52 protein-coding genes (1 of these 52 cut by a window edge) are annotated in these 56,419 nt (G+C 72.4%); 22 read left to right on the top strand and 30 right to left on the bottom strand.

Annotation, left to right across the window (positions count from 1 at the left end):
* Positions 1-103: 103 nt before the first annotated feature.
* From ACGFI1_RS10435 to ACGFI1_RS10460, 6 genes are all read left to right on the top strand, one after another.
* Positions 104-637, top strand: coding sequence for a DUF5753 domain-containing protein (locus ACGFI1_RS10435; protein ID WP_392784597.1), 534 nt, complete (start codon positions 104-106; stop codon positions 635-637).
* Positions 634-834 (top strand): DUF397 domain-containing protein, encoded by a 201-nt coding sequence (locus ACGFI1_RS10440; RefSeq protein ID WP_387072023.1) that lies wholly within the window; start codon positions 634-636, stop codon positions 832-834. The genes ACGFI1_RS10435 and ACGFI1_RS10440 overlap by 4 nt, the downstream gene beginning before the upstream one ends.
* Positions 835-976: 142 nt before the next feature.
* The gene (locus ACGFI1_RS10445; RefSeq protein WP_387072026.1) at positions 977-1,777 is read left to right on the top strand and encodes a hypothetical protein; all 801 of its coding nucleotides are present in this window, start codon (positions 977-979) and stop codon (positions 1,775-1,777) included.
* Between the two features lie 16 nt (positions 1,778-1,793).
* The gene (locus tag ACGFI1_RS10450; protein ID WP_392784600.1) at positions 1,794-2,879 is read left to right on the top strand and encodes a sensor histidine kinase; all 1,086 of its coding nucleotides are present in this window, start codon (positions 1,794-1,796) and stop codon (positions 2,877-2,879) included.
* The gene (locus ACGFI1_RS10455) at positions 2,876-3,511 is read left to right on the top strand and encodes a response regulator (RefSeq protein WP_392784602.1); all 636 of its coding nucleotides are present in this window, start codon (positions 2,876-2,878) and stop codon (positions 3,509-3,511) included. Before ACGFI1_RS10450 ends, ACGFI1_RS10455 begins: the two co-directional genes overlap by 4 nt.
* A gap of 156 nt (positions 3,512-3,667) precedes the next feature.
* A complete protein-coding gene (locus tag ACGFI1_RS10460) occupies positions 3,668-5,950 on the top strand; it encodes a M20/M25/M40 family metallo-hydrolase (RefSeq protein ID WP_392784604.1) in 2,283 nt (760 codons plus the stop codon).
* A gap of 18 nt (positions 5,951-5,968) precedes the next feature.
* Here ACGFI1_RS10460 and ACGFI1_RS10465 read toward each other — a convergent pair whose 3' ends face one another.
* Together ACGFI1_RS10465 and ACGFI1_RS10470 are read right to left on the bottom strand one after the other, a co-directional pair.
* Positions 5,969-6,832, bottom strand: a complete 864-nt coding sequence (locus ACGFI1_RS10465; RefSeq protein WP_392784606.1) for a J domain-containing protein — start codon at positions 6,830-6,832, stop codon at positions 5,969-5,971.
* A 3-nt stretch (positions 6,833-6,835) separates the two neighbouring features.
* The gene (locus tag ACGFI1_RS10470; RefSeq protein WP_392784608.1) at positions 6,836-7,552 is read right to left on the bottom strand and encodes a hypothetical protein; all 717 of its coding nucleotides are present in this window, start codon (positions 7,550-7,552) and stop codon (positions 6,836-6,838) included.
* 136 nt (positions 7,553-7,688) lie between these two features.
* Here ACGFI1_RS10470 and ACGFI1_RS10475 point away from each other — a divergent pair, with 136 nt between their 5' ends.
* Positions 7,689-9,125 carry a hypothetical protein gene (locus ACGFI1_RS10475; RefSeq protein ID WP_392784610.1) on the top strand — a complete coding sequence of 479 codons (1,437 nt, stop codon included), beginning with the start codon at positions 7,689-7,691 and terminating at the stop codon, positions 9,123-9,125.
* A gap of 8 nt (positions 9,126-9,133) precedes the next feature.
* Here the strand turns inward: ACGFI1_RS10475 and ACGFI1_RS10480 are convergent, their stop codons facing one another.
* A complete protein-coding gene (locus tag ACGFI1_RS10480; RefSeq protein WP_387072041.1) occupies positions 9,134-10,252 on the bottom strand; it encodes an ROK family transcriptional regulator in 1,119 nt (372 codons plus the stop codon).
* 148 nt (positions 10,253-10,400) lie between these two features.
* On the opposite strand from ACGFI1_RS10480, the gene edd reads away from it, so the two are divergent.
* From edd to ACGFI1_RS10500, 4 genes are read left to right on the top strand one after another with little or no spacing between them, the layout of a single operon-like run.
* Positions 10,401-12,212, top strand: coding sequence for a phosphogluconate dehydratase (gene edd / locus ACGFI1_RS10485; RefSeq protein ID WP_392784613.1), 1,812 nt, complete (start codon positions 10,401-10,403; stop codon positions 12,210-12,212).
* Complete coding sequence (gene glk / locus ACGFI1_RS10490) at positions 12,209-13,183, top strand: glucokinase (protein ID WP_386871477.1); 975 nt, start codon at positions 12,209-12,211, stop codon at positions 13,181-13,183. Before edd ends, glk begins: the two co-directional genes overlap by 4 nt.
* Positions 13,180-13,800, top strand: a complete 621-nt coding sequence (gene eda / locus ACGFI1_RS10495; protein ID WP_301174305.1) for a bifunctional 4-hydroxy-2-oxoglutarate aldolase/2-dehydro-3-deoxy-phosphogluconate aldolase — start codon at positions 13,180-13,182, stop codon at positions 13,798-13,800. The genes glk and eda overlap by 4 nt, the downstream gene beginning before the upstream one ends.
* A 36-nt stretch (positions 13,801-13,836) precedes the next feature.
* A complete protein-coding gene (locus ACGFI1_RS10500) occupies positions 13,837-14,220 on the top strand; it encodes a PPOX class F420-dependent oxidoreductase (protein WP_301174306.1) in 384 nt (127 codons plus the stop codon).
* Here ACGFI1_RS10500 and ACGFI1_RS10505 read toward each other — a convergent pair.
* Positions 14,217-14,381, bottom strand: coding sequence for a hypothetical protein (locus tag ACGFI1_RS10505; protein ID WP_301174307.1), 165 nt, complete (start codon positions 14,379-14,381; stop codon positions 14,217-14,219). The two genes, ACGFI1_RS10500 and ACGFI1_RS10505, sit on opposite strands and share 4 nt — an antisense overlap.
* Positions 14,382-14,454: 73 nt before the next feature.
* Between ACGFI1_RS10505 and ACGFI1_RS10510 the strand changes: the two genes are divergently transcribed.
* A complete protein-coding gene (locus tag ACGFI1_RS10510; RefSeq protein WP_387072049.1) occupies positions 14,455-15,387 on the top strand; it encodes a LysR substrate-binding domain-containing protein in 933 nt (310 codons plus the stop codon).
* Positions 15,388-15,414: 27 nt separating this feature from the next.
* On the opposite strand, the gene ACGFI1_RS10515 is transcribed toward ACGFI1_RS10510, so the two are convergent.
* Positions 15,415-15,945: a DUF1707 SHOCT-like domain-containing protein gene (locus tag ACGFI1_RS10515; RefSeq protein WP_392784617.1), complete on the bottom strand. Its 531-nt coding sequence runs from the start codon at positions 15,943-15,945 to the stop codon at positions 15,415-15,417.
* Between the two features lie 2 nt (positions 15,946-15,947).
* Positions 15,948-16,616 (bottom strand): PadR family transcriptional regulator, encoded by a 669-nt coding sequence (locus tag ACGFI1_RS10520; protein ID WP_392784619.1) that lies wholly within the window; start codon positions 16,614-16,616, stop codon positions 15,948-15,950.
* Between the two features lie 215 nt (positions 16,617-16,831).
* Here ACGFI1_RS10520 and ACGFI1_RS10525 point away from each other — a divergent pair, with 215 nt between their 5' ends.
* Complete coding sequence (locus tag ACGFI1_RS10525) at positions 16,832-18,820, top strand: bifunctional phosphatase PAP2/O-acyltransferase family protein (protein WP_386871487.1); 1,989 nt, start codon at positions 16,832-16,834, stop codon at positions 18,818-18,820.
* Positions 18,821-18,866: 46 nt separating this feature from the next.
* On the opposite strand, the gene hpnH is transcribed toward ACGFI1_RS10525, so the two are convergent.
* Genes hpnH through hpnC form a run of 6 tightly spaced genes read right to left on the bottom strand, consistent with a single transcriptional unit; the run spans position 18,867 to position 26,075 of the window.
* Positions 18,867-19,871 (bottom strand): adenosyl-hopene transferase HpnH, encoded by a 1,005-nt coding sequence (hpnH, locus tag ACGFI1_RS10530; protein ID WP_364550332.1) that lies wholly within the window; start codon positions 19,869-19,871, stop codon positions 18,867-18,869.
* Entirely contained in the window at positions 19,871-21,850 is a 1,980-nt protein-coding gene (shc, locus tag ACGFI1_RS10535) for a squalene--hopene cyclase (RefSeq protein ID WP_392784622.1), read from the bottom strand. The genes hpnH and shc overlap by 1 nt, the downstream gene beginning before the upstream one ends.
* 22 nt (positions 21,851-21,872) lie before the next feature.
* On the bottom strand, positions 21,873-22,898 hold the full coding sequence (locus ACGFI1_RS10540) for a polyprenyl synthetase family protein (RefSeq protein ID WP_364550328.1): 1,026 nt from the start codon (positions 22,896-22,898) through the stop codon (positions 21,873-21,875).
* The gene (gene hpnE, locus ACGFI1_RS10545; RefSeq protein WP_386871494.1) at positions 22,895-24,301 is read right to left on the bottom strand and encodes a hydroxysqualene dehydroxylase HpnE; all 1,407 of its coding nucleotides are present in this window, start codon (positions 24,299-24,301) and stop codon (positions 22,895-22,897) included. Before hpnE ends, ACGFI1_RS10540 begins: the two co-directional genes overlap by 4 nt.
* A complete protein-coding gene (locus ACGFI1_RS10550; RefSeq protein WP_138638358.1) occupies positions 24,298-25,215 on the bottom strand; it encodes a phytoene/squalene synthase family protein in 918 nt (305 codons plus the stop codon). The genes hpnE and ACGFI1_RS10550 overlap by 4 nt, the downstream gene beginning before the upstream one ends.
* Positions 25,212-26,075, bottom strand: a complete 864-nt coding sequence (hpnC, locus tag ACGFI1_RS10555; protein WP_392743262.1) for a squalene synthase HpnC — start codon at positions 26,073-26,075, stop codon at positions 25,212-25,214. The genes ACGFI1_RS10550 and hpnC overlap by 4 nt, the downstream gene beginning before the upstream one ends.
* Before the next feature lie 167 nt (positions 26,076-26,242).
* On the opposite strand from hpnC, the gene ACGFI1_RS10560 reads away from it, so the two are divergent.
* Positions 26,243-27,226: a DUF2804 domain-containing protein gene (locus ACGFI1_RS10560; protein ID WP_392784624.1), complete on the top strand. Its 984-nt coding sequence runs from the start codon at positions 26,243-26,245 to the stop codon at positions 27,224-27,226.
* Here ACGFI1_RS10560 and ACGFI1_RS10565 read toward each other — a convergent pair.
* Both ACGFI1_RS10565 and ACGFI1_RS10570 read right to left on the bottom strand, forming a co-directional pair.
* A complete protein-coding gene (locus ACGFI1_RS10565) occupies positions 27,189-28,979 on the bottom strand; it encodes a glycoside hydrolase family 2 protein (RefSeq protein WP_392784625.1) in 1,791 nt (596 codons plus the stop codon). The two genes, ACGFI1_RS10560 and ACGFI1_RS10565, sit on opposite strands and share 38 nt — an antisense overlap.
* Entirely contained in the window at positions 28,976-30,286 is a 1,311-nt protein-coding gene (locus ACGFI1_RS10570) for an MFS transporter (protein ID WP_392784627.1), read from the bottom strand. Before ACGFI1_RS10570 ends, ACGFI1_RS10565 begins: the two co-directional genes overlap by 4 nt.
* A gap of 152 nt (positions 30,287-30,438) precedes the next feature.
* Here ACGFI1_RS10570 and ACGFI1_RS10575 point away from each other — a divergent pair, with 152 nt between their 5' ends.
* A complete protein-coding gene (locus ACGFI1_RS10575; RefSeq protein WP_392784629.1) occupies positions 30,439-32,013 on the top strand; it encodes a carboxylesterase/lipase family protein in 1,575 nt (524 codons plus the stop codon).
* 14 nt (positions 32,014-32,027) lie between these two features.
* Here the strand turns inward: ACGFI1_RS10575 and ACGFI1_RS10580 are convergent, their stop codons facing one another.
* Entirely contained in the window at positions 32,028-32,324 is a 297-nt protein-coding gene (locus ACGFI1_RS10580) for a DUF1905 domain-containing protein (protein ID WP_392784630.1), read from the bottom strand.
* A gap of 784 nt (positions 32,325-33,108) precedes the next feature.
* Here ACGFI1_RS10580 and ACGFI1_RS10585 point away from each other — a divergent pair.
* Positions 33,109-34,779, top strand: a complete 1,671-nt coding sequence (locus ACGFI1_RS10585) for an HNH endonuclease signature motif containing protein (protein WP_392784632.1) — start codon at positions 33,109-33,111, stop codon at positions 34,777-34,779.
* A 17-nt stretch (positions 34,780-34,796) separates the two neighbouring features.
* On the opposite strand, the gene ACGFI1_RS10590 is transcribed toward ACGFI1_RS10585, so the two are convergent.
* Positions 34,797-34,973, bottom strand: coding sequence for a DUF397 domain-containing protein (locus ACGFI1_RS10590; RefSeq protein ID WP_138640702.1), 177 nt, complete (start codon positions 34,971-34,973; stop codon positions 34,797-34,799).
* Positions 34,921-35,778 carry a Scr1 family TA system antitoxin-like transcriptional regulator gene (locus ACGFI1_RS10595; RefSeq protein ID WP_392784633.1) on the bottom strand — a complete coding sequence of 286 codons (858 nt, stop codon included), beginning with the start codon at positions 35,776-35,778 and terminating at the stop codon, positions 34,921-34,923. The genes ACGFI1_RS10590 and ACGFI1_RS10595 overlap by 53 nt, the downstream gene beginning before the upstream one ends.
* A 119-nt stretch (positions 35,779-35,897) precedes the next feature.
* Here ACGFI1_RS10595 and ACGFI1_RS10600 point away from each other — a divergent pair, with 119 nt between their 5' ends.
* Positions 35,898-36,296, top strand: coding sequence for an ATP-binding protein (locus ACGFI1_RS10600; RefSeq protein WP_364554643.1), 399 nt, complete (start codon positions 35,898-35,900; stop codon positions 36,294-36,296).
* 35 nt (positions 36,297-36,331) lie between these two features.
* Here ACGFI1_RS10600 and ACGFI1_RS10605 read toward each other — a convergent pair whose 3' ends face one another.
* Positions 36,332-37,081, bottom strand: a complete 750-nt coding sequence (locus tag ACGFI1_RS10605; protein WP_392784636.1) for a hypothetical protein — start codon at positions 37,079-37,081, stop codon at positions 36,332-36,334.
* Positions 37,082-37,335: 254 nt separating this feature from the next.
* Here ACGFI1_RS10605 and acnA point away from each other — a divergent pair, with 254 nt between their 5' ends.
* Entirely contained in the window at positions 37,336-40,101 is a 2,766-nt protein-coding gene (gene acnA, locus ACGFI1_RS10610) for an aconitate hydratase AcnA (protein WP_392784638.1), read from the top strand.
* Positions 40,102-40,152: 51 nt separating this feature from the next.
* Here acnA and ACGFI1_RS10615 read toward each other — a convergent pair whose 3' ends face one another.
* A complete protein-coding gene (locus ACGFI1_RS10615) occupies positions 40,153-40,773 on the bottom strand; it encodes a LysE family translocator (protein WP_205719589.1) in 621 nt (206 codons plus the stop codon).
* 46 nt (positions 40,774-40,819) lie between these two features.
* On the opposite strand from ACGFI1_RS10615, the gene ACGFI1_RS10620 reads away from it, so the two are divergent.
* Genes ACGFI1_RS10620 through mug form a run of 3 tightly spaced genes read left to right on the top strand, consistent with a single transcriptional unit; the run spans position 40,820 to position 43,086 of the window.
* Positions 40,820-41,749 (top strand): aldo/keto reductase, encoded by a 930-nt coding sequence (locus tag ACGFI1_RS10620; protein WP_392784640.1) that lies wholly within the window; start codon positions 40,820-40,822, stop codon positions 41,747-41,749.
* Between the two features lie 54 nt (positions 41,750-41,803).
* Positions 41,804-42,523 carry a sulfite exporter TauE/SafE family protein gene (locus ACGFI1_RS10625; protein ID WP_392784642.1) on the top strand — a complete coding sequence of 240 codons (720 nt, stop codon included), beginning with the start codon at positions 41,804-41,806 and terminating at the stop codon, positions 42,521-42,523.
* Positions 42,523-43,086 carry a G/U mismatch-specific DNA glycosylase gene (gene mug / locus ACGFI1_RS10630; RefSeq protein WP_392784644.1) on the top strand — a complete coding sequence of 188 codons (564 nt, stop codon included), beginning with the start codon at positions 42,523-42,525 and terminating at the stop codon, positions 43,084-43,086. Before ACGFI1_RS10625 ends, mug begins: the two co-directional genes overlap by 1 nt.
* On the opposite strand, the gene ACGFI1_RS10635 is transcribed toward mug, so the two are convergent.
* From ACGFI1_RS10635 to idi, 6 genes are all read right to left on the bottom strand, one after another.
* Positions 43,073-43,681 carry a Uma2 family endonuclease gene (locus ACGFI1_RS10635; protein WP_392784646.1) on the bottom strand — a complete coding sequence of 203 codons (609 nt, stop codon included), beginning with the start codon at positions 43,679-43,681 and terminating at the stop codon, positions 43,073-43,075. The genes mug and ACGFI1_RS10635 overlap by 14 nt on opposite strands.
* A gap of 93 nt (positions 43,682-43,774) precedes the next feature.
* A complete protein-coding gene (locus ACGFI1_RS10640) occupies positions 43,775-44,194 on the bottom strand; it encodes a hypothetical protein (RefSeq protein WP_392785515.1) in 420 nt (139 codons plus the stop codon).
* A gap of 252 nt (positions 44,195-44,446) precedes the next feature.
* The gene (locus ACGFI1_RS10645) at positions 44,447-45,298 is read right to left on the bottom strand and encodes a carbohydrate ABC transporter permease (protein WP_386871520.1); all 852 of its coding nucleotides are present in this window, start codon (positions 45,296-45,298) and stop codon (positions 44,447-44,449) included.
* Positions 45,295-46,260, bottom strand: coding sequence for a carbohydrate ABC transporter permease (locus ACGFI1_RS10650; protein WP_364547842.1), 966 nt, complete (start codon positions 46,258-46,260; stop codon positions 45,295-45,297). Before ACGFI1_RS10650 ends, ACGFI1_RS10645 begins: the two co-directional genes overlap by 4 nt.
* Positions 46,257-47,564, bottom strand: a complete 1,308-nt coding sequence (locus ACGFI1_RS10655; RefSeq protein WP_392784648.1) for an ABC transporter substrate-binding protein — start codon at positions 47,562-47,564, stop codon at positions 46,257-46,259. The genes ACGFI1_RS10650 and ACGFI1_RS10655 overlap by 4 nt, the downstream gene beginning before the upstream one ends.
* Positions 47,565-47,706: 142 nt before the next feature.
* Positions 47,707-48,285 carry an isopentenyl-diphosphate Delta-isomerase gene (gene idi / locus ACGFI1_RS10660; protein WP_392784650.1) on the bottom strand — a complete coding sequence of 193 codons (579 nt, stop codon included), beginning with the start codon at positions 48,283-48,285 and terminating at the stop codon, positions 47,707-47,709.
* Positions 48,286-48,435: 150 nt separating this feature from the next.
* Here idi and dxs point away from each other — a divergent pair, with 150 nt between their 5' ends.
* Entirely contained in the window at positions 48,436-50,394 is a 1,959-nt protein-coding gene (gene dxs, locus ACGFI1_RS10665; RefSeq protein ID WP_392784652.1) for a 1-deoxy-D-xylulose-5-phosphate synthase, read from the top strand.
* A gap of 10 nt (positions 50,395-50,404) precedes the next feature.
* On the opposite strand, the gene ACGFI1_RS10670 is transcribed toward dxs, so the two are convergent.
* The 5 genes from ACGFI1_RS10670 to ACGFI1_RS10690 all read right to left on the bottom strand — a co-directional run.
* Entirely contained in the window at positions 50,405-50,770 is a 366-nt protein-coding gene (locus tag ACGFI1_RS10670) for a hypothetical protein (RefSeq protein ID WP_138638220.1), read from the bottom strand.
* Between the two features lie 83 nt (positions 50,771-50,853).
* Positions 50,854-52,212 carry an FAD-dependent oxidoreductase gene (locus tag ACGFI1_RS10675; protein WP_386871528.1) on the bottom strand — a complete coding sequence of 453 codons (1,359 nt, stop codon included), beginning with the start codon at positions 52,210-52,212 and terminating at the stop codon, positions 50,854-50,856.
* Between the two features lie 55 nt (positions 52,213-52,267).
* The gene (locus tag ACGFI1_RS10680) at positions 52,268-53,065 is read right to left on the bottom strand and encodes an SAM-dependent methyltransferase (protein WP_392784654.1); all 798 of its coding nucleotides are present in this window, start codon (positions 53,063-53,065) and stop codon (positions 52,268-52,270) included.
* Positions 53,066-53,138: 73 nt separating this feature from the next.
* Positions 53,139-54,623, bottom strand: a complete 1,485-nt coding sequence (locus ACGFI1_RS10685) for an amino acid permease (protein ID WP_392784656.1) — start codon at positions 54,621-54,623, stop codon at positions 53,139-53,141.
* 227 nt (positions 54,624-54,850) lie between these two features.
* Positions 54,851-56,419, bottom strand: the 3' portion of a protein-coding gene (locus ACGFI1_RS10690; protein WP_392784658.1) for a 3-hydroxyacyl-CoA dehydrogenase NAD-binding domain-containing protein. 519 nt of this gene lie beyond the right edge of the window; the window shows 1,569 of its 2,088 coding nt (coding positions 520-2,088); its start codon lies beyond the right edge, outside the window; it ends in the stop codon at positions 54,851-54,853.

Genomic DNA, 56,419 nt, shown 5'->3' on the forward strand with positions numbered 1-56,419 from the left:
GTCGCTTGGATCTGCTTGAGCCGTGTGCCGTGACGAATGGCACGCACGGTTCTGAGGGGGCGGGGACGTAGTAATGCGTCCCCGCTACCCGACCAAGCAGTACATGCAGTACGAATCGGGTGCCCGGGTAATCAAGATCTACCACGGGAAATCCGTGCCGGTCCCCGTGCAGACGCCGGAGTATGCGCGTGCGCTCTTGCTCTCCGGCGGGCAGGCGCAGCAAAGCGATCGAGAGGTGGAGGCCCGTCGCAAGCGCCAGGAGATCCTCGCCAGGACGGACCCGCCGTACGTGTGGATCATCCTCGACGAGGACGTGCTGGACCGTCCGATCGGGGGGCCGCAGATCATGAGGGAGCAGCTCGGCCATCTGCTCGAAGTCGATGAACTGCCGCATGTGTCGGTACGCGTCATCTTGAGGTCGGTGGGCGCCCATCCCGGGCTGGACGGCGCCTTTCAGCTCCTCGACCTGGGAGGACGGCAGGTCTCTTATGTCGGTGCGCAGTTGGCCGGGCGCTTCATTGAAGCTGGTGACGAAGTTGCCGCTCTCGCGATACAGTTCGATCAACTTGGGGCATTGGCCCTATCTCGCGATGATTCGCGAAAGTTGATCGGAAAGGTGCGGGAGAGGTATCTGTGAGCGAATGGCGGAAGAGTTCCCGGAGTGGTGGCGTCAACGACAATGCCTGCGTTGAGCTGGCGAGATTTGGCGGCACTGTGGGCGTGCGCGACTCGAAAGACCCCGATGCGGGTCACCTCGGGCTCAGCCGCCGGGAGTTCTCTCAGCTGGTCGCGCGCATCAAGCGTGGTGGGCTCGCCCTGCGCGCGGGCGACTGAGGCGCCTTCTCATCCGGTGAGTCGGCGGTGACAGAGTTGGGCGGCGGCGATGTCGCGGCGCCTGTCAATACCCCGAAGGTCACCGCTTCGGACGACCGCGGGTAGACGCCCCAGACCACCGCGTGGCGGCAGCGTTGCGGTCATGAGCGTTCTCACCGACACCCGTGCGGTGGCCGCGGCGGCGGCCGCCGCCACCGTCGCCGTGCTGGCACCGCACCAACCGACCTACGACCGGGGCTTCGCCCCCGCCTGGGTGACGCTGGCGGGCGCCGCGCTCGCTCTGCTGTTCGCGTGGACGGAGCGCGCCTGGGCCGGACGGATCGCCGCGGTGCTCCTGCTGTGGGCGGGCGGCGGAGTCGTCCTGGACGGCTTCCGCGCCTTCTTCTGGGCGACCGGCATCCCGGCGGGCGACTTCGCGCAGGTCAACTGGGCCGGTGCGGCGACCCGCGGCGCCGGCCTGCTGACCTCGGCCCTGCTGGTGTTCGCGCTCGCCCGCCGGGCCCGGGGCCCCTGGCGTGAACGACCGTGGCTCGGATACACCGCGTTCACCCTGGCGTTCCCCTACCCGCTGCTGAAGCTGTACTGGTCGTTCGGCGGCGCCGCCGCCCGCCCGGAGCCGTACACCGAGGGCTTCCCGTACATGGAGTCGGTCATGCTCCTCGGCGGAGCAGCGCTCGCGCTGGCCCTCGTCCAGCCCTGGGGACGACGACTGCCCCGCCTGCCGCTGCTGGTGCCCGCGTGGGCGGCGACCGGCGCGCTGGTCAGCATGGGGGCGCTCGCCGGTTTCGGCACCGTCGCGCAAGCCGTCGGGCTCAGCGACGGTCCGGTCGACTTCGGTGATCCGCCGACCGTCGCGATGGTCGGCGCGGTCTACGGGTCGTGGCTGCTGTTCGGCCTGGCGCTGGGCGGCGCCACCCTGACCTACCAGCGGCTCACCCGCTGACCTACGCTTTCACCCCATGCGTGCGAACCGTGCGGACGTGACGTTGGCGTTCGTCACCGGCATGCCCCTGGCGAGCCTGTCGGCGCTCGTCGCCGCGCTCTCGCTCCCGGGAGCGCGAGCGGCGGTCCTCCTGATCGCGGCGGTCGTCGCCCACCTGGCCCTCATCGGACGCCGCACCCGCCCGATCGGCTCGCATGCCGTGGTCTGCGCCGCGTTCGCCGTGCAGACCGCGGTCACCGGGCTGTTCCTGGTGCTTCCGTCGGTCCTGGTCTTCCCCATGTCCGTGTACGCGGTGACGGCCTACAGCAGACGCACCCTCGCCCTGGCCACCGGTGTCCTCGGCTCCTGCGCGGTCGCCGCCCGCTTCGCCGCCGATGACAGCGTCCGCTCCGCGGACTTGGGGCCGAACCCGTGGCTGCTGCTCGCGCTGCTGCTGGCGATCGTCGCGGCGGCGTGGAGCATGGGCCTGGTCCGCCGCAGCCAGCTCGCCTACGCCGAGATCGCCGCGGAGAAGGCCCGGCATGACGAACGGACGCGCATCGCCCGCGAGATGCACGACGTCATCGCCCACTCCCTCGCCGTCATCGTCACGCAGGCCAAGGCCGGCCGCTACGCCCCGGACCACGCGGCCGGCGCGCTGTCCGCCATCGAGGACACCGGACGGGCGGCGCTCACCGACGTGCGCGGCCTGCTGTCCGTCCTACGCCCCGACCAGAGCCCCCAGCCGACGCTGCGCGACCTGCCGGCGCTGCTGGACCGGGTCCGCACCACCGGCCTCGAGATCGACCGCACCGACCAGGGCACACCGCGTCCGCTCAGCCCCGCCGCGGAGCTGGCCGCCTACCGCTTGGTCCAGGAAGGGCTGACCAACACCGTGAAACACGCGGGAACCACCGTCCGAGCGGCCGTCGACCTCGACTGGGGCGTCGACGCGCTGACCATCACCGTCCGGGACGACGGCGCGGCGGCTCCGTCCGCACCCGGCATGGGCCTGAGCGGGATGCGCGAACGGCTGCACGCGCTGGGCGGCTCCCTCACCACCGGCCCGGCCCGGGACGGCTTCGCACTGCGCGGCCGCCTTCCGTACCTGGAGACGCCGTGACCATCAGGGTCCTGGTCGTCGACGACCAGGACCTCGTCCGCACCGGTACCGTCCTGGTCGTCGATTCCCAGCCCGACCTGCGCGTCGTCGGGCAGGCCGCCGACGGAGCCGAAGCCGTCCGCCTGGCCCCCGCCGCCGACGTCGTGCTCATGGACATCCGCATGCCGGGCATGGACGGGGTCGAGGCCACCCGCAGGATCTGCCGGGACGCCGGGCCCCGCGTCCTCGCCCTGACGACCTTCGACCTCGACGAGTACGCGTTCGCCGCCCTCAGAGCCGGCGCCTCCGGCTTCCTCCTCAAGGACGCCCCCGCCGAGGAGATGCTCACCGCGATCCGGACCGTCCATCGGGGCGACGCCGTCATCGCCCCCTCCACGACCCGCCGCCTCCTGGATCACGTGGCCCCCGGCCTTCCCTGCCCCGCCGGCCCCGACCCCCTCACCGACCGCGAACGCGACGTCCTCCTCCACATCGCCCGGGGCCTGTCCAACGCCGAGATCGCCGCCCGCCTCCACCTGGCCGAGGGCACCGTCAAGACCCACGTCGGCCGGATCCTCACCAAGCTCGGCGTCCGCGACCGCGTCCAGGCCGTCATCTGGGCCTACGACCACCGCCTGGTCCGCCCCGCCTGAACGGCCCGCCGTACCGTCGCCTCAACACCGGATCACCGTGCAGCGAGACCTTCGTGATTGAGGTGGTCAACAGGGCGCGGGTGCGGACAACCGCAGGATGACCGGGTGGCGGACACCATCCCAGGGCCGCGCCCCGCGGGTCTAGCGTCGGGCCGCGTGAAGGAGAAGTTGATCGACATGCCGCGCCGCGCGCTCGCCGGTGTTCTCGGACTGGTGGCCCTCGGTGCGATCGTGTTCGCCGCCGCAGTGACGGACGGCCCGCCGCGCCCGCTGCCGGCGGACGCTCCGGCGGGTGAGTTCAGTGCCGCGCGAGCCCTCGGCCATCTCGACCGGTTCGCCACCGAGCCGCGGCCGATCGGCAGCGCGGCGAGCAAGCGGACGCGCGAATACCTCGTCGGACGCCTGCGCGCCGAAGGTTTCGGCGTCCAGGTGCAGCGTGCGGTCGGGGCGTCGTCCAGTACGGGGCTCGCGACGTTCGGGCTGGTGGAGAACGTGGTCGCGACACTCCCCGGCAGCGACTCCACCGGAACGGTCATGCTGGCCGCCCACTACGACTCCGCGGCGATGGGGCCCGGCGCGTCCGACGACGGTGCGGCGGTGGCCGCGATTCTGGAGACGGCCCGCGCGCTTCGGCAGCAGGGCCCGCTGCGCAACGACCTCGTCCTGCTGCTGTCGGACGGGGAGGAGGACGGCGTCCTCGGCGCCGAGGCGTTCGTCCGGGAGCACCCGCTCGGGCGGGCCGGGGGCGTGCTGCTCAACTTCGAGGCGCGCGGGGCGGGCGGGCCCGCGCTGATGTTCGAGACGACCCGGCGCAATGCCGGGCTGGTCGGCGCGTTCGCGGACGCGGCGCCGAGACCGCACGGCGACTCCTCCATGGTGGAGATCTACCGGATGCTCCCGAACAACACTGATTTCACCCCGCTGTCCGAAGCCGGGTTCCGCGGCATGAACTTCGCCTGGGTCGAGCGCGGCTCGCACTACCACACGGCCACCGACTCGATCGCCAACCTCGACCGCGGCAGCCTCCAGCATCACGGCGCCACCATGCTCGCCCTCGCCCGCACGCTCGGCGATACCGATCTGGCTGATCTGGACGACGGGGGCGACGCCACCTACTTCCGGCTGCCCGGAATGATGGTGACCTACCCGGGCGCGCTCGTTCCGCTGCTCACCGTGCTGTCGGTCGCGGTGTTCGGCGCGCTGGTCGTCACCGTACGGAAGCGGCGGCTGGCGAGCCTGCCGCGCATGATGGTCGCCGCGGTGTCCGCGGTGCTGCCGCTCCTGCTGGCGGCCGTGCTGGCACAGGTGCTGTGGAGTGTCCTGGCGGGCGTACGTCCCGAGTACGACACGATGGGCGGCCTGCTGCACCGGCCGGTGCCCTACCGGGCGGCCGTCGCCGCGCTGACCGTGCTGGCCCTGTTCCTGTGGTACGCGCCGTTGCGACGCAGGCTCGGCCCCGCCGCGCTGGCGGTCGGCGCGCTCGCCTGGCCGACCGGTCTCGGCGTCCTGCTCACGTGGGCCGCGCCCGGTGCCGCGTTCCTGTGCGCGCTGCCCGCCCTGACGTGCGCGCTCGGCGGTCTCGGCGCCGTCCTGCTGCCGCGCGGACGGTTCGGGGCGCTCATGCTCGGGATGCCGGCCCCCACGCTCCTGCTGCCCGCCTGGGCGCACGCGGTCTTCGACGGGATGGGACTCGCGCTCGCGGGCGTGCCCGCGCTCGCGCTGGCTCTGTTCGGTTTGACGCTGCTTCCCCTGGCCGAGCTCGCCCTGCCCGAGCGCCGCACCGTGCTCGTCGTGGCGTCGGTCCTCGCACTCTCCGTCGCGCTGGCGGTGACCGGCCTCGCCGCCGACACCGTCGACCGGTCGCGCCCTCACCGCACCCACCTGGCCTACGTGATCGCCGCCGACAGCGGCATCGCGCACTGGGTCAGCGGTGACACCGATCCCGGTCCCTGGACTCGGCGGTACGCGACCGGCCGAGACCTGGGCGGGCTCCCGCCCGGATACGCGCGCAACCTGCGGTGGACGGGCCCCGCCCACCCGACGCGGGCGGCCGAGCCCGAGGTACGGGTCGTCTCCCGTGACGGCGACGCCTTCCGGCTGCGAGTCACCGCCGGCCGTGGCGCCCGTTCGGTGACGCTGCGCTTCGACCACCCGGTCACCGAGGCGTCGGCGACGGTCCGCGGCCACGCCCCCGCACGGGTCACGGTCAGCGGGGTACGTCGGAAGACCTGGCCGGGCGAGGTCCGCTTCCGCGGCCTGCCCGCGGACGGCGCTTCGATCACCGTGCGCGTTCCAAGCGGCGGACGGCTCACCGCCATCGCGGAGACGGACGGTCTCACGGCCGCACCCGGCTTCGTGCCACCTCCCCCCGGCCTGGTGCCCTCCACTCGCGAGGACGGCAACCTGACCGCGGTCACCCGCACCTACACCTTGCGATGAGGTACCGCGGCGGAGTGTCTAGTCGCGGTGGCGGAGGACGCCGGTCGTCTTCTTGGTCCGGTGGTCGGCGGCGTAGTACACGATGTCGGCCCTGCCGTCCTTGCGTCTGGTCAGGGTGATGTCGCCGACGTCGCACCCGGACAGCCCGGCGGTGAAGTTCGTCCGGAGCACCAGGGAGTTCCCGGAATGGGAGACGGGCACGGCCGTCCCGATGCATTTGCCGTGCAGGTACCGCACTTCGCCGGACTTCTCGCCCGCCTTGAGGGTCAGTTCGACGGCCCATGTCGCGCGGCTGCCGTAGTGGTCCTTGACGTTGCCCGTCCACGTGCCCGCCAGGTCGCGCGGCACGACCGTCTCGGAGGCCGGTTCGTCGGGTTGCATCGCCACGAGCGCGGCGATGCCCAGGAGCAAAGCTAAGCCCGTGAGGACGACGAGCACGCAGCCGATGCCGAGTTTGGAGCCGCCCCCGCGGCGCGGGACGGACGGGTGGTGGTGGTGGATGTGCCTGACCCGGGGCGGGGGAGGGGGCCCGGGGACGGTGGTCGTCCGGGGGCCGGGACGGCGTGCGCCCGCCGTGGCCATGTCCCAGGGGTCATCGATGTCCGAGGGGTCTTCGATGATCTCCTCTTGGGCCGACTCCGGGGGCCGGCGGGCGGCGTCGTAGCTCGCGCGGTGGTTCAGGAGGACGTCGCGGGCGGCGTTGAGGAGGCGGAGGCGCTCCTCCGCCTCGGCCTTGGCCGACGGGTCGGTGACCCGGTCGGGGTGGTGGGCCGTCGCCAGGCCGCGCCAGGCCCGCTGGATCTGGTCCGGTGAGGCGTCCGGCCGGACGCCCAGGAGCTCGTAGGCGTCGTTGCCGTCCAGTTCGTTGAAGCCGGCCCGCAAGGATCAGCGGCCGATCCGGCGGGCGACCGAGGCGCGGTAGCAGGTGAGGGACCAGTGCGCGGTGGCGTCGGTGTGCCCGGCCGGGACGATCTTGGTGCCGGTCGCGAACGTCACGTCCTTCGCGCCGGCGAGGTACAGCACGAACGCGTCGAGCCGGTGGTCGAAGCCCTCGTAGTACCAGTTCTCGCGGAGCACCTTCCGTTCGGCGGTGAACGGCGCCTGCAGCAGCTCCTGGGCCAGCGGCGGGAGGTTGCCGAGGACGCCCTTGGCCGCCGAGCCGAGGCCGATGTCGGGCGGCGCCGCGGCGTGGCCTGACATCGGCGCGCCGCCCCGGTACGGCGGCGGGCGGTGGTCCACCTGGACGTGCCGGAGTGAGCCGGGCGCGAACTGGAACGAGGTGATCGCGTACACCGGGCGGTGCTCGGTGTTCACCCGCGGCTCGGCGATGGACAGCCCCGCCTCGCCCAGCGTCACGGCGTAGCAGCGTCCGTCGCCGCTCGACGCGTCCTCGCGGGCGAACCAGTCGATGGGGTTGCCGGACAGTTCGGCGAGGCGCTGCCGGGTGCGCTCCCCGACCGTCGGCCAGCATTCCTCGCGGAGCCGTCCGCCGCTCAGCCCCATCTCGCCCGGACTGTGGACGGGAGCGGTGCGCGGCGCGACCGTCCCGGCGTCCCGCCGGACCTCGGGACTGCTGGAACCGTACGGGACGATCGACCCCATGCGCGCACCCCTCGGCCATTCAATTGACGATCCCGGGCCAGTTTAGTGGCGGCCGCGCCGGCCGGGCGGCGGCGTGTCGTTGATCGTTACCTTATGGTGCCGCCCGCGGGCGCGGCCGTCGCTATGGTTCTCGATCATGTTGCGATGGGGCGGGCGGGCGGAATCGATTCTGTGGGTGGCCGCGGCCGCGCTGAGCGCGGTCCCTCTCGTCCTCGACGCCGTGTTCGAGTTGCTCGGGCGGCAGTGGAGGGGGTACGGCTTTGGAGTCGTCCTTTCCCCCGGCCAGTGCACCGCCTGGTTCCATCAAACGGACGTGGTGCAGGCTCCGGGGTTTCTGATAGTCAGTGCCAAGCCCTATCTGGTCGTTGTTCCGGCGTTCCTGATATGGCTGGTGACAAAGCGGCGGGCTGCGGGATGGGCGGCCCTGGCCATTCTGGTGCCGGTGTTTCTCGTCCATCCGCTGATGTTCGGGTATGACCTGGCTCGATGGGGGCGGCAGTGCACGGACCTGTGGCTCACGCCCTGGCCCGGTCTGCAGATCGCATGGTGGACGGGCCGCCTCGTGCTCGTCACCCTCCTGCTGGCGGCGGTCTACCGTCCGGGACGCCGGATGGTGCGCGCGGTGTCCGGAGTCCTGGTGGCCGGGCTCGTGCTCGGCGCCGCCGGCGACCAGAGAACACCGCAGCCGATAATGGCCGGCCCGCGGGACTGCCCCAAGGTGCTATTCCAGCCCTCGCAGCGTTCGGAAACGCTGGTGCCGACTGTCAAGAGCATGTCGGAAGGGGAGAGGTACCTCGCCTATCTGTGCTCCGTCCGGGGCCATCCCCAGTTCCCGTCCTGGCGTCGCCCGGCCCCGGAGGACCCGTTGTCCGACGCCGCCCTGCTCGATATGGGAAGGCGTGCCTGCCTCGGTGAGAAGCCGGCACCGCAGACGGACCTCGGACGCCATGGCGCGCACTGGCCTTCGGTCGTCGAAATGGCCTACCTGTGTCCCAGGCGGGCGACGACGCAATTGCGCGAGCTGGAACGGAACCTGGCGGCGATGCAGGCCCAGTACGGGCGGGAGAAAGCGCAGGTAACGGCATATTGCAAGCGCACCGCGCCGAAGGGTCCGAAACCCGTCACCGAGGCAACGGACGCCATGTCGGGCGGCGAGAGCGGCAGCTATTTCGTCGGGACCGAGGGCGACTCCTTCGACGCGGCGCTCAAGAACGGGCTGGTCGCGAGCGACGGCCGCTCCGTCACGGTGATCACCGGGACGCAGGGAAAGCTGTGCCTGACCGTCCGCGCCTACCGGAAGGCGCCGCCGCTCGACCTCAAGGGCTGGGACGAGGTCGCCGAGGTCGGTTTCGACAGCCCGGACGGACGCTCCACGGTCGGCTCGATGGACGGCCCGAGCGACTTCCCGCCCGTCACCGCCGCCGGTCCGGGGCCGTACCGCCTCCGCGTGTACGTCCGCGGCCGCGACGAGCCCGAGGCGTTCTTCCCGGACATGCCCGCCGAGAAGCACCTCCTGGTCGTCTTCCCCGGCGAATCAAAGAAGCCGAAGTCCTACAAGAACGGCGAACCCTGACGCCCGGCTCAGGCGGTGTCGATGGCTTCGGGGGAGAGGATGTTGTCCAGGACCATCGCCGCGCAGCCCTTCAGGCCCGCCTGCTCGCCCAGGCGGCTCGGCTCTATGCGCAGGGTGCGGGTCGCGAGGGCCGTGGAGCGCTGGTAGACGGTTTCGCGGAGGCCCGCGATCAGGGGTTCGTCGGCGCCGACCAGGTCGCCGCCGAGGACGACCACGGCCGGGTTCAGGAGGTTGACGGCGGTCGCGACGACCTCGCCGATGCGGCGGCCGGCGTCGCGGAGGAGGGCGACGGTGGCGGGGTCGCCGGAGCGGGCCAGCGCGGCGAGGGCGGGGAGGTCGTCGGCGGGCGAGCGGGCCAGCAGGGCGGTGCCGCCGGCGATGGCCTCGACGCAGTTGACGTTGCCGCAGCGGCAGGGGGCGTCGAGGGGCGACGGGACGGGGACGTGCCCGATCTCGCCGGCCGCGCCGAGGGCGCCGCGCTGGATGCGGCCGCCCGCGATGACGCCCGCGCCGATGCCGGTGGAGACCTTGACGAACAGCAGGTCGTCGACGCCGGGGTGGGCCTGGTGCTCGCCGAGCGCGGCGGCGTTGACCTCGTTGTCGAGGTAGGCGGGGACGCCGAAGCGGGCGGAGATCGGCGCGCCGATCTCGACGGCGTCCCAGCGGCCGGCGGCGTGCTCGACGGCGTCGGGGACGCCGAGGCCGACGCCCCGGATCGACGCCTCCGCCACGCCGGAGGAGGCGAGGAGGGACGTCCACTCCTCCAGGAGGCGGGGGAGGGTCTTGCCGGGGGACGTCTCCGCCGGCGGCCCGTCGGCGCGGGCGAGGATCGTCCCGGCGAGGTCGCAGACGGCGAGCTGGCCGCGCGACTGGCCGAGGTTGGCGACGAGGACGGCCCCGCCGGCGGCGTTGAACTCCAGCCGGGCCGGGGGGCGGCCGCCGGTGGACGGCCCGGTGGTGCGCTCGACCACGAGGCCGCGCGAGATGAGGGCGGCGACGCGGGACGCCACGGCGGGACGCGACAGCCCGGTGATGCGGCCCAGGTCGGCGCGGGTGGCGACGCCGTCCTCGCGGATCAGGCTCAGCATGTCGCCGGCCGTGGAGGGACGGGAGACGGGGCGGGGCATCCGGTCAGTCAAGCACGCGGGCGTTCAGTGCGTCCAGTTGGCGCAAGATACAGACTTTTGTCATCTGAAGTTCATAAGTGGGGTTGAAGGGATGACCTATGTCCCGATAGCTTGGCGATCTAGAGTTCCCCCTGGTCTGGAGCGTCCTATGCCCGTACATCCCGTGCTGGAGGCAGTGACCCGGCGCGTCGTCGAACGGAGCGCCGGCACGCGCGCCGCGTACCTGAGCCGGATCCGCGACGCCCGGACGGAGGGTCCGGTCCGCAGCGGCATGGGCTGCGCGAACCTCGCGCACGGCTTCGCGGCGTGCGGCGTCCAGGACAAGCTGTGGCTCCGCGGCGACGTCACGCCGAACATCGCGATCGTGTCGGCGTACAACGACATGCTGTCGGCGCACCAGCCGCTCCAGGACTACCCGGACATCCTGAAGGGCGCGATCCGCGCGGCGGGCGGGACGGCGCAGTTCGCCGGGGGCGTGCCCGCGATGTGCGACGGCATCACGCAGGGCCGCGCCGGCATGGAGCTGTCGCTGTTCAGCCGGGACGTGGTGGCGATGGCGACGGCGGTGGCGCTGTCGCACGACATGTTCGACGGCGCGCTGCTGCTCGGCGTCTGCGACAAGATCGTGCCGGGGCTGGTGATCGGCGCGCTGTCGTTCGGGCACCTGCCGGTGATCCTGGTGCCGGCCGGGCCGATGGCGTCGGGGCTGCCGAACGGGGAGAAGGCGAAGGTCCGCAAGCGGTACGCGGCCGGGGAGATCGGCCGCGAGCAGCTCCTCGCCGCGGAGGCCGCGTCCTACCACTCGCCCGGCACCTGCACCTTCTACGGGACGGCGAACTCCAACCAGCTGCTCATGGAGGTCATGGGCCTGCACCTGCCGGGGGCGAGCTTCGTCCCGCCGGGCACGAAGCTGCGGGACGCGCTGACCGAGGCCGCCGGGCGCCGCGTCCTGAAGCTGACGGACCTGGCCGGGGAGTACACGCCGATCGGCGAGCTGCTGGACGAGCGCGCGTTCGTCAACGGCGTCGTCGCGCTGCTCGCCACGGGCGGCTCCACCAACCACACGCTGCACCTGGTCGCGATGGCCGCGGCGGCGGGCATCGAGCTGACCTGGGACGACTTCGACGAGCTGTCCGCGGTGACGCCGCTGCTCACCCGCCTCTACCCGAACGGCACCGCCGATGTGAACCACTTCCACGCGGCGGGCGGCACCGCGTTCCTCATCGGCGAGCTGATCGACGCCGGGCTCCTGCACGAGGACGCGCGGACGGTCGGCGGCGCCACCCTCGCCGCGTACCGGAACGTTCCCGAGTACGCGGCGGGCAAGGCGGAGTGGCGGAGCACCGTCACCGAGTCGGGCGACACGAACGTGCTGCGCCCGGTCGCGGACCCGTTCGACACCCACGGCGGCCTGCACACCGTGCGCGGCAACCTGGGGCGGGCGGTCATCAAGGTGTCGGCCGTGAAGCCGGAGCACCGGACGATCGAGGCGCCCGCGCGCGTTTTCGACTCGCAGGAGCAGCTCCAGGAGGCGTTCGCCGCCGGGGAGCTCGACCGGGACGTGGTCGCCGTCGTCCGCAACCAGGGCCCGCGCGCGAACGGGATGCCGGAGCTGCACCGGCTGACCCCGCCGCTGTCGGTCCTGCAGGACCGCGGCCACCGGGTCGCCCTCGTCACGGACGGTCGTATGTCGGGCGCCTCTGGGGCGGTGCCCGCCGCGATCCACGTGTCGCCGGAGGCGGCCGCGGGCGGCCCGCTCGCCCGCGTCCGCGACGGCGACATCGTCCGGCTCGACGCGGACGGCGGCGTGCTGGAGGTCCTGGTCCCGGAGGAGGAGTTCGCCGCCCGCGAGCCCGCCGCCGCGGCGTCCGGCCAGACCTACGGCACGGGACGCGAGCTGTTCCAGGCGTTCCGCAATGCCGTGGGGCCCGCTGAGCGCGGCGCGGGAGTGTTCGCATGAGCGGCGTGTGGCTGGTCGCGGACGTCGGGGGGACGAACGCGCGGTTCGCGCTGCTGGACGGGCCGGACGGCGTCCCGTCCGAGGTGAGGTCGCTGCCCACCGCCGACTATCCGGGGCTCGCCGAGGCGGCCGCCGCCTACCTCGGCGCGGTCGGGGTGCGGCCGGCCGCCGCGTGCCTGGCGGTGGCGGGGCCCGTCGCCGGCGGGACGTACCACCTGACCAACGCGGGCTGGCCGCGCGGCGGCGTGGAGCAGGTGCGCGCCCACCTCGGCGTGCCGCACCTCGACGTCATCAACGACTTCGAGGCGCTCGCCCTGTCGCTGCCGCGCCTCGGCCCGGACGACCTGGTCGCCGTCGGCGGGCGGACCCCCGCCCCGGCCACGGGTGCGGCGGCGCTCGCGGTGGTCGGGCCGGGCACGGGGCTCGGCGTCGCCGGGCTCGTCCCGACGCCGCACGGCTGGGTGCCGGTGCCCGGCGAGGGCGGGCAGGTCGAGGTCCCGGCCGCGACCGACCGGGAGATCGAGGTGGCCCGGCTGCTCCGCGCCGAGAAGGGCGCGGCGACCGCCGAGTACCTGCTGTCCGGGGCCGGGCTCGCCCGCGTCCACCGGTACCTGTCCGTGCTCGACGGCGCGCCCGCCGCGGACCTCACCGCGCGGCAGATCACCGAGCGCCGCGACGACCCGCGCTGTATGGAGGCGCTGGAGATGTTCTGCGCGCTGCTCGGCTCGCTCGCGGGGAACGCCGCGCTGACCCTCGGCGCCCGCGGCGGCGTCTACCTCGGCGGCGGGATCCTGCCGCGCATCGTGGACGTCCTGCACGGCAGCGCGTTCCGCGCCCGCTTCGAGGGGAAGCCCCCCGTCGAGGACTACGTGCGCGCCATCCCGACCGCCCTCATCGTCCACCCCGGCCCGGCGCTGGTCGGCGCCGCCGTCCGGCTCGCGCAGAGCCTGCCCGACATGGAGCCCGCATGATCGCCGAAGACCTGCTCGACCTCGCCCCCGTGATCCCGGTCGTGGTGCTGGAGGACGCCGGGGCCGCCGTCCCGCTCGCCCGCGCCCTGGTCGAGGGCGGGCTCCCGGTGATCGAGGTGACGCTGCGCACCCCGGCCGCGCTGGAGGCGATCACCCGGATCGCCGCCGAGGTGCCGGACGCCGTGGTCGGCGCCGGCACCGTCGTCCGGCCCGAGGACGCCGAGCGCTCGGCCGCCGCCGGGGCGCGGTTCCTGGTGAGCCCCGGCTGCACGCCCCGCCTCCAGGCGGCGATGGTCGCGACGGGCCTGCCGTTCCTGCCGGGCGTCGCGACCGCGTCGGAGGCGATCGCGCTGCTGGAGGGCGGGATCACGGCGATGAAGTTCTTCCCCGCCGAGGCCGCGGGCGGCACCGCCTACCTGAAGTCGCTCGCCGGGCCGCTGCCGCGGATCCGGTTCTGCCCGACCGGCGGGATCGGCCCGGGGAACGCCGCCGAGTACCTGGCGCTGAAGAACGTCGGCTGCGTCGGCGGCTCCTGGCTGACCCCGGCGGACGCCGTCCGCGACGGCGACTGGGACCGCGTGCGCAAGCTCGCCGAAGAGGCGGCCGCCCTGCGGTGATGTCACGATTGAGACGGGTAGTCCCGTCTCAGGGATATGAACACCACAGAGACGCTTGAGAGCCTGAAAAAGCAGCGGACCGTCCTGCTGACGTCCTACCGCAAGGACGGGACGCCGGTCGGGACGCCCGTCAACGTCGTCGTGCTCGGCGAGCACGCCTACTTCCGCACCTACGACAAGGCCGTCAAGACGAAGCGGCTGGCGCGCAACCCCGAGGTGGAGATCGAGCCGAGCACCTTCCGGGGCAAGGTCACGGGCCCGGCGGTGCACGGCCGCGTCCGGCTGCTCAGCGAGGAGGAGTCGCAGCCGATCCGGCGGCTGCTGGCCCGCAAGCACCCCTTCCTGCAGGGGTTCGCGGTGCCGTTCTTCCACCGGATGAAGCACTACCGGACGCTCCACTACGAGGTGACCCTCGGCTAGCGGCGGCCGCCGGCGGCGTGCGGGCAGGGGCCCGCGGTCAGCCGCGGCGCGTCCCCGTGCGGGACGAGGTCCATGCGCAGCCGGCCGCAGGCGCAGCGGGTCCAGAGGACGACGCCTTCACTGGTGAGGTGGCGGGACACGAGGGTGCTGTGCTGAGTCATGACAGCAGTCTGCAACCGGTCGAATGTTGCCGTCCATTTCAGATTTCCTCAGTGGATCGTGCAATATGTTTTCATGATTGATCTGCGGCGGCTGCACATGCTCCGGCTCGTCCACCAGTACGGGACGGTCACGTCCGCGGCGGAGGCGCTGCACCTCACCCCGTCGGCGGTGTCCCACCAGCTGCGCGAGCTGGCGCGGGAGCTGAAGGTGCCGCTGCTGGAGCCGCAGGGCCGCAAGGTCAGGCTGACCCCGGCCGCGCACCTGCTCATCGCGCACGCGGACGGCCTGCTGGCCAGGTGGGAGGAGGCCCTCGCCGAGCTGGAGTCGCACCGCGCCGGCGCCGCCGGGCCGCTGCGCATGTGCGGGTTCACGACGGCGGTGGGCGGGCTCATCGCCCCCGCCGCCGGCGCCCTCAGGCGGGACGACCCGGACCTCGCGGTCGAGGTCCGGGAGTGCGACACCGCCGAGGCCCTCGGCCTGCTCGCCGCCGGGGAGACCGACATCGCGGTCATCGAGCCCACGCCGGACGCGCCGCCGCCCGGCGACCCGCGCTTCGACCGCGAGCTGCTGCTGGAGGAGGCGCTCGACCTCATCGTCCCGGCCGCCCACCCGCTCGCACTCCGGGCGGGCCTCACCCGCCTGGAGGACGCGGCGGGCGAGACGTGGATCAGCGTCGAGCCCGAGGTCTGCGCCCACCACCAGCAGGTCCTGACGTACTGCGCCGCCGCCGGCTTCACGCCCCGGTTCGCGCACCACGCCACCACCTGGTCGGTGATCTGGTCGCTCGTCGCGCACGGCCTCGGGGTGTCGCTGGTGCCGCGGCTGGCGGACGGGCCGTCCGACCAGCCGGTCGTCCGGGTCCCGCTGGGCGGCGACGGCGTCCCGAGGCGGCGGGTGCTGACCTGCGTGCGGCGCGGCAGCCGCGACCATCCGCTGATCGCGCGCGGCCTGCGCGCCCTCCGCGACGCCGTCCCCGGCCGCTGCGCCCCGCCCGCCGCCGCCTGAACGGCCGGCGGGAGCGGGGCCGGTGCCTCAGGCGTGCGGCGGCCGGTGGCGGGGGCGGCGCACCCCGAAGGCCAGCAGCGCCGCGCGGATCAGCCAGACCGCCAGCGCGATCTGCAGGACGACCAGGACCCCCGTGCCCGGCCCGGCGGTGAAGGCGAGCACCAGGAACACCGCGAGCAGCAGCGGGAACGCCGGGAAGTGGGGCCCGTGCCGGTGGCGGGCGGCCAGGTGCCGGTGATGGCGCTGCCATGCGGGGTGCCCCGGCCCGCCGAACGCCGCCGGGCCGGCGAGCGGCCCCGGCCCGCCGATGAACGGGCCGGGGAAGGCGAGCGGCGCGCCGGGGCCCGCGGCCTTCTCGGGCTCGGGGAGGCCGGTCGGCGCCGGCAGGTCCTCGACCAGGGTGCGCAGGTCGCCGCGCGTCTTGGCGGTCAGCGCGGTGTCCAGCCGCTCGTCCAGCTCGCCGCGGTCCAGCCGGCCGGCGGCGAAGTGGTCGTGCAGGGCGACCATGACCGCGTCGCGCTCGGCGTCGCCGACGCGGATCTCGTCGTGGCGTGCCATGGCTACTCCCCGCCCGCGGCCGTCGGCCCCGGGTCGTCGTCGGCGTCGTCCCGGGCGTCGTCCCGCGTGTCGAGGTCGTCGGCCAGGATGCGGTACAGGCCGCGGCGCGCGTCCGCGAGCACCTCCGTGGCCTGGGCGACCTGGGCGGACGACCCGGAGTGGACGATCTGCATCACCGCGGCCCCCGTCTGCGCGGCCTGCTTGAACAGCTCGGGGACGCCCTCGCCGAAGTCGGGCGTCATCTCCGCCCACGGCTCGGCGAGCCGGTCGGCGTTCTCCTCGGTGTAGGCGCGGCCCTCGTCGGTGAGGCGGAAGGTGCGGCGGCCGCCGCTCTCGTCCCCGGCGATCAGGCCCTCGTCGGCGAGCTGCTGCAGCGCCGGGTAGACCGCGCCGGGGCTCGGCTTCCACGCGCCGCCGCTGCGCTCGTTGATCTCCTGGATGATCTGGTAGCCGTTGCGCGGCTCCTCGGCCAGCAGCACGAGGATCGCCGCGCGGACGTTCCCCTTGCGCGCCTTGCCGCCCCGGCCCCACGGGCCGCCGCGTCCGCGCGCCCACGGCGGGCGCGGGCCGGGGCCGTGGCCGCCGAACGGCCCGGGGCCCCACGGGGCGCCGCCGAACAGCGCGCCGAAGTTCGGGAACTCACCGCGCCCCCACGGGCCGTGTCCGTGCATGTGTCCCATGTTCTGACACCACCTTCTGAGATCACTCTCTGATCCCTCGCGATACGACAACGATATATCGAAGACGTTTCGCTGAGCCAGTGGGTTCCCGGACATTTCCGCGGGGCGGACACGCTTTCGCCGACGGCGAACCGGGCATGATCCCCGATACCGGCCACTGCCGTCTGATTCCGCGAATCTTGGGTACCACCCGGCCGAGGGGGACGATGGGCACACACGAGGCGGTGACCGCGCCCGGCGCGGTCGGCACACCGGACGTCGCGGCACCCCGCCCCCGCGCCAGGAACGAGCTGCTGCTCGGCCTGGCGCTCTTCACCGTGTACTCGCTGGTCACGATGCTGCCGGAGCAGGCCAGGACGGGCCCCGCCCGCGCCCACGGGGAGATGCTCTTCCGGCTTGAGCGGGCTCTGCACCTCGACATCGAACCCGCCCTCAACGGCTGGCTGGCCGACCAGTCGGCGCTGCGCCTGCTCGCCAACTACGAGTACGCGGTCACCTACATCGGGAGCGCGCTGGCGCTGCTCGTCTGGTTATTCCTGCGCCACCCCGACCGCTACCGGACGGCCCGCAACGCCTTCGTCCTGCTCAACCTCGCGGCCCTGGCGTGCTTCGCCCTCTATCCGGTGATGCCGCCGCGGCTGATGCCCGACCTCGGGTTCGTCGACACCGTCTCCGAGGGCCGCACCTGGGGGTCGTGGGGCTCGCCGATGGTGCGCCACGCCGACCAGCTCGCCGCCGTCCCGTCCCTGCACATGGGCTGGACGCTGTGGGTCGGCGTCGAGCTCGCCCGCGTGAAGGCGAAGCGGTGGGTGCAGTGGTTGAACCTCGGTCACATCCTCCTTACGCTCTACGTCATCCTGGCGACCGCGAACCACTTCATCGTGGACGCGGTGGCCGCCGTCCCCTTCGTGGTGGTCTCCGTGTACATCGCCGAGCGCATCGCCCACCCGCACCGGCCGTCCGCCCGCATCCAGGGGCCGGACGCCTTCTTCCTCGCCGTGGAGACGCCCGCCGCGCCGCAGCAGGCCGGCGGCGTCATCATGCTCGACACCTCGAAGGGCGAGGTCGGGCGCGAGGACCTCGTCCGGGTCATCCGGGAGCGGCTGGACGGGCTGCCCCGCTTCCGGCAGCGGCTCGTCCGCCGCGGCCGGTGGCGCCGCCCCGTCTGGCGCGACCACGACCCGGTCGACTGGGAGTGGCACGTCGCCGAGCGGGAGGTCGACGGCATGGCGGGCCTGCGCGCCGCCGTCGCCGAGCTCCAGGCGGAGCTGCTGCCGCTCGACCGGCCGCCGTGGCGGATGGTCGTGATGAAGGGCGCCGAGCCCGGCCGCACCGCCGTCGTGTACCTGATGCACCACGTCGTCGCCGACGGCGTCGGCATCGTCGCGCAGGCGATGTACCTGATGGAGCCGCCGCCCGACAACCTCGGCGCCCGGTTCCCGCGCAAGCCGCTGCGGAAGGCGCTCGCGACCGTGGCTGGGCTCGGGCAGCTCGCCTCCGCCGTGACCAGGCCGGAGCCGCTGCCCGCCGCCGGGACGTCCGAGCGCCGCTTCGGCAGCATGTCGCTCCCGCTCGCCCAGGTCCGGGACGTCGGCCGCCGCTACGACGCGCGCGTGACCGACGTGGTGCTGTGCGCGGTCGCGGGCGCGCTGAACCGGGTCGTCAGCGAGGAGGACGGGCGCCCCGACACCTGCCGCGTCGCCGTGCCGCTCATGATGCGGCCGCCCGGCAGCGCGATGGTCGGCAACCACACCACGGCCGTCATGGTCGACCTGCCGGTCGGGAAGATGGCCGAGCCCGACCGGCTCGCCCTGATCGCCGAACGCAGCCGCGTGCTGCGCTCCGGCACCCGCGCGCAGGCCGCCTGGTTCGTGATGTGGCAGGCGGGCCGCGTCATGCCGGCGCCGCTGCACGGCCGGTTCGCCCGGATGTCCTACAGCGGGCGCTTCCTGCAGGGCACCGTGTCGAGCCTCCCCGGCCCCGACAAGGCGCTGCGGCTGGCGGGCGCCCCGCTCACCGCCGTGTACCCGATCGTCCCGCTGGCGCCGGGCGCGCCGCTCGCGATCGCCGCGCTCGGCGTCGACCGCGAGCTGTGCTTCGGCCTCTCCGTCGACCCCGGCCTGGCGGACGACGCCGACGCCCTGATGGACGCCGTCCGCGACGTCATCGAGGAGCTGCGCGACGGCCCGGAATGACGCCGATCCGGGGTGACGGGATCCGGAGTGACGGCGGCCGCCCGCGTCACACGCTGCGCATCGCGCGCAGCGACTCCTTCAGCGAGCCCATCGTCGCGAACACCGCCGTCGGCTCGTAGCCGCAGTGCGCCATGCAGTTCGCGCACCGGTCGTCGCGGCCCCGGCCGTAGGCGTCCCAGTCGGTGGTGTCCAGCAGCTCCTGGTAGGTGTCGCAGTAGCCGTCGTCCATCAGGTAGCAGGGCCGCTGCCACCCCTTGAGCGAGTACGACGGGATCGCCCACGCCGTGCAGCGGAAGTCGGCCCTGCCCTCCAGGAAGTCCAGGAACAGCGGCGAGTGGTTGAACCGCCAGCGCCGCCGGCGGCCGTCCGCGAACGCCTTCGCGAACAGGCTCCGGGTCTCCTGGACGCCGAGGAAGTGCTCCTGGTCGGGCGCCTTCTCGTAGGCGTACGCCGGCGAGATCATCATCTGGTCGACGCGCAGGTCGTCGTTCAGGTAGTCGAGGACGTCGATGACCGTCTGCGGGGTGTCGGTGTTGAACACGGTCGTGTTCGTCGTGACCCGGAACCCGCGCTCCTGGCACATCCTGACCGCCTCGACCGCCTGGTCGAACACGCCCTCCTTGCAGACGGACGCGTCGTGCCGCTCGCGCAGCCCGTCGATGTGCACCGCCCACGCGAAGTACCGCGACGGACGGAACTGGTCGATCTTCTTCGGGATCAGCGCCGCGTTCGTGCACAGGAACACGTACCGCCGCATCTTGACCAGCTCGGCGACCAGCTCGCCGATCTTCGGGTGCATCAGCGGCTCGCCGCCCGCGATCGACACCATCGGCGCCCCGCACTCGCGGACGGCCGCGAGCGCCTGCTCGACGGGCATCCGCTGCTTCAGCACGTCCGCCGGATGCTGGATCTTCCCGCAGCCCGCGCAGGCCAGGTTGCACGCGTACAGCGGCTCCAGCTCCATGATCAGCGGGTACTTCTCCCGCCCGGCCAGCTTGTTGCGCAGGACGTACCCGCCGACGCGCAGGCTCTGCCGCAGTGGCATCGCCATCAGAACGCCTCCTTCGACCCGCCGCCGGGCCCGCCGGGCGCGGCGGCGCCGGCACCCAGGTACCGGCCCAGCGCGGACAGCGGGAACACCAGCCGGTACAGGTGGTAGTTGATGTAGAAGTCGCCGGGGAACCCGGTGCCGGTGAAGTGGTCCTCGTCCCACGTCCCGTCCGGGCGCTGGTGCTCGGCGAGCCAGCGGATCCCGCCCTCGACGGCCGGGCCGCGCTCGCCGGCGGCCAGCAGCGCCAGCAGCGCCCACGCCGTCTGCGACGGGGTCGACGCCCCGTGTCCGACCCAGGACCGGTCCCGGTAGGAGCGCAGGTCCTCGCCCCAGCCGCCGTCGTCGCGCTGGTGGCGCTCCAGCCAGCCGACCGCGTCCCGGATCGCCGGCTTCTCCGGCCGGACGCCCGCCGCGACCAGCGCCGGGACGACGGCGCCCGTCCCGTACACGTGGTTGGCGCCCCACCGGCCGAACCACGACCCGTCGGGCTCCTGCGCCTTCAGCAGCCACACGACGGCCCGCTTGGCGAGCAGCGAGTCGGCCATGCCGCGGTGCGCGAGCGCCTCCAGGACGTGCGCGGTGACGTCGGCGGACGGCGGGTCGATGACCTCGCCGAAGTCGCAGAACGGCAGCCTGCGGCACAGCGTCCGGGTGTTGTCGGCGTCGAACGCGCCGAACCCGCCGTCCCGCGAGACCATCCCGGCCATCCATCGGACGCCCCGCTCGATCGCCGGCTCGGCCGCCGGGTGCCGGACGCGGTTCAGCGCGATCACGGCCTCGGCGGTGTCGTCCACGTCGGGGTAGACGTCGTTGTCGAACTCGAACGCCCAGCCGCCCGGCGGCAGTCCGGGGCGCCGCACCGACCAGTCGCCCGGTCCCCGCACCTCCTCGCCGAGCACCCACTCGGCGGCCCGCTCCAGCGCCGGGTGCCCGGCGGGCAGGCCCGCGTCGGCGAGTGCGTTCATCGCGAGGACGGTGTCCCAGACGGGGGACTGGCACGCCTCGAGGCGGCGCCCCCGCTCGTCCCGGATCATGAACCGTTCGAGGCCGTCCAGGCCGCGCCGCACGACCGGGTGGTCGAGGCCGTAGCCGAGCAGGTGCAGCGCGATCAGCGAGTACACCCACGGCGGCTGGATGCCGCCCCACGAGCCGTCCCGCTCCTGCCGCGCGATGATCCACTCCGCGGCGCGGCGCAGCGCCGCCTCCCGCACGCCCTTCAGCGGGCGCCGCCGGTGGGCGTGCCGCTGGTGGACGTGCCGCTGGTAGACGTGCCGCTGGTAGACGTGCAGGGCCTTGTCGAGCGCGCCGAACGCCTCGCCCCAGCCGGGCAGGCGGCGCCGCCTCGGCCCCGGGACGTCGTAGTCGGGGACGAGCTCGTCCAGCCCGAACGGCAGCGGCCGGACGGGGCGCAGCGCCCCCACCACCGTCAGCGGGACGATCGTCTGCCGCGCCCAGCACGCGAAGTCGTACACGTTCAGCGGGAACCAGCGCGGCAGGAACAGCATCTCCGGCGGGACCACGGGCAGCTCGTCCCAGGACCAGCGGCCGAACATCGCGAGCCAGAACCGGGTGAACACGCGTGTCGCCGGGACGCCGCCCTCGCCGCGGACGTAGGCGGCGGCGCGGATCATGTGGCCCGCGTCCGGCGGGTCTCCGGCGAGCCGCAGCGCCACGTACGCCTCGACGGTCGTGGACAGGTCGGGTGGGCCGTCGTGGAAGTTCGCCCACGTCCCGTCGGGGGCCTGCTGCGAGCGGATCCAGCGGGCCGCCTCGAACGTGTCCTCGTCGGTGCGGACGCCGAGGAACTCGCGCAGCAGCAGGTCCTCGGCGTCCATCGTGACGTTGGTCTGCAGCTCGCCCTTCCACCAGCCCTCCGGGGACTGGAGCAGCAGCAGGTGGTCGCGGGCGGCGTCCAGCGCCTCGGCGGCGGTCCGGGTTCCGGCGGCCTCCGGGGTCTCCGGCGTTTCCAGCGTTGTCATCGGTGATCTGATCCCGGATCTCTCAGTGGTCCCGGCGGGTGACGAAGTCGGCGATGCGGAGGAACTCGGTGCGGGCGGAGTCCGGCATCCGGGCCGCCAGCAGGTGCTCGGCGGCCCGCTGGACGCGGCTCTCGGCCTCGAGCTCGGCCCACGCGCGCCCGCCCGCCGCCTCGACCAGTGCGGCGGCCTCCGCCAGTTCGGACTCCGCCGGCTCCGCCGCACGCGGCCCGGGCCGCGCGTACAGCTCGGCGAGCTTCGCGCCCTCCGGCGTGCCGGAGTTCAGCGCGGCCACGACCGGCAGCGACATCTTGCGGGACCGCAGGTCCGACATCGCCGGCTTCCCGGTGGTCGCGGGGTCGCCCCAGATGCCGAGCAGGTCGTCGGCGAGCTGGAACGCGATGCCGAGATCGGTGCCGAACGCCTCCAGCGCCTCCGTGAGCGGCCTGGGCGCGTCGTCGAGGACGGCGCCGATCGAGCAGGAGCACGCCAGCAGCGCGGCGGTCTTGTCGGACGCCATGGCGACGCACTCGTCCACGCCGACCTGGCGGCGGCTCTCGAAGTCCATGTCGAGCGACTGGCCGGCGATGAGGCGGCGGGTGGCGGTGGACAGCGCGCGCGCCGCCCGCGCCGAGCCCTGCCCCGGCGCCTCCAGCAGCACTTCGCCGGCGAGGGCGAGGAGCGCGTCACCGGTGAGGATCGCGGACGCCTCGCCGAACACCGTCCATGCCGCCGGGCGGTGCCTGCGCGTGCGGTCGCCGTCCATGATGTCGTCGTGCAGCAGTGAGAACGCGTGGGTCAGCTCCACCGCGACGGCGCCCGGCAGGGCGCTCTCCGGCGGCGCCACCGCGGCGCGCGCCGACAGCAGCGCGAGCGCCGGGCGCAGCGCCTTGCCGGCGGGCGCCTTGCGCGGATGCCCCTCCTCGTCCGTCCAGCCCAGGTGGTAGGCCGCGACGCGGTAGGTGCGCGGATCGAGCCGGCCGACGGCGGCGCGCAGCGCCCCGTCGACCAGCTCGCGTACATCGGTCATCGAGACCGGAACAGCGGTCACCGGCCCCTCACCTCCTCCAGGTGGCGACGGATCGGGATCGGCTGGAGGTCGGCGGGCGTGCGCGCCGCCCGGTCCGGCGCCTCCGCCCGCTCCGGCATTCCGGCCAGGTGGCGGCGGACCAGCCGCGCGGCGGTCAGGCCGCTGCGGACCGCGCCCTCCATCGTGTCGGGCCAGCCCGTGTCGGTCCACGCGCCGGCGAGGAACAGCCCCGGCGTGCGCGTGACCGCGCCCGGCCGGGCCGCCGCGGTGCCGGGGCGCTGCCGGAACGTCGCCCGCCGCTCCCGCGTCACGAACAGCTCCCGGACGGCGGCGCCGCGCGCGGCCGGCAGCAGCCGCCGCAGCTCCGGGACGAACCGGGCGCGCAGCTCGGCGGTCGGCAGGTCGACCCAGCGGTCGGCGGCCGACAGCGACACCGCCAGGTACTGGCCGCGGCGCAGCCCGCTGACCGCCGTCCGGTCGAACACCCACTGGACGGGCGAGGCGACGGCGGCGGCGAACGGCGCGTCCATGACCTTCCGGTCGTAGACGACGTGCACGTTCACGATGGGGCTGGCGTCCAGCTCGGGCCAGCGCAGCGGGTCCGGCAGCGCCTGCGCGGGCAGCAGCCGCGCCGCCGCCTCGTGCGGCACCGCCATGATCACCGCGTCGGCGGCGATCGGCACGCCGTCCACCACCACCTTCGGGTCGGTGGTGACGGCCTCGACCTTCGCCTTCAGCCGGACGGTGCCGCCCATCTCCGCGATGCGCCGCAGCGCCGGCCCGCCGTGCAGCTCCTCCAGCGGGACGAGCGGCACCCCGATGTCGGCGGCGTCGGCGCGGCTCAGCAGCGCCCGCTTGCACACCATCGCCGACAGGCCGAGCGCCGCCTCGTCCACCTCGGCGTTGAGCGCGGCGGTGATGAACAGCCCCCACAGCGCGTTCCGCGCCCAGGTCCGCTGCCCGTGCTCGGCCAGCCACGTTCCGGCCGCCATCGTGTCGAGCGCCGGGTCGGCGGGGTCCAGCCGGCCGAGCGCCAGCGCGGCGCGCACCGCCCGCGCCCGGTCGGCGGGTGCCAGCGGCGAGTACCGGGCCAGCGCGGGCAGCAGGTGCAGCGGGCTCGGCAGGTTCGCCCGCCGCAGCCGCGCCGCCTTCGCGCCCGGCCGCAGGACGGGGACGTCGAAGCGCTCCTGCACTTCCACCAGGTGGTCGGCGCGCAGCCTGCGCAGCAGCCCTTGGTACGCGGTGCAGCACCGCAGGAACACGTGCTGCCCGTTGTCGACGCTCAGCTCGCCCCGCGCGAACGAGTGCGTCGCGCCGCCCAGCCACGGCCGGGACTCCACGAGCGTGACCGGCACGCCCGACTCCTGGAGCGCTATGGCGGCGCTGATACCTGCGAGGCCGCCGCCCACGATGACCACGCTCACCGCTCCACCCCCGACAGCGCGCGCGCCGCCACGACGGCCTTCTGCCAGGTCGGCAGTGAGACCCGTCTGTCCAGTGCGATCGCCGGGCGCGCCGCGATGCTCTCCAGCAGCCGCCGGTAGATGCCGGCCATCGCCGCCGTGCACGCGGCGCTGCGCCGGTCCAGCAGCGGCAGCAGCCGCAGCCCCTCCGCGTACCAGGCCCGCGCCCGCTCCGCCTGGAAGCCGACCAGCTTGTTCAGCCGCCACGGCGGGTCGATGAAGGCGCCCGACTCGTCCAGCTCCAGCGTGCAGCCGAACCGGACCAGGTCCTCCCGCGGGATGTAGGTGCGCCCGGCCAGCCGGTCCTCGCGCAGGTCGCGCAGGATGTTGGTGAGCTGGAGCGCGACGCCGAGCGAGTCGGCGAGGCCCTCCGCCCGCTGCCGGCCGTCCGACCCGAACACCCCGAGCGACAGCCGCCCGACCGTCCCCGCGACCCGCTGGCAGTACCGCAGCAGGTCGTCGAAGGTGTCGTAGTCGGCGCCGCGCACGTCGTTCTCGCAGCCGTCGATCAGCTCGTCGAACGCGGCGAGCGGGATCGGGTAGCGGCCCGCCGCGTCCGCCAGCGCGGTCAGCACCGGATGCCCCTCCAGCGCCCGGACGTCCGCGCGGCGCCGCACCACCTCCTCGACGGTCAGCAGCCGCCGCCGCGACCGGTCCAGCAGGTCGAGCCGCACGCACGCCGGCTCCGGGCCGTCCCCGATGTCGTCGATGCCGCGCGCGAACGCGTAGATCGCGCTCATCGCGCGCCGCTTCGGCGCGGGCATCAGCCGGATCCCGTAGGAGAAGTTCCGGGCCTCCTCCCGCACCACGCGCTCGCAGTGCCGGTACGCCTCCACCACCCGCTCGGAACCCTCGCACGTCTCCGAAACCGTCATCGCACACTCCCTCTGAGAACCCGCGCCCAGCCGGCGGGCAGCGCGGCGTGCCGCGGGCGCAGCTGCCGGGCGAGGACGTCGTAGCGCCCGCGCGCCAGCGCCGCCAGCGCCGCGCGCCCCCCGGCGATGTAGCCGGCGACCGCGATCCGCCCCCATCCGGTCAGGCCCGCCATGAGCGGCGGCGCGCCCCGGTCCAGCAGTTCGGCCGCGCGGCCCGCCTGGAGCGCCAGCACGCCGCGCAGCCGCGTCGGCGTCGCCGCGCGGGCCAGGTCCTCCTCGGCGCAGCCGAACCGGCGCAGGTCCGCGGCGGGCAGGTAGATCCGCCCGTCCCGGTAGTCCTGGCCGGCGTCCTGGCAGTGCTCGATGACCTGCAGCGCGGTGCACACGTCGTCGGACGCCGCCTCCAGCGCGGGCCGGTGCGCGCGGAACAGGTGCAGGACGATGCGGCCCACCGGCGCGGCCGACAGCGCGCAGTACCCGGCCAGCTCATCGAACGTCTCGTACCGGTGGACGACCTGGTCCTGCCGGTTCGCCCGGACCAGGTCGCGGAACGGCGCCTCCGGGATCCGGTGCGCGTGCACCGCCCCGGCCAGCCGCCTTAACTGCGGCAGGTTCGGCGTCCGCCCGGCGAACACGCGGTCCAGGTCGTCGTCCACGAGGTCGAGGAGCTTGGCCCGCTGCTCGGGCGGCGCCTCGTCGCCGATGTCGTCGACGAGCCGCGCGTAACCGTAGACGGCCCGCAGGCCGGCCCGGTGCCGGGCGGGCAGCAGCCGCGCGGCCACCGGGAAGTTCTCCCGGGCCGCGAGCCGGTCCAGCGCGCGATCGTGCTCCTCGACGCTCCAGAGCGGTTCAATGATCACCTTGGAGAGATCGACCGGGACGGCACGAGAGAAACTCTGGCCAAGGTATGGACTTATTTAAACGCTGCGCGGTGTGCCCTGGACCGTTGCAGGGGGCGCGGCGCCGACGCCATTGAACAGGACGTTCCCCGGTGAGCGCCGGAACCGGTGATCAGTAGGCTCGGGGAATGGCGACCCACGAACGCGAGATCACCGCCCCCGTCGACCTGTGCCTGCCGGACGGCCGCCTGAACCCGGAGGCGGTCGGTTGGACGCGGCGCCCCCTGCACCGCGCGAACCTGCGCGGCTGGGGCCGGGTGAAGCGCTGGGAGTACTGGGGGATCGTCACGCCCCGGCACATCATCGGGCTGGTGGCCTCCTCGCTCGACTACGCCGGGGTGCACGGCGTGTGGGTGCTCGACCGCGAGACCGGCGAGGAGACCGCGAAGGACGCGGTGGTGCCGCTCGCGCGCGGCGCCGTGTTCCCCGACCGCAGCGGCGAGGGCGAGGCGTCCGTGCGGGGCGGGGGAGCGGCGGTCGGCGTCCGGCAGCGCCCGTCGGGGTCGCGGGTGCGGGCGCTGGTGCCGGGCCTGGTCGATCTCGACGTCGAGGTCCCGCTGCCGGACGGGCACGAGTCGCTCGGCGTGGTGATCCCGTGGGGGCCGAAGCGCTTCCAGTACACGGTGAAGGACGTCGGGCGTCCCGTGCGGGGGCGGCTGGTGCTGCCGTCGGGGGAGTACGAGATCGGCGAGGGCGCGTTCGCCGTCCTCGACCACGGGCGCGGCAAGTGGCCGTACCGGATGACGTGGAACTGGGCCGCGGCGAGCGGCCCCGGCCTCGCGCTGCAGTTCGGCGGCAAGTGGACCGACGGCACCGGCATGACGGAGAACGCCGTGTTCGTGGACGGCCGGCTCCACAAGATCGGCGAAGAGCTGACCTGGACCTACGACACGTCCGACTGGATGCGCCCGTGGACGATCACCGGGCGGCGCGTCGAGGTGGAGTTCCGCCCCTTCCACGAGAAGGTCTCGCGCACCGAGCTCGGCGTCGTCGGCACCGAGACCCACCAGTGCTTCGGGCACTTCACCGGGCGCGTCCAGGCCGACGACGGCGCGTGGGTCGGCGTCGACGGCCTCACCGGGTGGGCGGAGGAGGCCCGGCAGCGCTGGTGACCGCCGCGCCGGCCACGCCGGTGAGGCGCGCGTTCACCGAGCGCACCAGGCCCTCGGGGAGCTTGCACACCTCGCGGTCGTAGGTGAGGAGGCCGTTCAGCTCGTCCTCCACGTCCGAGAGCTGCGTGTAGACGGTCGCGCTGAGCCCGCGCGGCACCGCCGGGGCGATCTGCCGCGCGTGCAGCCGCGCGAACGCGGCGCCGAGCCGGGCGGGGGAGTCGTAGCGCTTGTAGCCGAAGTCCTTGTCGTTGAAGGCGTGGCCGTCCACCCGCAGGTTGTATCCGCCGTATTCGGAAAGGACGAGGACGCGGGCGTCCCTGCGGCGCGGGACGCGGAACTTGCGGAAGTACACGTGCAGGCTGCGCAGGTCCCCGGCGCCCTGGTCGTGCCATCCGCTGGCGTGGTCGATCGTCCGCGTCGGGTCGAGCGCCCGCACCTCGGCGGCGACGTCCGCCGCGTCGAACTGCCCCCAGCCCTCGTTGAACGGCACCCAGACGGCGATGCTCACCACGTTGCGCAGATGCTCGATCGTCTCCCGCGTCTCCTCGCGGAAGCGCGCGCGGGAACCGGCGTCGGCGCGTCCGAAACGCTTGTGCCTGCGGTCGTCGAGGCGCAGCGGCAGCACGGCCGGCGCCGTCACGACCTCGCGGTGGTACGGGCCGCCGCCGTTCACCATGTCCTGCCACACGAGGATGCCGAGCCGGTCGCAGTGGTAGTACCAGCGCAGCGGCTCCACTTTGATGTGCTTGCGGAGCATGGTGAAGCCGAGCCGCTTCATCGTCGCGATGTCGTGCACCAGCGCCTCGTCGGACGGCGCCGTGTACATGCCGTCCGGCCAGTAGCCCTGGTCCAGGACGCCCGCGTGGAAGTACGGGCGCCCGTTCAGCAGCAGCCGGGGGACGCCCGCCTCGTCCGGGCCGACGCCGAACGACCGCATCCCGACATAGCTCTCGACACGGTCTGTGCCGAGTTCGACGGTGATGTCGTAGAGGAAGGGGTCTTCGGGGCTCCAGGGCCGGACGTCCGGAATGCCGATCCGCACCGGCTCCCCGGCCGGCGCCTCGGCGCGTGCGACGACCTCGCCGTCCGCGCTGACCTCGATCCGGGCCGTGTCGCCGGTGCTCGCGTGCACCGTGACCTCGACGCACGCCTCGTCCAGATGCGGGACGAGCGTCAGCCGCTCGACGTGCACCTCCGGCACGCACTCGATCCACACCGTCTGCCAGATGCCGGACTGGGCCGTGTACCAGATGCCGCCCCGCTTGAGGCTCTGCTTGCCCCAGCCCCGGTCCCCGGCGTCGGACGGGTCCTGGACCTCCACCACGAGGGTTCCGGCGCCGTCCTCCAGGAGGTCGGTGATGTCGAAGAAGAACGGGAGGTAGCCGCCCTCATGCCGGCCCGCCTCCCGGCCGTTGACCGTCACCCGGCAGGTCTGGTCGACGGCGCCGAAGTGCAGTAGGACCCGGTGCCCGTCGGGCCGGAACCCCTCCGGCAGCCGGACGTCCCGCCGGTACCAGAGCGTCTCGTGCGGGAGCAGCTGCCGGCCGACCCCCGACAGCGGCGACTCCGGCGAGAACGGGACGAGGATCTCGCCGTCGTACTCCTCCGGCCCCTCCGGGGACGTGTCGTCGAACGAGTACTCCCAGCGCCCGTTGAGGTTGAGGTGGCTCTTGCGGACGAGTTGCGGCCGCGGGTACTCCGGCAGCACCGCGTCCGGATCCAGCGTCCTGCCCCACCTGGTGAGCAGCGTCATCCCACGGCCTCCTCGTCCGGCGTGCGCGCGTCCCGGCGGCGCAGCGCCAGCACCGGCGGGACGATCAGCACCAGGACCGCTGCCGCCGCCAGGAAGACGGCGGGCGTCGGGACGTGCTTGAGCACGCCCAGGTCCTCGTAGCGCTCGTCCGCGCCCTTGATGACGGCGGCGCCGAGGGCCGGCCCGATGATCATAGGGATGAGGATGGCGAACACCATCCGCAGGCCCTGCACGTGCCCGGCCCGCCCCGGCGGCGTGTAGTCCCGGACGAGCGCGCCGACCGGGGCCAGCACCAGCATGAACCCCGACATCAGCACCAGCCCCGCGCCGATCACCGGGACCATGCCGCGCGCGAGCGGCATCAGCAGCAGCCCCGCCGCGTACACCGCGACCGCGGGCGCGAGGAACCGCGCCTTCCCGATCCGGTCGATGAACCGCCCGGCCAGCACGCTGGCCGCCGACGCGCCGGTGAGCACGACGGCGAGCACCAGCGCGTAGCCGTCGATGTCCAGGTACCGCTCCAGGTAGATGATCAGGTAGGGCAGGAACACCTGCGTGGAGATCCCCCACACGCACCACGCGGACAGCGCCAGGTACAGCCCGGGGTTCGCGCGCATCGCCGACGGCCGCAGCCCGTGCACGAGCGCGCCGAGGTAGCCGCCCTCCTGCCGCTCCACCGGGCGGTCCCGGACGAACGCCCACGCCAGGACGCCGGCCGCCGCGATGATCAGGCCGATGACGAGGAAGAACAGCGACCACCGGCCGTCCCGCGTCATCCAGTCGAACCCGCCGAAGACCACCAGCATCGACATCAGCGGCATCACGGCCAGGACGGACTCGACACGGCCCCGGTTCTCCGTCCGGGTCACGTCCGTCACCCACGCCTGGAAGCTCGCGTCGTTGGCGCCCGACCCGAGGAACGACATGACGCAGTCGAGGACGACGACGGTGACCACCGCGACCACGACCGCGTCCGCGAAGGGCGCGACCTCCGCGACCGTGTCCACGCTGATCAGCCCGAACGCCGCCGTGGACAGCCCCCACACCACGTACCCGGCGGCGATGAAGGCGCGCCTGCGGCCGAGCCGGTCCGACAGCGCGCCGATCGCCAGCGTCGCGACCGTGGCCGCCACCGCGCTCGCCGCCACCATCGCCGCGATCACGTCGGGGTTCCCGCTGATCGTGTCGTAGACGAACACGTTGAGGTACATGTTCTCGACGGTCCAGGCGAGCTGCCCGACGAAGCCGAGCAGGACCAGCATCGTCCAGAGCCGCCGCCCGAGCGGCGCGTTGTCACCCGTTGTCACGCCCGAACAGTACAAGGCTCACTTACTGGACGTTCTTCGCCCGGGACCTCTTGCATCCGCCCGCGAACCGGGTTCTCATGTGATCTCAAGCACAAGATCGGGATCGGGGGATCGGGGGCATCCCGACGAACGCCGCATGGAAAGGGGACCCTTTGAGGCTCATCGCCATCCCACTGCTCGCGTCCGCCCTCGCCCTGACCGGGGCGGTTCCGGCCGCGGCCCAGCAGGGCGGGCGGGATCCGTCCGCCGTCGTCCGCACCGACCTCGGACCGGTGCGGGGCCAGTTAGCGGACGGGTACCGGCTCTTCCAGGGCATCCCGTTCGCCGCGCCGCCGACCGGGAGCCTGCGCTGGAGGCCGCCGCAGCCGGCGCGCGCGTGGCAGGGCGTCTACGACGCGACCACGCCGCGCGACCAGTGCGCGCAACTTCCCGCGCCCTACGGCGGCCCGACGTCCTACGCCGAGGACTGCCTCTACCTGAACGTCACCACACCGGACAGCGCGCGCAAGAACCGGCGCCTGCCCGTCATGGTGTGGGTGCACGGCGGCGGCAACGTGACCGGCGCCGGGAGCATCTACGACGCCGCCAAGCTCGCCACGGACGGCGACGTCGTCGTGGTCACCGTCAACTACCGGCTCGGCCCGTTCGGCTGGCTCGCGCACCAGGGCCTGGAGACCGGCGCCGACCGCCGCTCCCAGGCCGGCAACTACGGCCTGCTCGACCAGCACGCGGCCCTGCGCTGGGTGCAGCGCAACGCCGGGGCCTTCGGCGGCGACCCCAGGAACGTGACGGTGTTCGGCGAGTCCGCCGGCGCGCAGGACGCCTGCGCCAACCTCGCCTCGCCCACTGCGGCGGGCCTGTTCCATAAGGTCATCGCGCAGAGCTACACCTGCATCGCGCCCGCGCGCACCGAAGCCTCGGCCGAGGACGAGGGGGCGACGCTCGCGGAGGCCGTGGGCTGCGACAAGGGCTCGCCCGCCGCCGACGCCGCGTGCCTGCGCGCGACGGACGTCAAGACGCTGCTGGAGACCTTCGAGGCCAAGGCCCTGAATGTCGGCCCGGTCGCGGGCGGCGACCGCGTCCTGCCGCTGCAGCCCGAGCAGGCGATCGCCCAGGGCCGCTTCAACCGGATGCCCGTCATGCACGGCAACACCCTGGACGAGTGGCGCCTGTTCGTCTCGCTGGGCTACCCGAACCCCATCACCGCCGCGGAGTACGAGGACATCGTCCGCTCCGCCTACGGCGCCGCCGCCGACGCGGTGCTGGCGCGCTACCCGGCGTCGGCCTACTCCGACCCCAGGCTCGCGCTGGCCGCGGTGCAGACGGACTCCAACGAGATCCTCTCGCCCTGCGCGCACCAGGACGCGTTCCGGCAGCTCAAGCGCGCCGGCGTGCCCGTGTACGCGTACCAGTTCGCCGACCGCACGGCTCCTCCGCTGCTCGACGTCCCCGGCTTCGAGGAGGGCGCCGCGCACGCCAGCGAGCTGACGTACCTGTTCCCGGGGCTGTTCGGCGAGCTGAACCCCGAACAGGCCGGGCTCTCCGACGCGATGGTCGGCTACTGGACGTCCTTCGCGCACGACGGCAGGCCGCAGGCGCGCCAGGCCCCGCAGTGGCCGCGCTACCGCTCGCCGGACGACGTCCTGTCCCTGGCGCCCGGGAGCGGCGGCATCCACCCGACCGACACTGCCCAGAACGGCAACTGCTCCTTCTGGAGCTCCCTCTGAATCCGACCCGCTGACTAGCCGAGGCGCTCGGTGAGGTGAACGGTGACGTCGTCACCGACGTCCTTACCGAGCGCCCGGCGCATCTCCGCCTTCACGGCCAGCTTGTGGTTGCCGTCACCAAGGGCCATGAAGGAACCCCGGAACGGGTGCCCGTCGATGGTGCCCTTGACCTTCACCAGCCCGCGCGTCTGGAAGAACTCCGCCGACTCGGGCCAGACGACGTACGTCCACCCGCCCTCCGCCGGACTCTTCTGCAGGCGGGCCGTGAACTCCTTGTCGAGCTTCATGCTCTTGGGCTGAGCAGTGGTCATCGGACGTCTCCTCTGGGTGTTCGAGCTGTGGCTCTCTCCTACCTAGGGGAGACCTTCCCGGGCGGCGGAACTCATCGCTGCTCGAAGCCCTGCTGCCACGTTCGCCGGACGCGGGAGCGGTCACGCCCGATGTCGCCAGTTCGCCCCTGTCGCTTCCCTTAGCGATTCTCTATCGATCTTGTGCGGGGGCTGAGGCGGCGGATAAGGCTCCTGTTGCCGGTTTGCCTCTGTCGTTTTCCTGCCGGATGTGCGCAGGCCGGGGTCTTCTTTTTGCCGGTTTTTGTGTGGTTGCTGTAGGTGGGCGGTTGCGGTGGCCTTCCGAAGGCGGGCGCTCGCCTTTCGGTCGCCGCCGGTTGCTGTCACGTTGGTTGCTGTCGATGGCTGGGGGAGAGGTGTTCATCGTTCTGTTTGGTGCGTGGTTGCTGTCCCATGCCGCGCTGCGCGCGGCACCTGAAAGAAGGGCAGGCGGCTAGGACGTCCTTGTCGGGCGGACCAACCCCACCAGCGCAACCAACGTGACTTCAGCCGGTGACTGCCTGAGCTGTGGCGCCAGGCCGCAGGGGGAACCTCAGCCGTCCACCTGCAGCAACCACCCTCACTCCGATAAAGCCGTGCTCAGCCTGCGGCCGACCGTTGGATGAGCGCCGACCGCAAGGAGCGTCCTTCCGATTCGGGGAGCAGAAAATGAAGAATGATGGCAAGGTGGCATGTCCAGAATGTCGTCAATGTCAATACGGGGTTGCGTTACAATTGGGGAGTGAATTCGGATTGGAGGTGAACCGCGGTGTCAGCGCCCTCGGTAGTGGTCGGTGTTCAGCGTGAATGGGAAGGCCGGGAGTGGTTTCCTCCGGGCCCGCAACTGGCCATCTGCCTGTCCGGTGGAAAAGAGCGCCTGGCCGATCTGACCGACGATGAACTTCTCCAGGTCGCGGCCGCGGCCCGCCGCCAGACCTCCTGGGCGCAAGCCCGGGAATTGGCCGCCATCGCTGAACTCACCCAGCGCCGCGCACGTGCCGAGGCCGACGGAGACCCCGACTACCGGATCCTGCCGGCCCGCGATTCGGTGACCGAAGAAGTCGCCGCCGCCCTCACGATCACCAGCAACGCCTCGGCCACCCTCGTCCACCTCGCCGAACAGCTCACCGGCCCGCTCGCCGACACCGGCGCCGCACTGGAGGCCGGACGGGTCGACCTGGCCAAGGCCCGCGTCATCAGCGACCTGACCGACAGCCTTCCCGAGCAGGTCGCGCAACGGGTCCAAGACGCGGCGCTGGAGAAGGCGTCCACCCAGACCACCGGGCAACTCCGCCGCCGCATCAGGAGGATCGTCCAGCGTCTCGCGCCGGAGGCCGTCGAGGAACGCAAGCGGGAAGCCGTCCGGCAAAGGCGCCTGGAACTGTGGGACACCCCGTCCGGCACCGCCGACCTGGCACTGTGCGACCTTGCCGTTGAGGACGCCCACGCCATCTACAACAAGATCACCGCCGCCGCGCGCGGCATCAAGACCGACGGCGACCCCCGCCCCCTCCAGAACATCCGTGCCGACCTGGCCACTCAACTCCTGCAAGGGGTCGAACTTCCCGATGCCATCCGCGCACTCATGGCCCAGAGCTGCACCGACCCCCGCCCAGCCCCTGCCCCCGCCCTCGCGACCGTGACGGTGCAAGGGACTACTACGGCCGCAACGTCGCGTGACGTGGTCGGCGTCCCGGCGTCCGCGCAGAGTCGCCGTGCCTCGGTGACCCGCGACTTGCCTCCCGCCTCCGCCAGCGCAGACGGCGGCTTTCCTTCTGCGGAGGCGTCCATGGCGGACGGTGCATCGTGGGCACATGGCGAGCCCCAGCCGACGCTGGCCCGGCTCGACCACGCTGACATCGCCGATGCGACCAGTGGACCCGACCCAGTCGGGAGCCGCGGTGACCCGCCCCGTGAACGTGGAAGCGACCGGCCGCCCGGTGATCGTCGAGCCTCGGGCTCGGACGGGTCCTCCGGCGGTGACGCCGAGGTTTTGATGCTGGCGGACGTCATCGGTCGGCGGTTGGCCCACGTGAGCGGCCGCGTTCCCTCACGGGAGCTGCCGGATGCTGTGCGACAAGCGGTACAGCGCATCCGGCATGAACTTGCCGGAGCCCGGGAGGCGGCCTGCCGAGGGGACGAGGAGGAGCACGGTCTGCCCGGCTACCGGCCGTCAGCGGCGATGCGCCGGGAGGTCGAAGCCCGGCACGAGACCTGCGTGTTCCCGAGCTGCAACCGGCCATCCCACCACTGCGACCTCGACCACACGGTCCCGTGGCGGCCCGGGACCACCTGCCGCTGCAACCTGGCTCCGCTCTGCAGACGCCACCACAGGTTGAAACAGCGCCCAGACTGGCGACTCGTCCAAGTCTGGCCCGGCCTGTTGATCTGGGTCGCACCCTCGGGTGCCTGGTTCATCGTCCGCCCCGACCGGCGGTAGCAGCCGCGCCGCGAGCCTCAGTGCTTCAGGGTTGCCAGCAGGGCCGCGAATTCGTCACGTCCCACGATGAGCTTGGGGCCGTCCGGGTTCTTGGAGTCGCGGAAGGCGATCGTCCGGGGGAGACGGCCGACCTCGACGCATTCACTCCCGCCCTGGGTGCCGCTGTGACTGCTCTTGCGCCACGTCGTCGTCACTGAACGCCTCCATAGCCGTCTTGATCAGGTCTTTCGACCTGTGCTCGGGGAGAGCCTTGGCGCTTATCCGCGCGAACAGGATCGCGTATTCCGCGACCTCTACGGGAGACGATACAAGCCGCCCGCCACCGAGTGACTCGGTGTAGGCGACCTCACCGAAGTCGTCGCCCGTGACGAGCTTCACGCCACCGTCCAGGCCCGGATGAGCACCAGTCTCGAAGGTCTGCGGAATCACGTGGACGACGATGTTCGGCCGCTCCGCCATTTCGAGGACGTGTGCGAGTTGTTCACGCATGATTCGCGGGCTGCCTACCGGCCACCGCAAGGCGGCCTCGCTCAACAGCACCATGAGGAAGACGTGGTCAAGGGCGCCCTTTCGAGTCATCCGCTCGGCCACGAACGGCTCGGGGTCGGACATGCCTCCACCCGTCAGGAGCGCTCGGGCGTACTCCTCGGTCTGGAACAGGCCGGTGATCACGAGCGGCTCGAAGATCCGGATGATGCGCGCTCGCTGTTCGAAGGTCTTGTACTGGGCCAGCCACTGGGGGTCGTGGCCGATGCTGGCGTACCAGACCAGGATCGAGAAGACTCCGCCCGTCTCCCACGCCTTGTCGAGCAGGGCCGCGCGTTGGGCGTCCAGGCGCTCTATGCCGTTCTCGATGCGTGAAACGGTCGCCTTGCTCGCGGTGATGACGCGTCCCACCGCTTCGCCCGACAGCCCGCGCTGGTTGCGGCAGAAACGCAGGTAGTAGGCGACGAAGGACCACATGCTGCTCTTGGGGTCCGGCGGTTCGTTGGTGGCCATGGGGGGTGGGCCTCCGCGTTCCGTGTTGTTGTGACTGCGCTGCGTACGCGTGCCAACTTAGCGTGACCACGTGACTCTGTGTCGTGATTCGAACACAGGCTCACTCGAAGGTCTCAGCGATGTTCACTGCACTTGCCCCGGAGGGGGCGTCGCCGCTCGTTCTCGAACCCAATGACCAGGCGCCCCGGCTCGCCCGGGTGTTCGTCGCGGAGCTCTTCGCCGGGTGGGGAATCGAGGACGACTACGTGGGGCGGCTCGTGGTCTGCGAACTCGTCACGAACGCGTACCGGCACGGTGAGGGGCCGATCGTCGTGCGGGTGCTGCGGGACGAGCGCGACGGGCTCCCGGTGATCGAGGTGTGGGACGGCGGTGAGGAGCGGCCGGTTGTCCGGGCGCAGAACTATGCGGCCGTGTCGGGACGCGGGCTCCAGCTCATGGCGGAGATCGTCCATGCGTGGGGCGTCCGGCCCCTCAATGAGGGCGGGAAGATCGTGTGGGCGAAGCTCGCCTGCGATTGACCTCCCCCGGCTGAGGGCGACGTGTACGCGGGCGTTCACCAGTCGAGGAGTAGGCCGTAGCCCTCTTCGACGGACTCCTCCATCCAGTGGAGTGTTTCGTCCGGGGAGTCGTCGTCCAGGAAGTCACTGAAGGACGGCGGCTGCGCCACGTGCACCTTCTGGTTCGCGGGTACACGCCGATTCCACTCCCGAGCGAGGCGGACGTAGGGAGCGGCGTCGATGGCGGCGGCCTGGACCTTGCCGCCCCAGCGGGGTGCCGGGCCCACGCCGGGGGGTGGCAGCGACAGGATGTGTTCGCGCACGTCCACCAACTCGGGACGGACGGCCCACGCGTTCGTGCGGGCAACCGCGTTCAGGGCCTGCTGCCGGAGCGAGGACCACTCGTCGGCCAGGCGTCGGCTCGTCGTGTAGGCGTGCCAGGCGCGCAGGTACGGCCGGTGCCCGCCGTCCCGGACCTCCTCGACGTGGGTTCGCCACCGCCGGAGGTGCGCGGCCAGCTCGTCCGGCGGGAAGCTCCGGTACATGGCGAACCGCCATTCGGCGGGCAGCAGCGGGGTGAGGACGAGCGCGATCGCCCGGTGCGAGTTCCCGGCACCGGTGTCGACGTCCACCATGTCGGTGATGTCGGGTCCGTCGGCGGGCGCGGGAGGGTCCAGGTGGCCGAACTCGTCGGGGAACCAGCCTCCGGACGCCGCGAAGGCCGCCCGCTGGGCGCGGACGGCCGCCCCGAGGGCGGCGGCGCCGGCGTCGGGGCGGAGGCGCATGCGGTACCAGTCGACGCCCATGCCGCCGCATCGTAGGGTGCAAGTAGCTTGATGTCGAGATAAATTGAGGATAGCTTGACGTCGAGAGAAAACCTGCGGAAGTTAGGCTGCCCTGGTTGCCGGTCATGTCCGCGACTAGGGCAGGATCAAGGTAGACGAGACCACCCGCCCCGCCGCTCCGAGCCGGCCCAGGGGACGGGAGTACTGAAGATCAAGACGAGCGCCGCGCGCTCATGTCCCGGACCGGACGCGCGGTGGCGACGGAGGAGGAGTCCGTGTCCGCGAACAGCTTCGGCAGCCGTGACAAGCTGCAGGTTGGCGACAAGTCGTACGACATCTATCGGCTGGACGCCGTCGAGGGCGCGGCCCGTCTCCCGTACAGCCTGAAGGTGCTGCTGGAGAACCTGCTGCGCACCGAGGACGGCGCGAACGTCACCGCCGAGCACATCCGCGCGCTCGCGCAGTGGGACTCCCAGGCCCAGCCGAGCAAGGAGATCCAGTTCACCCCCGCCCGGGTGATCATGCAGGACTTCACCGGCGTGCCCTGCGTCGTGGACCTCGCCACCATGCGCGAGGCCGTGCGCGACCTCGGCGGCGACCCCACGAAGATCAACCCGCTGGCGCCGGCCGAGATGGTGATCGACCACTCCGTCATCGTCGACTACTTCGGCACGCCGGAGGCGTTCCAGCGCAACGTGCAGCGCGAGTACGAGCGCAACAAGGAGCGCTACCAGTTCCTGCGCTGGGGGCAGACGGCGTTCGACGAGTTCAAGGTCGTCCCGCCGGGCACCGGCATCGTCCACCAGGTGAACATCGAGCACCTGGCGCGCGTGGTGTTCGACCGCAACGGCACCGCCTACCCCGACACCTGCGTCGGCACCGACTCGCACACCACGATGGAGAACGGCATCGGCGTGCTCGGCTGGGGCGTCGGCGGCATCGAGGCGGAGGCCGCGATGCTCGGCCAGCCGATCTCGATGCTCATCCCGCGCGTCGTCGGCTTCAAGCTGACCGGCGAGCTGCCCGCCGGGACGACCGCGACCGACCTCGTGCTGACCATCACCGAGATGCTCCGCGAGCACGGCGTCGTCGGCAAGTTCGTCGAGTTCTACGGCGAGGGCGTGCACGCGCTGCCGCTGGCGAACCGCGCCACGATCGGCAACATGAGCCCCGAGTTCGGCTCCACCTGCGCGATCTTCCCGATCGACGACGAGACGCTGAAGTACCTGCGGCTCACCGGCCGCGACGAGGAGCAGATCGCGCTCGTCGAGGCGTACGCCAAGGCGCAGGGCCTGTGGCTCGACCCGTCCGTGGAGCCCGACTTCTCCGAGTACATGGAGCTGGACCTCGGCACGGTCGTCCCGTCGCTGGCCGGCCCGAAGCGCCCGCAGGACCGCATCGCCCTGTCCAACGCCAAGGCGACCTGGCGGCGGGACGTGCAGAACTACGTCGAGAGCGTCCTCGGCGCGCTGGACGAGGCGTCCAACGAGAGCTTCCCCGCCTCCGACACCCCGGCGATCATGCAGGAGACCGCGGGCGACAAGCCGCGGCACGTCGACGCCAACGGGTCCGGCCGGCCGCACAAGCGCGTCGCGGTGAGGCTGGAGGACGGCACGGAGTTCGAGCTCGACCACGGGCACGTCGCCGTCGCCGCGATCACCTCCTGCACCAACACATCCAACCCGTACGTGATGATCGGCGCGGCGCTGCTGGCCAAGAACGCGGTGGAGAAGGGCCTCACCCGCAAGCCGTGGGTGAAGACCTCGCTCGCGCCCGGCTCGCAGGTCGTCACTGACTACTACGAGCGCGCCGGCCTCACCCCGTACCTCGACAAGATCGGCTTCAACCTGGTCGGGTACGGCTGCACCACCTGCATCGGCAACACCGGCCCGCTGCAGCCGGAGATCTCCAAGGCCGTCAACGACAACGACCTGGCGGTCACCGCGGTGCTGTCCGGCAACCGCAACTTCGAGGGCCGCATCAGCCCCGACGTGAAGATGAACTACCTGGCGTCGCCGCCGCTGGTCATCGCCTACGCGCTGGCCGGGACGATGGACATCGACATCCTCAACGACCCGATCGCCGAGGGCACCGACGGCCCGGTGTACCTGCGCGACATCTGGCCCGCGCCGGAGGAGGTCTCCGCGATCGTCGAGTCGTCCATCGGGCAGGAGATGTTCACCGAGAGCTACGCCGACGTCTTCAAGGGCGACGAGCGCTGGACCGGCCTCGACATCCCGACCGGCGACCTGTTCGAGTGGGACGCCGCCTCCACCTACGTCCGCAAGGCCCCGTACTTCGACGGCATGGGCGCCGAGCCGGAGCCGGTCACCGACATCCACGGCGCCCGCGTGCTGGCGAAGCTGGGCGACTCGGTCACCACCGACCACATCTCGCCGGCCGGGGCCATCAAGGTCGGCACCCCCGCCGCCCAGTACCTCCAGGACAACGGCGTCGAGATCCGGGACTTCAACTCCTACGGCTCGCGCCGCGGCAACCACGAGGTCATGATCCGCGGAACGTTCGCCAACATCCGGCTCCGCAACCAGCTCCTGGACGGCGTCGAGGGCGGCTACACCCGCGACTTCACCCAGGAGGGGGCGCCGCAGGCGTTCATCTACGACGCCTCGCGCAACTACATCGAGCGCGACATCCCGCTCGTGGTCATCGCGGGCAAGGAGTACGGCTCCGGCTCGTCGCGCGACTGGGCGGCCAAGGGCACCGCGCTGCTCGGCGTCCGCGCCGTCATCGCCGAGTCCTACGAGCGCATCCACCGCTCGAACCTGATCGGCCTCGGCGTCCTGCCGCTGCAGTTCAAGGACGGCGAGTCCGCCGAGTCGCTCGGGCTGACCGGCACCGAGACCTTCGACATCACCGGCGTCACCGCGCTCAACGAGGGCGGCGTCCCCGAGGAGGTCACGGTCAAGGCCGACGGCAAGGAGTTCACCGCCACCGTCCGCATCGACACCCCCGGTGAGGCGGACTACTACCGCAACGGCGGCATCCTGCAGTACGTCCTGCGCAACCTCATCCGCAAGTAACCCGCACCACCGCGACGGGCCGCTCCCTTCCGGGGGCGGCCCGTTCCGCGTTCAGTGGTCGATGGCGAGGCGCAGGCCGAAGCCGACGAAGGCGACGCCGGTGAGCTGCTGGAGGCGGCGCTTCACGGCGGGGCGGGCGAGGGCGCGGCGGGCGGCTCCGGCGGCGCCGACGATGGCGGCCAGCCACAGCAGGCTCTCGGCGGCGTGGATGACCGCGAAAAGCATGCTCGTCCAGAACACCGAGGCGCCGTCCGGGACGAACTGCGGCAGCAGGCTCATGTAGAAGACGCCGACCTTGGGGTTCAGCAGGTTGGTGGTGAGGCCCGTGCGGAACGCGGTGAGGCCGGACGTCCGCGCCTCCGGGGGCTCGGCGGTGTCCCGCGTGCGGCGGCGGGCGGTCCAGAGGGCGCGCGCGCCGAGCCACAGCAGGTAGCAGGCGCCCGCGACGCGCAGCACGTCGAACGCGAGGCGGGACGCGGCGAGCAGCGCGGTCAGCCCCACCGCGCTCGCGAGCGCCCAGCACATCAGCCCCGTCACCACCCCGGCGGACGCGAGGAGGCCGGTGCGGCGCCCGGCGGCCACGGTGCTGCGCAGGACGAGCATCGTGTCGACGCCCGGCGTGATCGTCAGGAGCGCGGCCATGGCGGCGAAGGCGAGACAGGCGGTCTGCACTGGGTAATGATCCCCTGGTGACTCCGAAGGGACAAGAAGGCTGAACATGAACAATATCGGCGAACTGGACGTCTTCCCGCTCTGCCTGGGCGGCAACGTCTTCGGATGGACCGCCGGCAAGGAGCGCTCGTTCGAGATCCTGGACGCCTACGCGGCGGCCGGCGGCAACTTCGTCGACACCGCCGACTCCTACACGGCGTCCGCGCCCGGCAACAGCGGCGGCGAGTCCGAGGCGATCATCGGGGAGTGGACGCAGGCGCGCGGCAACCGCGACGACATCGTCATCGCGACCAAGGTGGGCCGCCATCCCCAGCGCAGGGGCCTCGCCCCCGCCACCATCAAGGCCGCCGCCGACGACTCGCTGCGCCGGCTCCGCACCGACCGCATCGACCTGTACTACACGCACTTCGACGACCCGTCCGTGCCCGTCGAGGACATCATGACGGCGCTGGACGAACTCGTCACCGCCGGCAAGGTCCGGCAGATCGCGGTGTCGAACATCGAGCCCGACCGGCTCGAAGCGTCGCTGGCGTTCAGCGAGCGCGAGGGCACCGCCCGGTACACCGCCATCCAGCCGCAGTACAACCTCGTGTCCCGCGACACCTACGAGGGGCCGCGCCGCGACCTCGCCGAGCGGTACGGGCTGGCCGCCGTCCCGTACTACGGCCTCGCCTCCGGCTTCCTGACCGGCAAGTACCGGCCCGGCGCCAAGGTGGACAGCGTGCGCGCCGGCCGCGCCGCCGGGCACCTGGAGACCGAGCGCGGGCAACGCGTCCTCGCGGCGCTCGACATCGTCGCCGAGGAGCAGGGCGTCGCCGTCGCGACCGTCGCGCTGGCCTGGCTCGCCGCGCAGCCGACCGTCGCCGCGCCCATCGCCAGCGCCCGCACCCTCGACCAACTGCCGCCGCTCGTCGAGGCGGCCCGCACGACCCTCACCGACGACCAGCTCAAGCGCCTCACCGAGGCGTCCGCCTGATCCCGGCCGGGCGGTGATCCCCATCGGCCGGGCCGGGCGGTAGCGTCGGCGGGCGTGCCCCCTCTCGACTTCCTCCTGATCGGCGGGCTGGCCGCGCTGGCCGGCGCGATCGTGCAGGGCAGCGTCGGCCTCGGCGTCGGCCTGGTCGCGACGCCGGTCGTGACGCTGCTGTACCCGTCGCTGATGCCGGGCGCGATCCTGGTCGTCGCGCTCGTCCTCCCGCTCGCGACGCTCGCGCGGGAGGTCGGGCACGTCGACTCGCGGGGGCTCGGCTGGGCGTTCGGCGGCCGGCTCGCCGGGACGCCGTTCGGGGTGTGGCTGGTCGCGGCCGTCCCCGCCCGCGTCCTCGGCGTCGTGATCGGTACCGTCGTGCTCGCCGCGCTCGCGATGACGGCCGGGTCGCGGGAGGTGCCGCGCAACCGCCGGACGCTCGCCGCCGCCGGGGTCGTCTCCGGCACCACCGGGACCGCGTCCGGGATCGGCGGCCCGCCGCTGGCACTGCTCTACCAGCGCGAGAGCGGCCCCCGCGTGCGCGCGACGCTCGCCCTGTACTTCGCCGGCGGCACGCTGCTGTCCCTCGTCGTCCTCGGCGCCACCGGGCACCTGCCCGCCCGGCAGGTCGTCGCGGGCGCGGCGCTGCTGCCGTTCGTCCTCGCGGGCTTCCTCGCCGCCGGGCCGCTGCGCCGCCGCCTGGACGCCGGACGGCTCCGGCTCGCGCTGCTCATCGTCGTCGGGACGTCCGCGGTGGTGCTGATCGTCCGTAATCTGGTCTGATGCGTCCCACGAAGGCCGACCTGGAGGCCGCCCGCGACCGGGTCATCCCCGACGTCCTGCCGCCGCACGGCGGGACGCTCCGCGTGCTGTTCAGCGGCATCAACCCGGGCCTGTACTCCGGCGCGACCGGGTACCACTTCGCGCGCCCCGGCAACCGCTTCTGGCCGGCGCTGCACCGCTCGGGCTTCACCGACCGCCTCCTGGACCCGTCCGAGCAGGACCTCCTGCCCGGCTACGGCCTCGGCATCACGAACCTGGCGCACCGCACCACCGCCCGCGCCGACGAGCTGACCGACGCCGAGCTCCGCGAGGGCGGACGGCGCCTGCACGCGCTCGTCGAGCGCCACCGCCCCGCCTACCTGGCGGTCGCCGGCGTCACCGCCTACCGGACCGCCTTCGGCCGTCCCCGCACGCAGATCGGCCCGCAGGACGAGGAGTTCGGCCCCGCGAGGCTCTGGGTCCTGCCGAACCCGAGCGGCCTGAACGCGAGCTGGCCGCTCGACCGCATCGCCGCCGAGTTCGCCCGCCTGCGCGAAGCCGCCGAGGCCCTCAGAACTCCGTGAGGACGGACGGGTCGAAGCGCACGGTGAACGACGTGTCCGCCTCTACCTCGACCTCCAGCACGTTCCCCGCCGCCACCGTCTGGACACGGCGATAGGCGGCGGCCCCGTCCTCCAGCGCGAAGACCTGGACCTTGCGGACGGGGGAGAACTCGGCGAGCCAGTACTGGGGGATGCCGAGCATCGCGTACTCCTTGAGCTTGCGCACGCGGTCAGTGCGTTCGCTGGCGCTGCCCGGGGAGACGACCTCGATGACCAGCAGCACCTCCCGACCTGGGATCACCACCGGATCGCGGTCCACGATCGAGGCTCGGGCCACGCTCTTGGGCACGAGGAACAGGTCGGGCTTGCGGATGCCCGCCGGCGTGCTGATCTCCCACTCGCCGCCGCCGGCGACGAAGACGTCGGCCTTCGCCTCCGCCGCGGCCGTGGTGACGATGTCCTGCAACCGCATCGCGGCCCAGTTGTGGGTTGCGCTCGGGGACAACTCGATCAGCCACCCGTCTTCGAGTTCCAGGCCTCGGCCTTCGTCCTCTCGGGCGTGCAGATCGTCCATCGTGTACGGACCAAAACCGCCATGGTCATGCGCGACGCTCACGGTCCTGCTCCCATCAACGGTGCCCACAAACCAACGCAGGGACTACGTTACCCCGCCCGACTTCCGTCGCCGAGCGTAGCCGAGCCTTTACCCTCAGGTGGTGGGGTTGAGGGCGAACATGGTGTTGACCTCGTTGACCAGGGTGGGGGTCGGCTGCCAGAGGTCGGTGCGGCCGAGGGCCACGATGGGGCGGGGGAGGGGCCGGACGCCGGTGAGGTGCCAGTGGTGGTGGCCGCGCTCCGCCCAGGGGCCGCAGTCGCAGGCGCCGCCGCGGGCCGCCGCCGAGCAGACGTCGTCGAGGTCGGCGACGGCGATCACGGCGCCGATGGTGGCGAGCGGGTCGCGCGGGTCCCAGCCGGCGGCCTGGACGAGCGGCGAGTCGCACGCCTTCAGGTCGACGCGCATGGAGGCGTGGATGAGGAGCGGGCCGCGGTAGGCGGTCGGCAGGCTCTGGTTCGAGACGGACTTGCCGCCACGCGCGATCGCGAACGCCCAGGGCTGCTGAACACTCATCGCCTGCACGCGGCCACCTCCATCACACTCGCCCGGTCTCCGTCGACCCGGGATCGACGGGGCTCCGGCGGGACGCCGGTATGCCGCGCGACGATGCCCGAGAGGCTAGGCGCATCTCGGCTGAATTGCCAACGGAGCGGTCGAAAGGGTTGATGTCCGTCACGGGACGGCTGCCGGGCCGTTGGGTTCCCACGCGGATCTCCTTCGATCATCCATGTGACGCCTGAGGCGGGTGCCGGGTTGACGTATTTGTCATCCCTTTAGTGCTCCCGCCATGAGGCCCCGCATGAAGAACCGCCCGAGCAGCAGATACACCAGGAGTGTCGGCAGCGACGCCAGCAGCGCCGAGGCCATCTGCTGGTTGTACTGGACGGCGACCGCGCCCGAGCCCGCGGTGTTGTTCAGCATCACCGTGACCGGCCAGCTGTCGGGGGCGCCGAGGAACACCGCGAACAGGAAGTCGTTCCACATCGAGGTGAACTGCCAGATCAGCGTCACCGCGAACGCGGGCGCCGACACCGGCAGCACCACCGACCAGTACGTGCGCAGCATGCCGGCGCCGTCCACGCGGGACGCCTCGATCAGCTCGTCCGGGATCGTGACGTAGTAGTTCCGGAAGATGAGCGTGCAGATCGGGATGCCGTACACGACGTGCGCGAGGACGAGCCCGCGGATCGTGCCCGCCAGCTCCATGTCCGTCAGCAGCCCCGCCAGCGGGATCATGACCGCCTGGTAGGGGATGAACATGCCGAACAGGAACAGCGTGAACACGACGTCCGCGCCCGGGAACCGCCACTTGGACAGCACGTAGCCGTTCAGCGAGCCCAGCACCGCCGAGATCACCGAACCGGTCACGGCGATCTTGACGCTGTTCTCCAGGCCGGGCCTCAGCGCGTCCCAGGCCGCGCCCCAGCCGGAGGTGCTCCAGTGGCTCGGCAGGCTCCACGCGCTGCTCGGGTCGGCCTCGTCCAGCGGCTTGAAGCTCGTGACCACCAGCACGTAGACCGGGATGAGGAACAGCAGCACGAACGCCAGCAGGACGGCCAGCTTCACCGCCTGCACGGCCCCGGACGAGCGGCGGCCCGGCGCGCCCGCGGCGGTCATCGGGTCCGCTCCGAGCGCACCGACCAGACCAGGTACGGGATCACCAGCACCGCGACCGCGACCAGCATGTAGGTGGCGATGGTGGCGCCGTTGGCCGGGTCGTGCCGGTCGAAGATCTCCACGTAGGTGGCGATGGCCGGCACGTAGGTGATGATCTGCTTGCCCGCGATCGCCATGATCAGGTCGAACACCTTCAGCGAGATGTGCCCGAGGATGATCAGCGCGGACAGCGTCACCGGGCGGAGCTGCGGGAACACCACGTACCGGTACACCTTCCACTCGGACGCGCCGTCCACCCGCGCCGCCTCCCGCAGATCCTCCGGGACGCTGCGGAACCCGGCCAGGTACAGGGCCATGACGTACCCGGACATCTGCCAGACGGCGGGGAGGGCCATCGCCGCCATGCCCCAGTCCGGGTTCTGCCACCAGTCGTTCGCCAGGAACCCGAGATGCAGCTTGTCGAACAGCTGGTTGAAGCCGACGGCGCGCTCGGGCGGCGCCGGGTTCATCAGCCACCGCCACACGACGCCGCTCGCGATGAACGACACCGCCATCGGGAACAGGTACACGACGCGGAAGCCCGCCTCCGCGCGGATGCCCTTGTCCATGAGGAACGCCAGGAACGCGCCGAGCAGCAGGGCGCCGACGACGAACACGGCCGTGAACAGCAGCGCGTGCTTCACCGCGCCGGGCCAGCTCGGCTGGTCCCACAGGTCGACGAAGTTCTTGCCCTTGTCGAACCCGTACTCGGAGACCTCGTCGTGCTTGCCGCTCAGCGCGACCCGGGTGTTCCAGAACAGCAGCCCGTAGACGAACAGGCCGATCGCGACGATGGACGGCGAGACCAGCAGCAGCCCCGGCAGCCATCGGCGGGCGCGCCTGAGGAACGACGAGCGATGCTCCTCAGACGCGTCCCGGCGACCGGGGTCCGCTGCTTTCAGGCCCTCTTCCGAGGCGGTCACTGTCCGCTGTTCTTGGCCGCGCTCACCAGCCCCTGCTGGAGCTTGGCCACGTCCCGGTTCTGCAGGAACAGGCCGATCGCGGTGTCGATGTCGGTGTGCCACTTGTTGTTGGCGTTCACGCCGTGCCAGAACGAGCCCGCGAGCTTGGTCTGCGGGTTGTTCCACTCCTCGAACGCCGTCTGCAGGTAGCCGGTGTAGAGGCTCTTGTCGGCGTCCTTACGGGCGGGGATGGAGCCCTTCTTCGGGTTGAAGAGGTCCTGCCCCTCCTTGCTGGACACCTCCTTCAGCCACGCCTCCGCGCCCGCGCGGTGCGGCGCGCCCTTGGGCAGGGTGAAGCTGTCCGACAGCCACATGTAGGTGCCCTCGGTGCCCGGCGCCGCCGCGAACTTGAAGTCGGTGTCGAGCTTCTTGCCGAGCCCGTTCGGCGCGGCGCCGACGAAGTACCCGTACGCCCAGTCGCCCATGATGTTGAACGCGGCCTTGTCGTCCACGACGGCCTTCGCGGCGCCCTGCCAGTCGGTGGACGCGGCCTCCAGCGTCGTGTACTTCATGATCTCGCCGAACTCGTTCAGCGCCTTGGCGACCGCCGGGGTGCCCCAGTCCGCGCCCGGCTGCCACAGCGCGTTGTAGGCGTCGGTGCCGAGGCTGCCGAGCAGGACGTTCTCCAGCAGGTGGTCGGCCGTCCACTGCGCGCCGAGCGACAGCGGCACCTTCTTCGTCTTGTCCTTGACGGCCTTCAGCGCGGTGATGAACTCGGGGATCGACGTCGGCGGGCCGGCCACCCCGGCGTCCTTCAGGATGTCGGGGTTGTACCAGAGCACGTTGGACCGGTGGATGTTCACCGGCACCGAGTAGATGTGCCCCTTGTAGGTGATCTGTTCGAGGAGCTGCTGCGGGTAGACCGACTTCAGGTTGTTCTGCTGGTAGAAGTCGTCCAGCGGCTCGATCTGCCCGGCCTTGATGTAGTCGAGCAGCTCCGCGCCCGCGTGGCCCTGGAAGGAGTCCGGCGGCTTGCGGTTCTGCAGCCGGCTCGCCAGGACGGCCTTGGCCTGCGTGCCCGACCCGCCGGCGATGGCCGCGTTGACGAACTTGGTACCGGGATTCTTCTTCTCGAAGTCGGCCTGCATCGCCTGCAGCCCGTCGGCCTCGCCTGGACCGGTCCACCAGGAGAAGACCTCGACCTCGGACTTGTCGTTCTTCGATCCGCCGCCGTCGTCGCCGCCGCAGCCCGACATGGCGAGGGCACCGGTCATCGCCACGGCCGCGAACACCGTCCAGCGGCTCCGGAAAGCACGTACTCGCATCGTCCGTCCCTTCGGTTACCCCGGGGAGGCCAGCGTCCGTTCGGACGTCGCACGGGTCAACACGTGGGACGGAAAAGTGATCAAGAGGTGATGCGCGGCGAAAACGGGCGCCGCGGACCGCCCGGCGGGGCCGCCGGACGGCCTACCAGGGAAGGGCCGGCGGCAGGTCGGCCGGCCCCGCGTCGGGCCAGTCGAGCGGGGCGCCGAGCGGCGCCAGCTCGGCGAGTTGCAGCCGGTACCAGGGCGAGGACTCGGGGCGCCCGGCGAGGTCGAGGCACTCCTGCCACGTCCACCACTCGGCCGACTCGACCTCGTCGGGGTTGCGGCGCAGCGGCCCGCCCGCCGCGACGACGGCGCGCACGACGGGGCACCGCTCGTGCTCGACGGTCCCGTCCGCGGCGACGGCCCGGTACTGGAACCGCGGCAGCACGGACGTCAGCGCCGCCTCCGGCATGCCGAGCTCGTCGCGCAGCCGCCGCAGCACGGCGTCGCGCAGCTTCTCGCCGGGGCCGGGATGGCCGCAGCAGCTGCCCGTCCAGACCCCGGGGAAGGTGCGCTTGTCCAGGGCGCGCTGAGTGATCAGGACACGACCCTCCGTATCCACCACATAGCAGGAAAAAGCCAGATGGTAGGGCGTGTTCTCGTGGTGGCTGGAGCTCTTCGGAGCGGTTCCGACGGCTTCGTCATCCGCGTTGAGCAGCACGATCTCTTCGACGGCCATGCTCTACTCCTACCCCATCCCTGCCGCGGGGGTCAGTCTTTTCGCACCCGCCGCGCGGGCGGGGCGCGGCGCGTCGCGGGCGAACCGGGATTAAACTCGGAACGGCCCGAGCGAGGGGAGACCCGATCCCCGACGGAGGAGTTGAAGCGAGTGAGCCTGCTGGAGTCGATCACAGGTCCCGACGACCTCAAACGACTGGACGCCGGTCAGCTGCCTCGGCTCGCGGAGGAGATCCGCGAGTTCCTCGTCCAGGCGGTCTCCAAGACCGGCGGGCACCTGGGGCCCAACCTGGGCGCGGTCGAGCTGACGATCGCGCTGCACCGCGTCTTCGACTCGCCGCACGACAAGATCCTCTTCGACACGGGGCACCAGTCCTACGTGCACAAGATGCTCACCGGGCGGCACGACTTCGAGCTGCTGCGCAAGCGCGGCGGCCTGTCCGGCTACCCGAGCAGGGCCGAGTCCGAGCACGACATCATCGAGAACTCGCACGCCTCCACCGCCCTGTCGTACGCCGACGGGTTCGCCAAGGCGTTCCAGCTGCGCGGCGAGGACGACCGCGCCGTGGTCGCGGTCGTCGGTGACGGCGCGCTGACCGGCGGCATGTGCTGGGAGGCGCTCAACAACATCGCCGCCGGCGTCGACCGCCCGGTCATCATCGTCGTCAACGACAACGGCCGGTCCTACTCGCCGACCATCGGCGGCCTCGCGTCCCACCTCGCCGACCTGCGCGTCACCCAGGGCTACGAGAACGCCCTCGACCTCATCAAGAAGACGGTGCCGCGCGCGCCCGTCGTCGGCACCGTCGCCTACGAGGCGCTGCACGGCATCAAGAAGGGCCTCAAGGACGTCCTGCAGCCGCAGGCCATGTTCGAGGACCTCGGCATGAAGTACGTCGGCCCGATCGACGGCCACGACGAGGACGCCGTCGAGCGCGCCCTGCGCCGCGCCCGCGGGTTCGGCCGCCCGGTCATCGTGCACTGCATCACCACCAAGGGCCGCGGCTACGCCCCCGCCGAGAACGACACCGAGGACTGCATGCACGGCGGCGGCGCGTTCGACCCCGCCACCGGCAAGTTCGTCACCAAGAAGAGCGGCCCCGCCTGGACGAAGATCTTCGGCGAGGAGATGGTCGCGATCGGCCGGGAGCGCCGCGACGTCGTCGGCGTCACCGCCGCGATGCTCCACCCGACCGGGCTCGCGCCGTTCGCCGAGGCGTTCCCCGACCGCGTCTTCGACGTCGGCATCGCCGAGCAGCACGCCGTCACCTCCGCCACCGGCCTCGCCATGGGCGGGCTCCACCCGGTCGTGGCGGTGTACGCGACGTTCCTGAACCGCGCGTTCGACCAGGTCCTGATGGACGCGGCGCTGCACAGGCAGCCGGTCACGTTCGCGTTGGACCGCTCCGGTGTGACCGGCGACGACGGCGCCAGCCACAACGGCATGTGGGACATGTCGATCCTGCAGATCGTGCCGGGCCTGCGCGTCGCCGTCCCGCGCGACGGGGCGCGGCTGCGCGAACTGCTGCGCGAGTGCGTCGCCGTGTCCGACGGGCCGACCGCGATCCGCTACCCCAAGGGCCCGGCGGCGGCCGACATCGAGGCGATCGGCACGGCCGGCCGGATGGACGTGCTGGCCCGCCACGACGGCTCCAACGGCACCCGCGTCCTGCTGGTCGCGGCGGGCTCGATGGCGACGCCCGCGGTGGAGGCCGCCGCGCTGATCGCCGCGCAGGGCATCGGCGTCACCGTGGTCGACCCGCGCTGGGTGAAGCCGCTCGACCCGGCGCTGCTCGACCTCGCCCGCGACCACGCGCTCGTCGCCGTCGCCGAGGACAACGGCCGCACCGGCGCCGTCGGCGACGCCGTCGCCCGGCTGCTGCGCGACGCCGAGGCCGACGTCCCGATCCGCACGTTCGGCATCCCGCAGGAGTTCCTCGACCACGCCTCGCGCGGCGAGATCCTCGCCGACATCGGCCTGACACCGCAGGCGCTCGCCCGCGACATCACCGAGTCGGTGGCCCGCATCACCTCCACGGAGGCCGAGACCGCCGAGGCGTCGGAGGCGTCCGGGGCGTCCGCGTCCGAGGGGTCGAAGGAGAAGCCCTGACCGGCGGGCGCTAGACCCCGTCGGCCGACAGCAGCTGCCAGAAGTGGGTGATGGACGCGGCGGACGTGCCGAGTTCGCGTCCCGAGTACGTCCATCGCCCGCGCAGCCGCCACGGGCGCCCGGCCCCGTCCTGGACGAACACCTGCAGCGGGAAGCAGGCGTCGTGCGCGCGGATCACGCCGGCGGGGTCGACCGAGGGCGCGAGCCGGGGCTCGCCCTCGCAGCGCACGCCCATGACGGACGTGCGCGGGTCCTGGCGCAGGAGTCCCTGTGTCAGGTCGTACACGAGTACGGACACGTAGTCGGGGCCCAGCCACCTGAGGTCGGGGACCGTCTCGGGTGGGGGGAACCCGTACAGTTCTGGACCGCCGGTCACACGCCGCACCGTAGCGCCCGGGTCACATGCGCGTCACTACTTTCCCGGCGGGAATTCGCGGCGCGGCCGGATGCGGCGGGCGGTCAGTCGCCGCCGCGGCACTCCGACGTCATCGCCTCCCAGCGGGCCAGCTTGACCCGTTCGCCGCGGTCGAGGCTGCGCGCGAGCGCGATCTCGGCGGCGTCGAGCTTCAGCCAGTCGGCGTAGGTGACGACGGGCAGCCCCCGCGACTCCAGCAGCTCCTCGATGGTGTGCTTGCGCTCCGGCTCGGTGCCGGCGAGGTCGGCGAGCAGGTTGCGGACGGTCTCGGCGGCGTCGGACTTGTTGGTGCCGACGACCCCGGACGGCCCGCGCTTGATCCATCCGGCGACGTACTCGCGGGGGACCGGCGCGCCGTCCGGGCCGAGGATCCGGCCGCCGTCGTTCGGGACGACGTGGGAGCGCTCGTCGAACGGGACGCCGGTGAGGGGGACGCTCTGGTAGCCGACCGATCGCAGCACCAGGCCGACCGGCAGCGTCTCGTACTCGCCGGTGCCGGTGACGCGGCCCGACTCGTCCAGCCGGGTCCGCTCCAGCTTCAGGCCCTCGACGCGGCCGGTGCCGATGATCTCGGCGGGCGCGCGCCAGAACCGGACGTCGATGTGGCGGGCGCGGCCGGGGGCGGGCTCGCCCGTCCAGCCGTTGAGGACCTTGACGTTGCCGCCGGTCTTGCGGTCGCTCGCGGCCAGCTCGGCGCTCGCCGGGTCGAGCTCCATGTCCTCGGGGCGGACGTGGATGCTCGCGTTCGGCAGCTCGCCCAGCTCGCGGGCCTCCTTGGTGGTGAACTTCGCCTGCGCGGGCCCGCGCCGCCCGATCATGTGGATCCTCTTGACCCGGCTGCGCGACAGCGCCTCGATGACCTGCTCCGGCACGTCGGTGTCGCGCAGCTCCTCGGCGGTCTTGGCGAGGATGCGGACGACGTCGACGGCGACGTTGCCGACGCCGACCACCGCGACCTCCTCCACCGACAGGTCGAACTCGTGGTCGGCGGCGTCGGGGTGCCCGCAGTACCAGTTGACGAAGTCGGTGGCGGCGATGCTGCCGGGCAGGTCCTCGCCGGGGATCCGCATGTGCCGGTCGACCATGGCGCCGGTCGCGTAGACGACGGCGTCGTAGCAGCCGAGCAGGTCGGCGCGGGTGATGTCGCGGCCCAGCTCGACGCAGCCGAAGAACCGGACGGCCGGGTTCTCCAGGACCCGCTGCAGGTACTTGGCGATCGACTTGATCGACGTGTGGTCGGGCGCGACGCCGTAGCGGACCAGGCCGTACGGGGTCGGCAGCCGGTCGAACACGTCCACCCGGACGTCCCCGTCGGTCTGCTTGACGAGGGCCTCGGCGGCGTAGATCCCCGCCGGGCCGGATCCGATCACCGCGACGAGCACTGGAGAAGCCATGGCCGTCATTGTGCCTACCCGGCGGGCGAAATGACACCGTGACCCCCGTCACGGGCCCGGCGCGTCACGGTTTGCGCGCGACCCCCGCCCACATGGGCACTTCGCGCGGTTCGCCGGTGCCGTCCCCGTCCGGCCGCCATTGCGGCGGTGAGACGAGCCCCGGCTCGACGAGGTCGAGGCCGTCGATCAGCGCCAGGACCTCGTCGCGGTCGCGGGGGCGCGCCTTCTGGACGGCGTTCTCGTTCCACATCCGGAACGCCTCCCGCACCCGCGGGCCGCCGAGTTCGGCGGTGGCGTGGGTGAACGCCAGCCAGCTCCCGGACGGGACGGCGTCGAGCAGCCGCCACAGGATCGCGCGGGCGTCGCCGCCGTCGGTGACGAAGTGCATGAGGCTCATCAGCGTGATGGCGACCGGGCGGTCGAGGTCGAGGGTGGCGGCCGCGTCGGCGAGGATCCGGCCGGGCTCGCGGAGGTCGGCGTCCAGGTAGGCGGTGGCGCCGTTCGGGCCGGAGCTCAGCAGCGCGCGGGCGTGCGCGAGGACGACGGGGTCGTTGTCGGCGTACACGACGCGGGCGCCGGGCAGCACCGCCTGCGCGACCTGGTGGACGTTCGGCTCCGTCGGCAGCCCGGTGCCGATGTCGAGGAACTGGTCGACGCCCTGCTCGGCGAGGAAGGTCACCGAGCGCCGCATGAACGTCCGGTCGGCGCGGACCATCGCGACGACGTGCGGGTTCGCGGCGGCGATCTGATCGCCGAGCTCGCGGTCGACCTCGTAGTTGTCCTTGCCGCCGAGCCAGTGGTCCCAGACCCGGGCCGAGTGCGGCCGGGTGGAGTCGATCCGGTCCGAGAGCTCGCCTGCCATGTGCCGTCACCGTCCGTGCGGGGGGTCGCGGGTCGCCGGTCCCCAAGATCGTAGGGCGGAACGCGGCGGCTTCTCAGGACTTGGCGGAGATTTCCTCCGCGCGGCCGACCCGGCTGTGCCGGTACCCGTAGAGCCCGTAGACGACGACGCCGATCACCATCCAGGCGAGGAACCGCAGCCACGTGTCCACCGGCAGGTTGATCATCACGAACAGGCAGCCGAGCACCGACAGGATCGGGACGAGCGGGACCCACGGCGTGCGGAAGGCGCGGGGCAGGTCGGGGCGGGTGCGGCGCAGCACCACCACGGCGACCGAGACGATGAGGAACGCGAACAGGGTGCCGATGTTGACCAGCTCGGCGAGCTTGGCGAGCGGGATGAACCCGGCGAGCACCGCGACGACGGCCCCCATCATGATCGTCGAGCGGTAGGGGGTGCCGAACCGCGGGTGGACGGCGGAGAGCCACGGCGGCGTGAGGCCGTCCCGTCCCATCGCGAAGAAGATGCGGCTCTGCCCGAGCAGCAGGATCAGCACGACGCTGGTGAGGCCGATGACGGCGCCGACGTCGATGATGGTGGCGAACACCGGGTGCCCGACGGACTTGAACGCGTCGGCGAGCGGCGCGGCGGTGCTCAGCTCGCTGTAGTGCTGCATGCCGGCGACGACGATCGACACGGCGGCGTACAGGACCGCGGTGATGACGAGGGACCCGATGAGCCCGATGGGCACGTCCCGCTGCGGGTGGCGGGCCTCCTCGGCGGCGGTGGCGACGATGTCGAAGCCGATGTAGGCGAAGAAGACGATCGCGATGGCGGCGAAGATGCCGAGCCAGCCGAAGCTGCTCGGCGTGAAGCCGAACAGCACCTGCATCAGCGGCGCGGTGAGGCCGCTCCCCTCGGGCGTCGGCTTGGACGGGGGGATGAAGGGCTCGTAGTTGGAGCGCTTGACGAAGAACAGCCCGGCGAAGATGACCAGCAGCACGATCGACACCTTGACCGCGACGACCACCGCGTTCACCCGCGAGGAGATCTTGATGCCGGCGACGAGCAGCACGGTCACCACGGCCACGAGGGCGATGGCGGGGACGTTCACCGTGCCGCCCTCGCCCGGCGGGGCGGCGAGCGACGCGGGGATCGTGACGCCGATGTCGTCCAGCAGCGAGGCGAAGTAGCCGGACCAGCCGACCGACACCACCGCCGCGCCGAGCGCCATCTCCAGGATGAGGTCCCAGCCGATGATCCAGGCGGGGAACTCCCCGATGGTGGCGTAGGAGAAGGTGTAGGCGGAGCCCGCGACCGGGACGGTGGAGGCGAACTCGGCGTAGCAGAGCGCCGCGAGCCCGCACACGACGGCGGCGAGGATGAACGACAGCGCGACCGCCGGGCCGGCCTTGTCCCGGGCGACCTGCCCGGTGAGCACGAAGATGCCGGTCCCGATGATCACGCCGACGCCGAAGACGGTGAGGTCGAGCGCCGACAGGGCTCGCCGGAGCCGGTGCGCGGGCTCCTCGGTGTCCCGGATCGACTGCTCGACCGACTTCGTGCGCAGCAGGTTCATCCTCGGCACCCTCCGCCTCGCCTCGTGCTCGTCGCGGCCGCGCCGTCCGGCACGGGCGTCCGGTGCGGCCGTTGGCCGTATGCCCATATGTGCGCGGGTTATGATCAGCCGAAACGCGAGCACGCCCGTGACGTGCGGAAATGCCGGAAAAGAGGCGTTCCGAACGCGGCTCGGAACGCCTCTTCCCTCGGGTGCGGCGGGCGCGGCGGGTGCGGGCCGCGGCCGGGTCAGGCGGGCAGCGAGGCGACCCCCGGCTCCAGGAACCGGCGGCCGGTCACCCGCTCGGCGACGCCCGACCGGTCCAGGTACGGGGTGATGCCGCCGAGGTGGAACGGCCAGCCGGCGCCGAGGATCATGCACAGGTCGATGTCCTGCGGGGCCGCGACGACGCCCTCGTCCAGCATGACGCGGATCTCGTCGGCGAGCGCGGCCAGGGCCCGGTCGAGCACCTGCTCCTCGGTGGACGGGCTCGTCCCGCCCGCGAAGATCTCCACGACCTCGGGGTCGAGGGAGAAGTCCGGCCGGTACACGCCGGACTTGCCGGCCGCGACCATCGCCGCGAGGTTGCCCGACAGCGGGAACCGGTCCGGGAACGCGCCGTGCAGGGTCTCGTTGACGTGCAGCGCGATCGCCGGGCCGACCAGCCCCATCAGCACGAACGGCGGCATCGGCAGCCCGAGCGGCGCCGCGGCGCGCTCGGCGACCTCGATCGGCGTGCCCTCGTCCACCGCCTTGACGATCTCGGCGAGCAGCCGCAGCAGGACGCGGTTGACCACGAACGCCGGGGCGTCCTGGACCAGCACGCACGACTTCTTCAGCGCCTTGCCGGTGGCGAACGCGGTGGCGAGCGCGGCGTCGCCGGTCCGCTCGCCCCGGACGATCTCCAGCAGCGGCAGCACCGCGACCGGGTTGAAGAAGTGGAAGCCGACGACCCGCTCGGGGTGCGCCAGCCCGGACGCCATCTCGGTGACCGACAGCGAGGAGGTGTTGGTCGCGAGGACGCACTCGGGGGAGACGTACTCCTCGACCTCGGCGAACACCTTCTGCTTGACCGACATCTCCTCGAACACGGCCTCGATGACGAAGTCGGCGTCGGCGAACGCGTCCTTGGTCAGCGAGCCGGTGATGAGCGACTTGAGGCGGTTCGCCTTGTCGGGGGAGACGCGGCCCTTGCCGAGCAGCTTGTCGATCTCGCCGTGCGCGTAGCCGACGCCCTTGTCCACGCGCTCCTGGTCGAGGTCGGTCAGCACGACCGGCACCTCCAGGCGGCGCGCGAACAGCAGCGCGAGCTGCGAGGCCATCAGGCCCGCGCCGACGACGCCGACCTTGGTGACCGGGCGGGCGAGGGCCTTGTCGGGCGCCCCGGCGGGCCTCTTCGCGCGCTTCTGGGTGAGGTCGAACGCGTACAGGCCGGCGCGCAGCTCGTCGCTCATGATGAGGTCGGCCAGCGCCTCGTCCTCGGCGGCGAAGCCCTCGTCGCGGGTGCGGTCCTTGGCGGCGGCGACGAGGTCGAGCGCGCGCGTGTAGGACGGGGCGGCGCCGTGCAGCTTGCCGTCCACGTTCCAGCGGGCCATCGCGACCGCGTCGTCCCACGCCTTGCCCTTGTCGACCTCGGGCCGGGTGACGGTGATGTCGCCGTTGAGGACGCGGGCCGTCCAGGCGAGCGACTCCTCCAGGAAGTCGGCCGAGTCGAAGAGGGCGTCGGCGATGCCCAGCTCGTACGCCTGGGCGCCCTTCAGCGTCCGGTTCTGCGCGAGCGGGTTCTCGATGACGACCTTGAGCGCCTTCTCCGCGCC

Origin of the sequence: Actinomadura geliboluensis (genome assembly GCF_043197915.1) — a bacterium.
GTDB lineage: Bacteria > Actinomycetota > Actinomycetes > Streptosporangiales > Streptosporangiaceae > Spirillospora > Spirillospora geliboluensis.

Coding starts and splice junctions, on each gene's coding strand:
- ACGFI1_RS10605 (WP_392784636.1), bottom strand. CDS start 37,081: ATGGGCGTCGACTGGTACCGCATGCGCCTCCGCCCCGACGCCGGCGCC.
- ACGFI1_RS10655 (WP_392784648.1), bottom strand. CDS start 47,564: ATGCGAGTACGTGCTTTCCGGAGCCGCTGGACGGTGTTCGCGGCCGTG.
- ACGFI1_RS10600 (WP_364554643.1), top strand. CDS start 35,898: ATGTTCACTGCACTTGCCCCGGAGGGGGCGTCGCCGCTCGTTCTCGAA.
- ACGFI1_RS10505 (WP_301174307.1), bottom strand. CDS start 14,381: ATGACTCAGCACAGCACCCTCGTGTCCCGCCACCTCACCAGTGAAGGC.
- ACGFI1_RS10445 (WP_387072026.1), top strand. CDS start 977: ATGAGCGTTCTCACCGACACCCGTGCGGTGGCCGCGGCGGCGGCCGCC.
- ACGFI1_RS10515 (WP_392784617.1), bottom strand. CDS start 15,945: ATGGCACGCCACGACGAGATCCGCGTCGGCGACGCCGAGCGCGACGCG.
- ACGFI1_RS10675 (WP_386871528.1), bottom strand. CDS start 52,212: ATGACGGCCATGGCTTCTCCAGTGCTCGTCGCGGTGATCGGATCCGGC.
- shc (WP_392784622.1), bottom strand. CDS start 21,850: ATGACAACGCTGGAAACGCCGGAGACCCCGGAGGCCGCCGGAACCCGG.
- ACGFI1_RS10565 (WP_392784625.1), bottom strand. CDS start 28,979: ATGACGCTGCTCACCAGGTGGGGCAGGACGCTGGATCCGGACGCGGTG.
- ACGFI1_RS10580 (WP_392784630.1), bottom strand. CDS start 32,324: ATGACCACTGCTCAGCCCAAGAGCATGAAGCTCGACAAGGAGTTCACG.
- edd (WP_392784613.1), top strand. CDS start 10,401: ATGCCCGTACATCCCGTGCTGGAGGCAGTGACCCGGCGCGTCGTCGAA.
- idi (WP_392784650.1), bottom strand. CDS start 48,285: ATGGCCGTCGAAGAGATCGTGCTGCTCAACGCGGATGACGAAGCCGTC.
- ACGFI1_RS10550 (WP_138638358.1), bottom strand. CDS start 25,215: ATGACGGTTTCGGAGACGTGCGAGGGTTCCGAGCGGGTGGTGGAGGCG.
- hpnH (WP_364550332.1), bottom strand. CDS start 19,871: ATGGCGATGCCACTGCGGCAGAGCCTGCGCGTCGGCGGGTACGTCCTG.
- ACGFI1_RS10510 (WP_387072049.1), top strand. CDS start 14,455: ATGATTGATCTGCGGCGGCTGCACATGCTCCGGCTCGTCCACCAGTAC.
- ACGFI1_RS10645 (WP_386871520.1), bottom strand. CDS start 45,298: ATGACCGCCGCGGGCGCGCCGGGCCGCCGCTCGTCCGGGGCCGTGCAG.
- ACGFI1_RS10450 (WP_392784600.1), top strand. CDS start 1,794: ATGCGTGCGAACCGTGCGGACGTGACGTTGGCGTTCGTCACCGGCATG.
- ACGFI1_RS10640 (WP_392785515.1), bottom strand. CDS start 44,194: ATGAGTGTTCAGCAGCCCTGGGCGTTCGCGATCGCGCGTGGCGGCAAG.
- ACGFI1_RS10480 (WP_387072041.1), bottom strand. CDS start 10,252: ATGCCCCGCCCCGTCTCCCGTCCCTCCACGGCCGGCGACATGCTGAGC.
- ACGFI1_RS10560 (WP_392784624.1), top strand. CDS start 26,243: ATGGCGACCCACGAACGCGAGATCACCGCCCCCGTCGACCTGTGCCTG.
- ACGFI1_RS10685 (WP_392784656.1), bottom strand. CDS start 54,623: ATGAACCTGCTGCGCACGAAGTCGGTCGAGCAGTCGATCCGGGACACC.
- mug (WP_392784644.1), top strand. CDS start 42,523: ATGCGTCCCACGAAGGCCGACCTGGAGGCCGCCCGCGACCGGGTCATC.
- ACGFI1_RS10680 (WP_392784654.1), bottom strand. CDS start 53,065: ATGGCAGGCGAGCTCTCGGACCGGATCGACTCCACCCGGCCGCACTCG.
- ACGFI1_RS10525 (WP_386871487.1), top strand. CDS start 16,832: ATGGGCACACACGAGGCGGTGACCGCGCCCGGCGCGGTCGGCACACCG.
- ACGFI1_RS10435 (WP_392784597.1), top strand. CDS start 104: ATGCAGTACGAATCGGGTGCCCGGGTAATCAAGATCTACCACGGGAAA.
- ACGFI1_RS10620 (WP_392784640.1), top strand. CDS start 40,820: ATGAACAATATCGGCGAACTGGACGTCTTCCCGCTCTGCCTGGGCGGC.
- ACGFI1_RS10595 (WP_392784633.1), bottom strand. CDS start 35,778: ATGGCCACCAACGAACCGCCGGACCCCAAGAGCAGCATGTGGTCCTTC.
- eda (WP_301174305.1), top strand. CDS start 13,180: ATGATCGCCGAAGACCTGCTCGACCTCGCCCCCGTGATCCCGGTCGTG.
- ACGFI1_RS10470 (WP_392784608.1), bottom strand. CDS start 7,552: ATGGGGTCGATCGTCCCGTACGGTTCCAGCAGTCCCGAGGTCCGGCGG.
- ACGFI1_RS10520 (WP_392784619.1), bottom strand. CDS start 16,616: ATGCACGGACACGGCCCGTGGGGGCGCGGTGAGTTCCCGAACTTCGGC.
- glk (WP_386871477.1), top strand. CDS start 12,209: ATGAGCGGCGTGTGGCTGGTCGCGGACGTCGGGGGGACGAACGCGCGG.
- ACGFI1_RS10475 (WP_392784610.1), top strand. CDS start 7,689: ATGTTGCGATGGGGCGGGCGGGCGGAATCGATTCTGTGGGTGGCCGCG.
- ACGFI1_RS10500 (WP_301174306.1), top strand. CDS start 13,837: ATGAACACCACAGAGACGCTTGAGAGCCTGAAAAAGCAGCGGACCGTC.